Genomic DNA, 57,671 nt, shown 5'->3' with positions numbered 1-57,671 from the left:
TGTTCTTTTTCCAGGGAAGGAGGCGATTGCTGGAGCGCTTCTTCAGACTTTTCAAAGATTCTGTCTAGTTGGGCTTCTCCCTGGGTAGGGTTGCTAGGAGAGCTGTTAATCACAGGATCTCTGAACCCGTCGCTATAGGCAGGAGCGGCATAGGAGAAGAGCATCATGATACCAGCAACAAAAGCGAGCATGACGCGCACTGGACGGATTTTAGACAGATTCAAGCGGGTTAAACGCATATAAAACTCCTCGTTTAGTTTGTAAAGTTTAGTAGAAGCTACCGATTGATCCGTGGTTTACTCTTTCGAGAGGATTTCAGCCGCTTCTAGTCCATTCAGCCAAATACCCGGGACTTTCACATCTGCTCTTAGTTAGATCTACGCTGAGAGAAAAACAGGGGCGATCGCCAGTTCTGCAAAATCTACCTACTATCCCCCCGCTTCTCTGACTGACCTTCGAGGGATTTCAACTGTCTCCAATCATGTCCTTGTTAGTCCCACAGACTGAGTACAACCGCCGCCGACTCATCAGAAAACTAGCATTTCATAAAGTTCTGCCAGTCACTCACTTGGAATACGTGATGAGCGCCTATCTGAACTCATTGATGGCTTAGTGATGGCTCGATTCATCCCAGCAAACGGCGTTACATCACTGAAATGCTTTTGTGGTGCCGCTATCACACTCAAAGAGGATTGCGCTGGCAGATCTATCCGAAGAGAGTGCAATTGTCGAGAACAAATTCGGTATAGTTCATAACAAATCCACTCCGTAGGAGCCTAGTCGATATGGCGGACAACATTAAAGATCCCAACCAGTCTTTTGAAGCACAGCAAACCATTGAAGAGGTTGCTGCTGGCAATGAAAAGGCAGCTAATGTAGACGTCGAATCAGACTACGAAGCGTCTAAACAGTTTAACGCTAGCAGTGTTGACCAAGCAGACGACTCCGATTCTGACAAGTCAGGCAACTCAGACAATTTTCGCGACATGGCAAAGCAGGTTAAGCCAGACCAGTAAATTAGCTGCCGATAACCTGACCGCAGGGTAACAGTTGGTCGGCAAACGCTCAGCAGCTACCAGAAACATGAACAGAGTAAAGGTCGGTGAGCTGGGCTATGTTCATCGGCTTTTTGGATGTTTAATCGCATGTAAAATAGCGACTGACCCTCTGTGCCCTTACTCTGCTAACTCCAGTGGCTCAGGTGCTGCCCGGTTCCTGCCCGGATGTAACGGGAGCGATCGCCTTCAAGTTCAGCTCAGGATGCTCTCCTTCAATTTGCTGGCAATTCCACTCGTTGCGAAATAGCAGCACTGGACGGTTAACGCTGTCTTTAACGACTACCGTATTGAACAGGCGACCTACCTTATTTAGTGCATCCCACCCACCCCCTACCCAGCGGGCAACACTATAGGGTAACGGTTCGATGCGTGTCTCTACACCATATTCGTTCTGCATTCGGAATTGAACGACTTCAAATTGCAGTTGTCCCACTGCTGCCAGAATAGGGTCGCGTTTTGCTTCGTCTGCCGAATACATAATTTGCACAGCTCCTTCTTCCCGCAGTTCTACAATTCCTTTTTGGAACTGTTTGAACTTGGAAGGATTGGGGTTTCGCAAATAAGCAAACAGTTCAGGCGAAAAGGCTGGAATCCCCTCATATTCCAGCCTTTGCCCCATATAAATGGTGTCGCCGATCGCAAACACGCCCGGATTATTTAAACCAATGACATCGCCTGGATAAGCTTCATCTAGCGATTCTCGACCCTGCCCAAACAGCTTTTGCGGGTGAGACAACCGCACCACCTTCCCCGATCGCGCATGGTTTACCACCATGTCTTTCTCAAACTTGCCAGAACACACTCGCACAAACGCAACGCGATCGCGGTGTTTTGGGTCCATATTGGCCTGGAGTTTGAAGACAAAGCCTGAAAACTCCGGATAAACTGGCGGAATTTCTCCCTTGGTACTTTGGCGGGCACCGGGTTTCAGTCCATAGTCTAAGAAGGCATCCAAAAAGAGTTCTACGCCAAAGTTGGTCATGGCGCTACCAAAGAAAACAGGGGTCATCTTACCTTGATGCACCAGGTCTAAATCCAGTTCGGCACCAACCTCTTCTAGCACTTCCAACTCTTCTTTCAGTTGGTAATACAGATCTTTATCTAATAAGTCTTCAATCCGAGGGTCGCCAAGGTCTACAACCGTGTCAACCGCTTCTCGGCTACCGTGGGCACTGCGTTCAAACAAGTGAATTTGTTGTTTGCGCCGATCGAACACGCCCTTAAAGCGATCGCCCATGCCGATCGGCCAGTTGACGGCATAGGTCTGCAATCCCAGCTCCTGCTCAATTTCGTCCATCAGTTCTAGTGGCTCTCGGCCAGGACGGTCAAGCTTGTTAAAGAAGGTAAAGATAGGGAGCGATCGCATCCGGCACACCTCAAACAGCTTCCGCGTTTGCGGTTCCAACCCTTTTGCCGCGTCCTCTAGCATGACGGCATTATCTGCTGCTGCTAGCGTCCGGTACGTATCCTCACTAAAGTCTTGGTGTCCAGGCGTGTCCAGCAGATTAATCTTGAAGCCGCCATATTCAAATTGCAGAACGGTTGAGGTAATCGAAATTCCCCGCTGTTGCTCCATTGCCATCCAGTCGGACGTAGCATGACGCTGCGCTCGTCGTGCCTTTACCGCCCCTGCCTCATGAATGGCACCTCCGTAAAGCAACAGCTTTTCCGTTAGGGTCGTTTTTCCGGCATCAGGATGAGAAATAATGGCAAAGTTACGTCGCGTTTCAACGGCTGCCTGCAATTCCAACTCAAGTTCTGTCAACATGCAAAAGCCTGGTAAGTAGCCTCAAATTACATTATAGGAAGGGAAACAGCAGGAGTTTGCTCCCCAATTTAGTAAACCTAGGAACATTCGGCCATCTAGGACAGTCGAGGATTACACAATCTGTCACACGTCAGAACCCCTAATCCCTGTTAGGGGTTTTTTCCTTGGTTTAGCCTTGTCGCATCGTATCGTATTTAATGACCGATGTGTCTGCTAACGTCTTTCCAAGCAGTTCGGAAGTCTCCAAGGTTGGGGGATTTGGGGGCAAATGCAGCACAGTCGAGACTTCTAAAACATCCTCTTAATAGGATCTCAGGCTCTCAGCGATTTAACGATGCTTACGTCAGTGTTATTCAAGGTTTGGTTTACAGCCATTTTCATCTGCATTCACCACACCCCACATCCCACACCCCACACCCATCCTGGCGAGACTGTGCTTACTCAATTGAGAACTGCTGTAAGCTTCAGATAACGTTTAACGGTAATCCGTCAGCAGAGATATGAATCAACTGCTATGGGTGGCGATCGCTTATATCGGTGGCATAGCTGCTATTTTAGGCAGCTTAATGCTTCTGGGTAGTTTGCTATTGTGGCTTGTGCCACGTACCAAATCCACACCATCATCACCCTTGCTGTGGCAAAATCGTCTCAAATTGACCGGGTTTTCGTTATTGCTCAGTTTGCTAGGGGTAGGGCTGTTAGTTGCAATCCCTTTTCCTGGCGGCCTGTGGCAGCAGTGAGGCATCCATCTGAAAAGGACTCAGCATCTCAGCCAGAACCAATCACAAGCCAGCCGTATGGGCAAATGCGACATTTTGGCTAAAGATAATACATCACAAAACAGCAAATGCGTAGAGGCTGTTCGGAAACTACGCTCTTTAAGCTGATTTATCTACGCCAAATCTAGTATTTTTGCTGAAACAGGTTAGTGATAGGCCGGGTTTAATAGCATTAGTTCCTGAGATAACGTATTGCTTCAATCCGGTCGTTAAGTGTGCGTCGCAAAGTCTTTGCTAGAAAAGACCTGCCTATCGTGAATTAAATGAGCGGTTATCCTGCAAGTTCGCAGTACACCGCTATAGATTCAAAAGATTCATCTACCCCAAGTTTTTCAATTGCATCGTTGTATAACGTCTTGGTCGTTATACCGCAGAAAGTTTGTTTGCCCTGTTGCATTAAGTTACTCTCGATCGCTTTTCTTCATCACCCAGTTTCATAGTTCACCGTCTCAATCCAAAACGTTTAACTTCCAGCCAATTCCACATTGAAGTGCTGAGGTTATGCAGTGTCTTGGATGATGCCTGACGGAGAAATTCGCTTGCTAATTAAGTGGCTCATGAGCCAGTCGCGTTGCTAAATCCGATCTAAATTCATCACCCACCTAAACACGAGGAGTTCAATCATGTCTCTACTTTCTACGACCACTGAAATCATTGCTGGAACCACCAATGTAGTTGGTGGCGTTACAAATACAACCACCGGAACCACAAATACAGTTGGCGGAGCAGTTGGTGGTGTTGTAGATACAACCACTGGAACCGTTACCAATACCACAAACACAGTTGGTGGAGCAGTTGGTGGTGTTGTAGATACAACCACTGGAACCGTTACCAATACCACAAATACAGTTGGTGGAGTAGTTGATGGTGTTGGTGGAGTAGTTGGTGGTATTACAGATGGTTTGACAACGGTTGTTAGTGGGTTACTAACCAACAGCGTTGCTAAACTTGATGCTTTGGTAGGCGACCAAGTTCTGCTAGATGCTTTAATCAATGATTTAGGCACTTCCTTAGACGAAACTGTAGAGGTCATTGATGCTGTTTTAGGGACAGCATCAGGCGTTGTAACAAACCTCACCAGTGGCGGCACGGTTGACGGCATTGTCTCTCCTTTGAATTCTGTCATTACTCAAATCAATGACATTGTTCCACTTCTGAATGGCATTGATTCTGAAGCCGTTGATCAACTGGTTGAAGTACTTAACGCTCTGGTTAGTGACTTTGGTACGCTGGTTGACAAAGCAGATGAAGGGCTGACCCCAGCCAATGTACTCGCTGTTCTCACTCCCATTACTGGAGATTTGACAAGCCTGGGTGGTGGATTGGCAGAAGGGTTGATTGGCAGCGGTGGCCCCTCTATTCCCCCTGTCATTCCTTCTCTCATTGATGACCTGGTTGGCGATAATGCGATTGTCAATGATCTCATCGGTGACCTGGGTGCCGCTACGATCAATACGATCGCTACAACAGTTGATACGCTGTTAGGCAATCTACAAACAGTTATAACGGATATTCAAAGTGGTGTTAATTCACCTGATACCCTGGCTGGCTCCCTGAATCCTGTCATTGCCGATGCTCAAACCCTCATTGCTGACCTGTTGAGTTCTGGTAGTGACTCTGCTGCTACTTTAGCGACCGCTCTACAACAAATGGTAGGCAATCTAAATGGCACGGTTGCTGATATCACAGATGGTACAGTGCCATTAGCTTCAGAGTTGTTGGAGATGCTCAATCCGGTAGTAGGCGACCTGCAAGATTTGTCTACTGTTCTTGTGGGTAGTGGCTCTGGCGGTACCGGAACAGGTGGCGGCACAGGGACAGGTGGCGGTACCGGAACAGGTGGCGGCACAGGGACAGGTGGCGGTACAGGGACAGGCACAGGTGGCGGCACAGGGACAGGCACAGGTGGCGGTACCGGAACAGGTGGCGGCACAGGGACAGGCACAGGTGGCGGTACAGGGACAGGCACCGACGGTGGTACAGGCACCGGAACCGACGGTGGTACAGGAACAACCAATGGCACGGGCACCGGAACCGATGGTGGTACCTCCACGTTGCAAGATAACGTCTTCAATGGCACAGATGGCGACGACTCTGTTGTTACCACTGCGGCTCGTGACGTACTGGATATGAAAGGTGGTAATGATAAAGTTGCTTCTACCTACGCTAACCTACAGCAGAATGACATCATTAATGGTGGTAGTGGAGTCGATCAACTCGCTATCACGGGGGGTTCTGCAACAGATGTTATGCGGTTATCAGTGGCTACAACCAAGAACCCCAACAACCTGATCGCCGCTACTGGCGTTGTGGGAGCTAACATCACTAACTTTGAGAGCTTTGACCTGACTGGTTTTGCAGGTCGTGCCACCATCAAAGGCAGCAAAGGTGCTGACACTCTGATTGGAGGAGATGGTAAAGATAAGTTAGTGGGTGGTGCTGGAAACGATCGCCTCTCTGGTGGTTTGGGCAACGATCGCCTTGTCGGTGGCCGTGGCAATGATTACCTCATGGGTGGTCAGGGTAAAGATAAGTTGGTTGGAGGGCAAGGTAAGGACAAGTTTGCCTTCGCTAAGGCAACGGATGGAGTAGACAAAATCGTTGGCTTCAAGGTTGGCGAGGACACCATTGTTGTCTCCAAGACAGGCTTTAGCAACGACCTCAAAGTGGGTCAATTGGCAAACTCTCAGTTTGTGTTGGGTAGTCAGGCTCAAGATGCAGGCGATCGCTTCATCTACAATCGGCAAACTGGAGGATTGTTCTTTGATGCCGATGGTTTAGGCGGAGCCAACGCGGTTCAAATCGCTAAACTATCGGGCAAACCTGCTTTAAGCGCTAGCAGCATTGCAGTTGTGGCATAAAGGTTTGTGATAGAGAGGGAGAGGCAATAGACTCTGCACGTCTGATAAGGTCGTCTCTCCCGTCTGCGATCGCTGTTATCCTGTCTCGCTACTCAATACGGTCGCTTTACTGCTGAGAGACCTGCATTCAAAACCATGACTTCTAGCTTTTTAGCAACGGAGGTCATGGTTTTGCAGTTGTAAAGCAACTCTCGAAAAAGAAAGGGTACGAACTAAATCGTACCCCCGTAAGAGGCATTAGCCCCTGAGCATTGGTAGATGCAAACTTGTAGAACCTAGAGCTTCATCGTCAAAAATCCGCGAATACGTTCTGCAAAGCTTGTCGCTTCTTGCGGTTTTTGCTGCTCCGGCTGATTTCTAAGCTCTTTTAAGCATTCTAGCGCTAAAGGTTCCTCTGGATTCAGTTTTAGCGCCTGACGCAAACTGATGTTAGCCATACCGAACAACCCTTGAGCGATATGCACTTTTGCCAAGAGCGCATGATATTCGCTGTGGGCTGGGTTAATTTTGATGGCATCTCGCAGTTCTTGTACCGCTAATGTTGCGTTTCGCATCTTGAACTGCTCTTGAGCACGTCGATAGTGCTGTTCGGCAAGTCCTTTAGCTGCAACGGAGAGACTGGGCACATAAGGTTGATGCTCTGGTTGCGATCGACTCAAATCAGAGTTGGCTGACATGGCAAACCCTCAAGGTTGACATAAATGGTAGATACGCAATAAATCCTGGCTGACCAGCAGGCGATCGCGTCAAAAGGTTGCAGGTGAATGTTGATGAAAATGTATCGAAACAGAAACAAACGAAACACTAAAACCCTGGATCTAAGCTGGACGGGATATGGATAGAAGAACGTACAGCAGATGCTAAGAAGGCTGAATTACATTTCATCAAGGCTTTATCATAGAGGATCTTTTCCTATTCAATCGTGTGATTCTCGTCACAGGATTATGTGATCTGGATCTTTTTTATTTTGATTGGTATCACGGCAATGGCGTTCATGCCCTGGTGTTTGAAGCGGCAACGGTTCCACAACCTTTTCTAACATTTCAGCTAAACTGCCCGAGGCGCTTAACCGAAACAGTATTTGTTGCCCTGCTGGTGCGAAAATCCTCTTTTAGCTGGACGGCGCATTGATTTAGATCACCTAGCCTGGTAAGAGCAGCCATTGGGGTAGGAGCAACCGTGTTAAAGTTCTACAGCGCCTTCATCCACAACAGCCACATTCTTCAGCTTCAGTTTATCGACCTGTCGCCACCAGTCGATCCGGCCTCGGTTGGAACACAGCTCATCTCAGCGTTAGTGGTAGGACTGCTAACTGCTTTTGCGTTTCAACTCTTGCTCACTAGTTTTGGCGTGGCTGCTGGCATCACGGCGGTTGGCTTTCAGTTTCGCGGTGCTATTCGTAGCCGTCAGGACGATTTAGAAGCGGGTGACGAAGCAGCCCTCGATCGCCCTGATGAATTGCCCAATCAAACGAACGTCATTTCTACCATTGGGTTTGCGGCTGGACTGGGTGTGTTGCTCACGGTTAACTCCGCCCTGTCGGGTGCCTCTTTTCTCGCCGCCAAGTTTAGTGTGGTTAGCAGTCCTATGTCTGGGGCGATCGTTGGCATTGTAATCTGGTCGGCTTACTTCTTGATCTTGACGTGGATTAGCTCGACCGCCATCAGTTCCTTGATCGGCCTGATTTTAAGTTCTGCTACGTCAGGCTTTCGCAAGATCATTTCAGTGATTGGTACAGCGCTGAATCGGGACGAAGCATCGGCTGATTTGTTAACTAAAGAGGCGGCTCTGGCTGCGATTCGGCAAGAAGTGCAGGCGGCATTAAATACTACTAATTTTCAGCACATTTGGGAAGAGTATTTAGAAGCGATGCCCTCCCCGCAGCCAGACACCAGCGCTGTGCGTCAGGAAATTATATCGGTGTTGAACATGCTAGAACCGGACGCGAAAGCGGCGTTGAGCCAGGTCGATCGGCAGGCATTTGTAGAGTTGATTCATCAGCGCACCCATTTGCCTCTCGATCAAGCCGAGCAAATTGTGGCTGACCTGGAGTCGAACTGGCAAGAGGCGATCGATCGCCATCCCCAACACGACCTTAATGCCGAACTGCTGCAATTTCTCAAATCAGCTAATCCAGAACTGCTCAAGTTTGACCAGCTCAACGCTCAATTAGAGCAACTGCTGAACAGCCAGCCTGATGAGCCAAACTCCACAAGTTGGCGTACTCGGTTACAGCAGGTGGATTTTGGTGCAGTGAAGCGAGCGGTTCTACATCGTCTCGATTTGTCGGATATTGATGTGGAGGAGATCTGGCAGCAGCTCCAATCGCTCAGACATCAAATTATCTCTAACCCGGATGAAGATTCTCAGTCAAATTCTTCTGAGGAGCGATCCTTCAACCCGATCCGAGAAGACATTGAAGACTACTTGCAATACACTGAGCCATCGCATCTGTTATCAGATGGGCTGGCCACGGAATTTAAGCAGGTAATTTATGACTCGGAAGCGGCTCCAGAACTGGTGCGATCGCACCTTGAGCAAATTGATCCCGCCGATTTTGGCATTGTTCTTGCCCAGCGAGATGACCTTGATGCCGAGCAGCAAACCCACGTCCGTCAGGAACTAAAATCGATTTGGCAGGATGTGTTAGATGCAGTTGCAGCCGCAGAAATAGAGCAGCAACAGCACTATCTCCGTCAGCAGTTGGAAACCTACGTCCAAACGGCCAAAAAGAACGATTTAGACCTGGATACTATTCAAGCGTCGGTTCAAGCCAATGTGTTACCTGTTCTGCAAGGAGCTGGTATTGGCGCAACGGTGTTAAGCCAAATTTGGAGCCAGTTCGATCGGCAGACTTTCGAGGAATGGCTGCATCAACGTGATGACCTGACCAAAAAAGAAACGAAACAGTTGGCAAAGCGATTAGCCAAAATGGGCGATGGGCTGGTGGCAACGGTACGCGATCGCGCCGACAGCATCCCTACCACTACCGAAACGACCGAAACGACCGAAACGCTGGAGGCTCAGAGCAGCGAACTCTGGCAAAAATTGGAGTCGTATTTGCGCTACACCCACGTTAAACGGCTTACCCCGGCAAAGGCAGAACGCAAACTGCAAAAGCTAATCCACGACCTGCAAGCTACAGCAAAATCGGCTCAGGTTAGCTTTTCAGAGTTTGATCAGGCGGCTTTAGTCGATGTATTGCAACGACGGCAGGGACTCAGCAAAAAACAGATCCAGCAAATTGTGGATCAGCTTGAGGATCGTTGGAATACCGTGATACAGGCTTCCCAAGCCTCATTACACCGGGCAAAAGTGCAGGTGGAGCCAGTGTTTGATGATGTTACCAGTAAAGTAGCTGATTACCTGGAGCAGCTCGATTGGTCGCCCGATAGCCTGGAAGAACTTCAGCAATACTTGCTCAGACTGTTAAGCCTCTCGACGGCTGGAACCTGGCTGCTTCGGCAGCAGTTAGCCGATCTCGACTGGGATGCTTTGGGCGATCGCCTGCGGCAAAAAACGCAATTTGATGATGACCAGATTCGACGGCTGATAGCTCAGATCAAAACAGTTGTGCATCGTGCCATTAAAGCACCGCGACGGTGGGCGTTGCGATCGCCATCTACGTCATCCACTGCTGTCCCAAACCCAACGGTTGCCGGATCGCAATCAGAACCCGATCGCTCCAGGGTTGACCAGTTGTTGAGCAAAATGGGGGATGCCCTGAACGGGTTGGATTTTTCTGAATTAAGTTACACCAGCATTAAATACGACTTGCAACAGTTGTTGAATGATTCTCCGTTAGGGTTTGACTCTCTCAATCAATCACTCAAATCGGTGTTTGACTTCTCCACCGATGCGGTAGGGGGTTCATTAGATGCGTTGCGCGACTCGTTAACGGCGACCTTGCGCGATCGCCTGATCCAGTTCAACCAATCTATCCTGGCATCTGTGTTGCAATCACGTACCAATCTTTCGGATACGGTTCGGCAACAGGTAACGAACCAGGTGGAAGGTGTGCGCGATCGAATGCTGGCACAGGTTGAGCAGGTGCAGCAAGGGATTCAAGCACGGGTAGAGGCGATTAAGCTAGACGCACAGCAGCGGGCAGAAGCCACTCGTAGAGCTGCTGCAACGGCAGCCTGGTGGCTGTTTGCTACTGCAATGACATCAGCCGTGACATCTGCGATCGCCGGAACGGTTGCCGTAAGTGGAATCCATTTAGACTATTGGACTAATCTATTCGCCAGATTGACGCATTAATTAGCTTTCCTGCATCATCATTAATTCTCTGGTTCTAGTTTGTTATGTCTCTTAACGATTTCTCGTCTCGATTGCGGAACTTCTGATTCCGAAGTAGACACTAAAGCTAGGGAAGGCCAACTTGTCTTTTCATTAGCCATAGGGGCTAAATTCATCCTATGGTAGTAAACCATTGCCAACCCCACCTGTTTTAGAGCAATCTTGGGAAATCGACTATGAGAAGAATGAGATTTTGGAAAAAGTGGGGCATTTTTGCCCTCTTAGGATTACTGCTGAGTTGGGCGGTGAGTTGTAGTCCCAGTCCTAATAATTCAAATGCAGGGCAGTCGGGTACTCAAGAAGTTGAGTTTTGGACGATGCAGCTTCAGCCCGAATTTACAGACTACTTCAATCAGTTGATTGCTACCTTTGAAGCAGAAAATCCGGGGGTAACGGTACGCTGGGTCGATGTCCCCTGGGCCGATATGCAAAGCAAAATATTAACGGCAACCTCGGCTGGTACTGCGCCTGATGTCGTCAACTTAAATCCAGACTTTGCCATGCAACTGGCCGGACGTAATGCCTGGCTGGCGTTAGACGATCAAATCTCGCCGAGCGATCGCGATGTCTATCTACCCAAAATCTGGCAAGCTAGCACCCTTGATGGCAAAAGCTTTGGCCTTCCCTGGTATCTTACGACCAGCGTCACGATTTATAACCAGAACTTACTGCAACAGGCTGGCATTAGTGAACCACCAGCCACCTTTGCAGAACTGGCACAAGTTATGAAGCAGGTGAAAGAAAGCACCGGAAAGTACGCCTACTTTGTCACCTTTGTGCCTGAAGACTCTGCAGAGGTGATGCAATCCCTGGTGCAAATGGGTGTTCAGCTAGTAGATGCTCAAGGACAAGCGGCATTCAACACACCAGCAGGCCGAGCCGCTTTCCAGTATTGGACGGATCTATATCAACAGGGCTTGTTGCCTAGAGAAGTGTTAACCCAGGGACATCGGCGGGCGATCGAACTGTATCAGTCTGGAGAGACCGCTATTTTGTCATCTGGTTCTCAATTCTTGAAAGCGATCGCGACCAATGCGCCGACCATTGCCGAAGTCTCGAACAGTGCCCCCCAAATCACAGGAGATACGGGTAAAAAGAGTGTTGCTGTAATGAATTTGGTCATTCCTCGCAATACCGATCAGCCTGAAGCGGCCCTCAAATTTGCGCTGTTTGTGACCAATAACGAAAACCAGCTGGCGTTTGCAAAGGCAGCAGACGTATTGCCATCAACCACCCAGGCATTGCAGGATAGCTTCTTTACCAATGCTCCAGACAATGCATCGTCAATTGAAAAAGCCCGCGCGGTGGGCGCATCGCAGATGCAGGATGCCGAAGTCCTGCTTCCAGCCATGAAAGATGTTAAAGCGTTGCAGAAGGTCATTTACGAAAATCTGCAAGCCAGTATGTTGGGGCAGAAAACAGTTGACCAGGCTGTTGAAGATGCCGCAACGGCCTGGAACCAGCGTTAATACTGGGTTTCAGCTCTAATTGAAGCTAAGACAATGGGGCACATAGCTGGTGCCCCATTCCTTTTTTGGGATAGTAGTTTGGATAGTATTGGGTCGTACTATGCCTACTGATCTCGCCACAGAGCAATGCCGCCAAGTAATCCCAGCACGTTGGGCACAATGCTGGCATCGGATGGTAAATCAAACGCAATGCGCTTGGTTTCTCCCCCACCAATGTGAAGATGGTCGTAATTAAATAGATGTTTGAGGGAGGCGATCGCCTTTTCCAAACGGCGGTTCCAGCGCTTCGCACCAATTTTATCCAGTGCGGCTCGTCCAAGCTGTTCTTCGTAGGTTTCACCTTTGCGGAACGGATGATGTCCCAGTTCTAAATTGGGAACTAGCCGACCATCCACAAACAGCGCAGAACCAAAACCAGTACCTAAGGTGATGACCAGTTCTACTCCTTTGCCCGAAATGGCTCCCATTCCCTGCACGTCAGCATCATTTGCCACTCGTACCGGTTTGCCTAGCTTCTCAGCAAGCGCTGTACCCAAATCAAAATCAACCCAACTGGGATCAAGATTGACAGCGGTGCCAATGATGCCACGTCTCACAACCCCTGGAAAGCCAACCGAAACGCGATCGAACTCTCCTTGCGAAGGAATGAGTTGAGCGATCGCCGCAATAATATTAGTGGGCGTAGCAGGTTGGGGAGTATCAACACGGGCACGTTCTGTTTGGGGCTGGCCTGCCTCGTCTAGAACCATTATCTTGGTGCCGCTTCCACCAATATCAACGGCCAGTGTTTTCAGTCCGCTTCCTTTCATGTCTGTCAGTGATGCTAAAGGATTAGGCCATTGCCTGAGCTTCAGTAGGTAAAATCGGCATCAGACTGGCACTTCTAACGCTTTTGATTGTAGTCGTCTACGCTCAATTCTGCTGCTTTATATAAAGTTTTTGGAACCGTGCCCGTAGTCATTCGTTCGTCTGTCAAGCTCGCCCACTTGAAACGACACGGCTATAGTGATTGCTCTTGATCGCTCTTGATTGCTATAGCGGCTTCTCTAAAAAGTCGTATAGAATTTCGTCGGGTTCGTCTTCTACTTCTTCTAAACCTGCGATCGCATCAACAATGGCTTGATGTTCTGCCACACTAACCGCATTGGTATGATAGATATTGGTGGCAAACTGGGTGGGCAGAGCTTGAGGAGAATCTGTCGTATCTTCTAGCGCCACCAACCGAGCCGAGAGGGCAATGATCTGTTCGGCCAACACGTCGGCCTGACCCATTCTCTTCTCAACCTGCTCCAAACGGTGCTTGACCTCTCTTAGTTGACCTGCCAGTGTACCAATATCGGTTTCGGCCAGATATTGGGCGATCGCTTCATAAACAATTTGTGTGGCTTGGCGTCCGGTATTCGCCGCGATCGCCTCCAGTTTTTCCTGCCACTCTTGAGGGATTTGGCACCCGACCATTGGCTGTTCAGCCATGATTGATCACTCCGTATCAACATTAGCCCTGTCCAAGAGTCTAACGTATTCCAGGGGCAATCCTGCAAAGTTAGATAACTGAGATAGAACGGTAAAATCTCTGAGTTGAATCAGTCCACTAAGATCATTCATTTGCTGTTTTGTTAACCAACCATTAAAGAACATAAGAGGCCATTTGAAACGGAGGGATGTCTCTTGCTAAAGGCGGAACAGTGGATGAATAGCTCCTGGACTAAACTAGAATTCTTGTTCGTGCTTGCCGCAGGATATGCCACGTTCTACAACCTATCGAGCTACCAATTAGACATCTTGAATATCCTCAAACGGATAAGGGCGGGACAGAATCTGCAACATAATAGACCACTGTTTAGATCATCTGGGAAGTAGATTTTGAAGGTGCTGATTATTACTCGAATCTCCTTTCTAGCCAGTTGTAGGTATTAAATCTCCAGGGTGAGGTAATGGGGAAAATGCAGGCCATCAGCTACATTTCAGACAATTTAGATTAGAGAATTTAAGAGGTTAATGCAAACTATTGAATCCTTCTCAGACATTCCTTTAAATTCCTCGATACACTGGAGCGATGAAACCTTGAAATAAGCAGGAAATCCATCTTAATTTGTTATATTAACTTTTACCTTTATCTTGCAGACTGAATTTACAATGACCTATACCTTTCGACAGAAGATTAAAGGGTTCAACGGAATTAGTTTGAAGTAATCAATAAGTAGCCTCAAATAGAGTATTTCGACAGCAAAGAATTCAATAATGCCTTTATGTAGTTTTACCGTCGGCTTTAACAAAACGCTTAAACCAATGAATTTTCCCAACTCCTTGCCTGATCCTAATTTTGAACTTGACTTTAAAAGCAGAGAACAAACTCATTTCTTGCAACTCAATATTTTGAAACTAGCAGCGTTTGCCTGGAAAGAGTACCGCTTGCGGGGTAAAGGTGCAATGACTATTTGTGGGGTGCCAGCAGTTGAAGAAAACCATTTAGATCGCTATGAAGTAGAACTCGGTTATCTCACTACTGAAGAGGTTTTGCACTTTTACCCTAGAGCGATCGAGCTAATTCAATTTGTCACGAAATATAATCCAGTTAGCGGATTGGTGATTACCTTTACTAACGATGATGGCAGCTTGAAAGACTCTTATCACTTAACTCTAACCATGCCGTTGTCTCAGTGTTATGTACTTTGGCAAGAGAAATTATTAGAACAAACCGTTGATTGAAACACGGGGCTAGAGAGAAGCCATTTATCTCAACCTGTTGTTGATGCAGGGATCGTTTCTGAAAGACCACTGTTATTGAAGTCCAACGTTGATGATTGGAATCAATTGGCGATCGCGCTCAGCCTGCGTCTGCCTTCTGGCTTAAACAGGGCTGTGATTCCAGATACCCACTTTTCAGCCGGGTTTTGTGCAGTTTTTTCCGATTGAGCTGGTAGGGAATATCCGTCTGGAACCACCATCAGCGTAATGCTGATTCTGCCCACCACTTTGACCACGTCATTTGGTAAAACAGTGGCTTGACAATCGGCATCGTAGAATTGAGCAGGCCAGTAGCTTCCTTGAAACTTAATTCGGCCTGCTTGCACAGCCGTAATCGTTCGGTCTACTTTACCTTCTGCAACTTGAGGAAAAAAGGTGACTGTTTGAGAATTCAGCACAGTTTCCACGGACTCACCTCACCTGAATGATGGTTGTTAACTCGGACAAGCGCACGTTTAAGTAGATGTTTGAGTAGATGGAAGTGTATTGCTAGTGGAATTACGCTGGTCTTGAGATATTACTATCGGGTACTCCGCAAAAATACTATGTGATGCAGCCACCAGAGCGCCTGTGATTCGAAGTGTCTGTCCTGGTGACGTTCACCTCAAGCTGACGTGACGCTGATCACAGGAGGCAAGGGGATGCAGTGTTAACGAAGATCCATCTTTACCAGGGCAAGCGATCGCCATTCCACGAGAAAAACTGGCCGCTATCGCCATCCTTCAAGTCAGCCATTACTGCCAACAGTTGAGTAACAGTTCGCTCTACTGAAAACAGTTTCTCAGGGGGGACATTCATCTGAAACGGTTGAGAGAGCCGTGTGTCTGTTGTGCCGGGGTGCAATGTGACAACAATGGTTTTAGGACTCTTGCGCTCAAATTCGATTGCCACTGTTCGCATCAACATATTTAATGCGGCTTTGGAAGCCCGATAGCCATACCAGCCGCCGAGCTGGTTATCGCCAATGCTGCCAAGCTTGGCAGACAGTGTGGCAAAGATACTGCGATCGCCATGCCGCAACAACGGTAGCAGGTGTTTGGCTAATAGCGCGGCTCCGATGCTGTTGATTTGAAAATAGCGAATTAGCTGGTCTGGATCGATTTGGCGAATACTTTTTTCGGGTTGCAGTGTGCCGTCGTGCAATAGGCCAACACAGTTCATTATCAGGTGAAGCTGACCTGCCTGGGTCTGTAAATACGTCGCGCAGTTGGCAATCTGGGTCTCATTGGTGATATCCAGTTCGAGGCAGTGTAATTGTCCTGGGTAGCGATCGCCCAACTCCAGTAACCTTACTGCCGATGCTGCCGTGCGATAGGTTGCATAAACTGTTGTAACACTGTCTGCTTGCAGTAATTGCTGCACAAATTCCAACCCAATGCCCTGGCTGGCTCCTACCACAAGAACATTGGCATGGTGAACGTCGGGAACAATGGTCATTGCGGTTCGTACAAATGGCTGCTTCGTAGCTTAACCAATTATTGCCGAATTACAGCCATTTTCATTTGCATTCACCACGCCTCAAACCCTACACCTCACACTCATCTTGGCGAGACGGTGGCTGACTCGATTGAGAACTGCTGTAAACCTTACCGAGCGCACCAGCTCGGCAGGGAACTGCCGCTTGCCCTCGCTCGATTGTCTTCAGTTCTCTGAATCTGAATGACAGTGAGCGTGGGTTGCAGCAGCAGGCGGCACGTCCAATGCTGGATTTTGCTCGAAAAAACCAACGGGTTTTAGCACAAAGCCAGAATAGGCGGTGGGCATAACCGGATAATCTTCCGGGCGTGGAATGTGATGATGTCCGAAGGTGTACCACAAAACGACATCGGTATTGTCGATCGCCCGATTCGCTTCAGTCCATTTAGGTAAGCCTTCACCACCAGGATGTTGATTTGGATAGTTGCCAGCAGAAAAGCGCTCATCCGGGGCATAGGGAGTAACCCAGAGATGTTTGGTCATAAAACCTGCTCGCTTCAAAATGGGAGAGTCGGGGTGGGCAAAGGGCAGGATATTGTCGCCGGGGATGAGCTTATACCCCACAGGTTGTCCTAAACGGTTCAACATAGAGGGATTCACCACTTTCCAGTAGCGTCCCTTAAGTGGGTCAATGATTCGTTGCGCCTCTTGTTCGGTCTTAAGCAGCGTAGAGCGTGCGAAGAAGGCATTACCGTAGGGATTCTCAGACCCTATTGGTTCTGCTTCCGAATTGACCTCATAGACGGAGTTGCCCTTGCCATCAATGTCAAAGTCTAGCCTTAAATTAAAGAAATGCTGATGATTGAGAGCATTTAGCTCTGGCGCAACTAGCGTGCCGTATTTGGGATAACCAGCCAATGCGCCACACAGCAAAATTCCTGTCAGTTTAACTTCGTATTGAATGGTGCCGTCCTGGTAAAAGTACCAGTAGAAGCCGTACTCGTAATTATCGACGGTACAGACAAAGGAAATGACCAGACGGCGCGATCGCCTCACTTCAACCTCGTCCAATCGCCAGTCGGTATGTTTCCAAAGAATGCCGTAGTCTTCTTCGTGCAAGCAAATGGCGTTTTCAATGGTGGAACTATCGCCTCGGCTGCTCGTGAGGTGGGCATCAAAATAATAGATTTCACCCAGGCAGTCACAGCCGTGAGTGAGGGAATTGGTCAACATGCCAACCCCGTGTTCACCGACATCAAAGGCATTCTTGCGAAAGTGCTGTGGACGCGGATCGCCATAGGGTACAACCATCTCGGCCAAAGAGGCTCGATACAAAATTGGGCGCAATCGTCCCTGGTCCTCGTAGCCTACGGTGTAGAGCACCAAGCCCTCACGGGGCGTAAACCCAACTCGAAATTGCCACTTTTGCCAGCGCACTAAATGGCCTTCAACCGTGAAGCTGGCTCCATCCGGTTGAGTGATGTGCAGCGGCTTGAGATCAGAACGAAAGGTTGGCGTAAAGCGAGCCGCATATTCCCCCGATTCGGGCGGCACTGGCACGATGCCCATGTCCTCGATTCGCAGCACGTTCATCTTGTTAAGATCCACCACCGGGACAAGGCCATCAATCGGGCGGCCATAGAAGTTACCTTGTTTACTCGCTCGCAGGTAACATAGACAGCGCGATAAGCGAATGCCTTCTTCTTCTACCATGCCAAAATGACCGATCGCCCACGGATCAACCACGACCAGATCCAGATCTGTGATTCCTCGTCTGGCTAAAATAGCTTGAAACTCTGGATCGGCTTTGACGGCTGCCTCACATTCAGACAATTCGTCTGCCATAATATTTGGCTGCACGTTGGGGATATGCTGCCAGGTAATGACCGAGTTTGTCTCAAGCGACACGATCGCCTCGTAGGTTGACCCGGCAGCCGTATCTAGCAAAATCAAAAACGCTTCCCGCTGAACTGGGTCGCCATCCTTGAAGCGTAATACCGTGTCTTTAGATGGCTCGTTCAACACCACCACCGGAAACCGGAACGATCGATCCACGTTTCGTTCAGCCCGGACGATCGCCACAGCTCTGGCAATCTCATCTGCCGTCAGTGGATCAAGCGGATGCTGAATGCTACGAGTTACTGTGTCTTTAAGGTCGAGTGGTGTAGTCATCTTCCAGAGTTAAATAACCGATCTAATTTAGCGTGTGGCAACCGTTCATAGGGTATGAAAAAAGCCCACTTGAACGACGTTGTTCAAAAATGGGCATTGTGTAACCGTACAACCATTTGAGAGGTTGGCTGTCGAATGGGCTTGATTGTGGTGAGCTGTTGCCTTGCTCTTGTGAAGCCTAACAATTGGCAAACAGCAAACGCAGACTGGACATTACCGTCCTTTCTTTTCGCGTTCTTGGCGACGGCGATCGCGCCACTCAACGTTGGTTAGATAAAGCACGCCGCCTGTCACTACAAACAGTAGTCCAAAGGCCAGGACAGCTAAGATGCTTAGGGCTATAGACTCAAAATTCATGCTCAGCACTAAACTAGAAACCGTTACGACCCCAAACCACCATTGAAATGGAAAAGGTGAAGACTACTAACAGCGAAACCCAGCCTAAACTCAAAATATCCATGACGTTAGTTGAAACGGATGATTGATAACCAATACAGGTTTAATCATAATTCAAAGCGGACACCTCTGCACTGAAGACGGCTGTGCTAACTCTTTCCTATATGCCAGCTCAAAATTCTGCATCTTGCCCCACCTTCCAATTTTGGGGATTCCAAATCGCTTAGAGGATGTTTTAGTAAGGATCAAATGTGCTGCATTCGCCCCTAAATTTCCCAGAATTGGGAAATTTAGGGGACGGTTCGAGTGGCAATCAGAGGCATGACCGCTCAACGATGCAGGTGTCTATTCAGCAACGCCAGGGAGCAAAGCGCCTTCACCCGCAACAGCAGACTACAGCCATTTTCATTTGCATTTACCACGCCTTAAACTCTACACCCTACACCCATCTTGGCGAGACTGTGGCTTACTCAATTGAGAACTGCTGTATGGATAGACGGTCGGCACTGAAGTCAATGGGGCAAGCCATCGTTATCGCCAGCCTGAGTGTTGCTAACAACTACTTGACGGGGGAATGCTAAACAGATCAGGATTTAGACGGACAGTAAAATGAGCCGATGGCAAAATGACGAAATGATCGGTGTCCATTCCTCTGGATGCTGACCCTCAGTAGTCGCTCCAGTTGGTTTAGATACGGCAAGACTGAGTAATTACAGGAATGCTGTAAAACGTATCAAGCTGCATCGTCCAACCTTTCTATTCGTAGCCTTTTACACTAGCCCTTCGATTCCGTTGAGTCGGCATTGATTTATGAATCTTGCTCAAAAATATCGGTTGCAGTTTACAGCTCAACGAGGCGATCGCCTCCTGCTTTGTTTAGCGGCGGCTGTGGCCTTTCATTTGGGCTTGATTACGGCAGGCTTGGCGTTGTGGCAAGATGCGGTTGAGGAAGCCAAGCTTGATGCCGAATCGTCTATTCCGGTTGAGTTTGTTTATTTAGACGCACCAAGCATAAAGCCACCCGCCGAAACAAAGCGACAGTCTGCAATTGACTCAGCAGCGGGCGGAGAACACAAGGCTGAACTGCCCACCAACGCGGGAAAACCGGGTGGAAAAGAAGCAGTCGGGGCGATCGCGCCTCCTGATGCTGTCCAGCCGCCGCAAGCAGTTGCCCCACCCGTCGCATCGGGTACGCTGCTCCCCACCAGTGCTGCTCCTAAAGCAGCCGTCTCAGAACCGATCAGTAAACCCTCGGTTCCTGTTGCTCCAGAACCAGCGCAACCACCAGATTCTCAGTCCCTACCGTTGCTCGATGCAGCCGAGCCGTTGGAACCCTCCCCAGATCCCAGTCTGGATGCAGAACTGCCGCTAACCACACTCGATGCGGCACTGTCTCCCTTCTCTGCTACAGTCGCTCCTGATTCTAATGAGACACCTTCGCTGCCAATTCAGGCAGGAAGCGGTTTAGATGGAATTGCGAATCCAAACCGTTCGGCACCGAATGAAGTGGGGCTAGATGCAGAACGGGATGCAGTGCTGGGAACCTACAAAGCAACCGTAACCCACGAGGTTTACCAGAACTGGCGGCAGGTTAGCCTCAATGGCACCTATGAGACAAAAGTTAGATTTACTATTAACCGTTTTGGAGAATTGGTTGACCTCAATCTGGTACAGTCCTCCAGTTCGGATGCCGCAGACCAGACGGCGTTTCAAGCGATATCGGCAGCGGCTCCATTTCCACCGTTTCCGCCTGAAATTACGGATGAGTTACTCGTCATCAACTTCACCTTCACTCATCGAGCATCCCGCTTGCAGTAGCCAATCTTGACGGAATTGCTAACTGAGCAGATGGAATATGAGATTTTTCTACAATGCGTTCTACAATGCGTTCTGTAGAAATTGAACTACGAAGCGGTTGCAGTTCTTGAAGCGGCAATTCTTGAGAGGGTAACGTTTTCTGTTTTAACGTTACGGCTTCCCTCAGTGTTTCCCAGGTTGGTGCAAACGGCGCGATCGCCAAAGAGCAAGCTTTCCACCCCCCCTGAACTGGCACTCCTAACTGCTGACATTGACCACCCCGTCGTCCTTCACCTTCGAAGAACTGGCAATGACGACAGGCCGAGACGATCAACTGTTCAGTTCTCATAGAGGGTACTTGTAATGTAATTGTTGCCCTCATTCTCATCTGCGGCTTTTTCTGTTTTAGGAAAGGAATAAGCTCGAAACCCTTGTAGAGCATAATTCCTGACGATCCCCATACCCAGGGGCTATTTAGATTGTCTTCAGATTCTTGTTACGGTTTAGATACAAATAGCGACGGGAAATTCATTTAGTGCATTTTGGCTAACTCTACTGCTTTCCCTCCGAAGACATCGGGGATCAACTTAAACCACAAGCCAGAATTTCTGATAAATTGGTTTTTTTAGCGCTTCAACCGATGGGATGAACTTATATTATTAATTGGATATTTCTTGGAGTTAAATGAGAGAGTTGTAGCGAAAAATTGCAGAATACAACAAAAACGTAACAAAATTGTCTGAAAAAACACGGGTCTAAACCAACTCAGCAGGTAGAGTAACGCTTAATTCTCAGTGTTTTTCCCGTGGTATTCAGGGTGCGTGTTGTGTTGATGGCATCAGCAGGGCTACCACTGCTTTGGAACGCACAGAGAGCAGACAGACCAGCGTTTAAGTTCACCCTCAGGGGTAGGGCACTGGCACTGAGGGCAAAGCGGCAGGTTCTTGGTTTGAGCTTGAACTGCCTTTGCCCACCCCTGAAATGCTGTTTGCGGATCGTTGCTTTCAGGTCGAGAAAGAGGCTGGCCTGCCGCAGGTTTTGGCAAGCGACTGGGATGCTGATACCAAAGATGCTCAGTTTCCATCGCCCCTGCGGCTGGGCGATCGCATTGCCATTGAGCCGTTGAGAAGCGGATGTCAGTCAGGCTGTCTGATGCTGATAGAGATGCATTCAACTTTGCCAGAATGCGCTGTCGTTCAAACATAAGAGTTTGAGACCAGGCCGCACTAGAGGTAGCAACGTACAACACACGGCGTTGGATATAAAGGGGCTGCGCTTGGGTAGCGACCGCAGAACCTACCACCTCTGCCCATTGCAGCAAGAGTTTCTGGAAGCGTCGTCGGGCTTTCCAACTGTCATGATGTTCCAAGAAACCGAGAGCGTGTTGTAGTGATTGAAGAACCATGATCCAAATAGAGGATAATTAAGGGGATGAAAACAGGTGACTGACGGCAGGTTTTACGCTAAAACTATGACCAAATGGTCATGGTATAAGCTTTAATCTAAAGCAGAACAACGATAAAGCAGAAGGATGGTTTGATGGTTATCGACTAGGGTGGCAAGAATGAAGTTGGTACGCACCGAGCATTGCTTCAAGCTGCACCTAATTGATAGTCCCGTTAGAAGATAGTCCCGTTAGAATGGGTACCCTGATCTAAATTTAGCTGCCCGGTCAATGAATATTGACGACATTTAATTCCGTGTTGATAACACTAACAGGAGTCTTGCCATGCGCCGACGTTCCCCTCAATCTTCTCCTGATCTATCAGACGTACCGACTTTGCATCCAGCATTGCAAGGCGTGTTTGACAGCCTGGATGTTGATTTAGAGGAGGAATTGGCGCTCTATCGGCGGCGACGGGACGATCGCCCCACCCCCCGCAGTCGTGGACGCAGCCGTCCGCCACAACGTGCAGGCGCGGCGGCAACGGCAGGACGGTTACAGTTGCCCAATCCAACACGGGCAGCTTCTCACACGGCGATCGCTGATGATGACGGTTCCCAGCAAGACCTATGGCAATCGACGAGTGCTGCATCACCATCGGTTCCAGCAGCGCAACTAGCGCTACTGGCGGCGACCTCATCGGTGCCAGCTCAGGCTCAGGCTGAGCCAATCGGCCAAACCCAGTTGCAGTCTAATCTGGCTACGGTTCACCAATCCCCGTCCTACGACCTAGCACAGCCAGACCCAGGAACAGCCGAACCCGATGATTACCTGGCCTCTTCAGAGGAACTGCTAAGAAGTCTGGCCGACGAAGAGAAAGAACTTCGAGCAGAGCAAGAACCCGCATTGCTAGATACATTGCTGACTCCTCTGGGAATTGGCTCAATGCTGCTGTTGTTGCTCTCTAGCGCGACCTTGGGCTATCTCATCATGAATCCCTCTAGCTTAAATCTGGCTGGGTTGAAATCCTTGTTTGGCGATCGCTCCACATCGGAGGTGGCAAGCGAAACCGCATCGGGTCAGGCTGTTGGTGCTTCCGGAAATTCGGTGTTACCCAACTCGCCCAACCTGGCTAGCGAAGAGTTTGTCGATTTGAGTCTGAGTAATTTAGGCACCTTGCCAGCCGACAGAAACGTGCAGCCGTCTGTATCGCCTAGCCCTGCCCAACCGTCTCCTGGTGCAGCACCAGCGCCTGCTGCCTCGCCAGAGGCGACCACCAACCGAGCTGTGGCGGCGCAAAATCCGGCTGATTTGCCAACGGTTCCTATTCCACGTTCAGCACCTGCTGTAGTGGCTCCAGCTCCGGTGCGATCGGCTCCTCCGGTGGCAGCAGCTCCGGCTCGGTCTGCTCCGGCTCCGGCTCGGTCTGCTCCGGCTCCAGCTCAGCCTGCACCCGTTCAAGAGTCGCGTCGGCCTGCACCACCCGCTCGGATTGCTCCTCCTCCCAGCGTTGTGGCGGCTCCCGCGTCCGTTCCGGCTTCGCCTCCTCCCGTAGTAGCGGCACCATCCACCCCCACTCCGGTTCAAGAAGAGTACTACCATGTTGTCACGGAATTTAGCAGCGATCGCAGCCTGGAGCAGGTGCGCGAAGCCGTTCCAGATGCTTATGTGCGTAATTTCTCGAACGGGGCGCGGGTTCAGGCGGGTGCATTTAATAGCCAAGAAGGGGCAGCAGACTTAGTGCGTGAATTGTCTGAGCAGGGCATCTCTGCCGAGGTGTACCGCGCTGACGAATGATCCGGTTGCAAGCGACATAATCCAGACGAGCAAGAGTCAGACGAGCCATCAGCGATTGGCAATACTTCTATCTAATTGACTTCAAACTCAGGGAAGATCGTGCGCTTCTAGGTAGCCAGTTAAGGTTGAATCAATTCCAACTGGTTAAGAGAAGACAGGATAACAATGGAGAAAAACAAAGAGGATTTAGCCGAGAGTAAAGGATCTCAACAGGATGTTGTTGAGGTTCCTGTTGATGCTCCTGCTGATGCATCAGTAGAGATGCCTGAGGCTCACTCCACCAAAACTGGCTTAAGTGCTGCCGCAACGGAAGCCGTAGAAGCAGTTATTGGGGCGGTTAGCAGTGTGGTGGGTGGATTTGTCGCCAAGGGGGCATCGGATGCGGTTAACCCTGCTGTTGAAGACGCTTACTGGCAAGAGCAGTGTGCGTCTCGTCCTTATGTCAGGCTGGGACGAACGTATGCAGATTACAAAGCGGCCTATCGCACTGGATATGAGGGCTATAGCCGTTATCATCAGTCAAAGCAAACCTACGATGACGTTGAATCTGAGCTACAACGTGACTATGAATCACAGATCAAAGAGTCGGATTTGACCTGGGATGAAGCGAAGTATGCTGTTCGTGATGCCTGGGACAGAGCCGATCGCATGACGCTAAGCTATAGCGAAGATCAGTACTGGCACAATCACTACACAGTACAGCCTTATTACGTTTCTGCATCGCCCTATGAGGTCTATCAACCTGCTTTTCGAGTGGGATACGACGGCTATACTCGTTACCGCAGTACCGGGCGAACCTTCGACGAAGTTGAGCCAGAACTTCAGCATGAGTACGAGCGTCAGACTAATGGCTCCGTTGGCTCTATTTTGGCCTGGGAAAGCGCAAGGCTAGCCGCTCAAGCGGCCTGGCACCACGTTGAGCAAACTGTGCAGAAGCGATCGACCAAACTGTAAAGAGAACGGCTCACGGGTGCTATCCTGCTACCGTTTCAAACTGAGCAGGGCAGGCGATCGATTTCACAACTCCTAAACCTACAGCCATTTTCATTTGCATTCACCACAAACCAAATACTACACCCCACCCCCATCTTGGCGAGACGGTGGCTGACTCGATTGAGAACTGCTGTAGAAGGAACGGAATTAAGTCTGACGAGAATTATTTGTATCTCTCAGTAGACGAAGAACTCTGGCAAATCCGTCACCATCCTAGTAGAGTTCTTCAATATTGCGACGCAGCGAGAGGAAACACCATGAGCCGAGCCAAAGAACTGCTCAGTCGTTACCGAGCCGGAGAAAGAGAGTTTAGTAATGCGGATCTGAGCGGCATCACGCTGGTTGATTTTGACCTGAGCGATGTTGACTTGAGGCGAGCCAATTTGACGGGTGCTAACTTAACGCGAGTGACCCTACGCCATGCCAACCTGGAAGGGGCAAACCTGAATCAGGCCAAACTGACTGAGGTTGACCTGACTGATGCCACCCTCACAGGTGCCGATTTATCAGAGGCGGATCTGGGTAATGCCAACCTGACCCGTGCAAAATTGATTACCGCTAACTTAACCCATGCGAATGTCAGCGATGCTAACCTGACGGATGCCAATTTGTTCTTAGCTAACCTCACTGGCACCCACCTGGGTGACGAGGCCGTGATTCCTCCCCATTGATTAATTGGCGATCGCATCCCCTGAAAGGTGCTAGATACTGAAGGTTAGCCCGCTGTCGCTGAACCAGGTGGTCGAAAACGCCACAGTTCGCGACCGTTCTCTTCATCCTCAGCGGCAAAGAACAGCGTACCGCCAACATTCACCAGTTCAGACGGATTAGAGCTACCGCTCCCCCGAACAATATCAGCAACCTGCACCGTTCCTGCTGAAGTGCCATTGCTGCGCCACAGTTCGCGACCATCAGTGCGATCCTCTGCCGCGAAATAAAGCGTACTGCCAACGGCCACTAAATCAGACGGATTAGATCCAAGTCCGCCAGAAAAAATGTCGCGCACTTGTACGGTTCCGTCTGTGGTGCCGTCGCTGCGCCAGAGTTCGCGACCATCATTTGCCGTTTGAGCTGCAAAAAATAGGGTGCCATCAACATTGACCAGGCTGCCAGGATTGGAGCCTGGAGACCCCACAAATATATCTCTGACCAGCGTTGTTCCTGCTGCAGTGCCGTCACTGCGCCACAACTCTCGTCCGTTGGTGCCATTATCGGCAGCAAAGTAAACGGCATTATTGAAGCTGACCAAACCCGATGGGTTAGAGCTTTGGCTACCTGCAAAAATGTCGCGCACTTGCACTGTTCCCACTGCGGTGCCATCGCTGCGCCACAACTCTCGCCCATCCTGACCGTTGTTAGCAGCGAAGAAGAGTATGCCATTAACATTAACCAGGTTGGAGGGATCAGACCCGATCGAACCCGGCAAAATATCGCGCACCTGTACGGTTCCCGATGTGGTACCGTCACTACGCCACAGTTCTCGCCCATTTCCACCATCAGCAGTAAAGTAAAGCACCCCATTCACATTCACCAAATTGGAGGGGTTTGAACCCTGCCGTCCGGCTAAGATATCTCGGACTTGCACCGTTCCCGCTGTGGTGCCGTCGCTGCGCCAAAGTTCTCTGCCGTTATTGCCATCTTCAGCGGCAAAGTAGACAACGCCATCAATATTGACCAGACTGCCAGGGTTCGATCCTAGCGGTCCCGAAACAATGTCTCGAACCTGCCGGGTTGTGGCAGAAGAACCGCCACTGCGCCATAATTCACGGCCATCACTACCGTTGTCAGCGGCAAAAAATAGGGTGCCATTCGCATCAACCAGATCGGTTGGATTTGACCCCAAAGGGCCGTCAAGAATATCTCTAACTAAGGTGGCTCTCCTGCCGGTCGATGGGCTTCCACTTGGAGGGTCTGGGTTGTCTGGATTGTCTGGATTGTCTGGATCTGGTTGGATGCCAATATCGTTCACACCGATCCTGAGCCTGTAGTTTGTGTTTCCCCTGACCCGAAAGACCCGGATATAGTAAATCCCCGGCTCTAAACTAACGTTAATCGATTCTGCAAACTGTCGAGGAGCGTTAGACAGAGCAATGCGTCTACCGTTTTGGTTCTGAAGTTCAAGGTTGGCGTTGGCCTGTAAATCTGTGACAACGAGACCCAGCAGGCTAGATCGCCTCAGCCGAATACGGTAATAGTCATCGGGGTCGGCTGCGCTAAGGTGATCTCTAAACGAGCGAAGGCGACGGGAGTCAACCACAATTCCCCTCGCCTCGTTGCGGCTGTTACCAGCTTTATCAGCGGTTGACATACCTAAATCACTCCTTTGATGTCGAAGATAGAACAAGACAGCAGCTAAGAAATGCCTTGTTCCTGACCTTCCCTAATTCTCCTATTTTTAAGTTGCTATGGCTGACCAACTTCGACTCTACTAAAAAGCGATCGCCCCATGCAGAACGATCGCTTCAAGGCTACTTACGGTGAGGGCACGCCTCGCTGTTGGAGGAAATCTTGAGTGGCTCGTCCGGGTGTGTATTGGTAACCAAATCCAGAAGTGTCAGAATCATCCAAGATTTGAGGGGTCAGCAGAATAATGACCTCATTTCGCTGATTTTCTCGGTTGGTGCTTCTAAACAACGCCCCCAGAATCGGGATGTCACCCAAGATGGGTATCTTTGATACCGTGGTTCGATCCGACTCCTGAATAATGCCAGACACAATCAGAGTTTGGCCGTCCCGCACGCGCAGCCGCCCGGATTGCAAGGTTCGTTCTGCCAGCAGCGTGATCTGTGTGTCCTGGAAGTTCCGCGATTCGGATGGTGCCGATACGGTAGGAGCGATCGCCATCGTCACGAAGCCGTTATCATCAATCCGGTTGACATTGACCTGAAGAATCACGCCCGCATCTTCAAGCTGAAGCTGCGTTGTCGAGCGACCCGTTTCATCATCGAAGGTGGTAATGATGTTAGTTGGAATTTGTTGCGTCAACTGAACCGTAGCCGTTTCACCTTCCTGTACCACAATGGTTGGGTCAGTCAGGATTTTGGCATTGCCGCTTACCACCTGAGCCTGCAAGCTAGCCAAAAAGCGGGTGGGATACTGGAACAGTTGCGGTAGACCGATCTCAATCCCGTCTTCCGTTATCTCAGTGATCCCTGGCTGTAGCGGGTTCTCGTCGGTGCCAAACGGCGCACGGGGCAACTGCCCAAACGGGAAGTTGGGGCTAAGCGGCGGTGAAGGGTTCCCTGTTGAGTTGCCAAACGGCGCATCAGGCTGAGCATCAAAGAACGGGCCTAGCTCATCGTCGGTCGCAGGGAAAGGGGTAGCCGTAACCGGTGCGCTCAAGACGCTGTTTCTGGTGATGGCTGTTGTGGGGGGGCGAGTATCGCCAAAGTTGAAGGATGCCGCACCACCATCAGAGACAAAGAAGCTGTCGCCCACCCCAAAGGAGAAGCTGGTACTAAAGTCCTCGGTAGCCAGCAAGTTGACATCAACCACCTTGACGTTAATGGCAACCTGACGCTGACGCAGATCAAGCTGAGACAGCAACTGTGACGCAATTTCGATTTTGCGCGGTGTGCCCACCAGCGTAATCGTGTTGAGTCGGGCATTGGTCACCACCGACAGGCCACGCAGCAACAAGGGGCCGTCCCCTCCGGAGGCACGCAGCGCAATCACCTCAGGAGTCGATGTTTCAACGTTTCGAGCGGCAGCCCCTTCTCCAAAGGTTTGAACTTCAATTCGATCGCGCGTGATCTGAGTTTCTGCGCCTTGAGCTGTCAAAAACCCTGCCGCATCTGCTGCATTCACCTGGTTCATCCGCAGCGTCCGAGCCACCACGTTGCGAGCATCATCGGGCAGACGCGGCCCGACAAAAATGGTTCGTCCTGTGCGGTTGGCTTCTAAACCGCTCACCCGCAGCACGTAATTGAAGACATCCTGAACCGGTTCGTTTTCAATATCCAGCGAGATTCTGACTTCCTGAACCGCCCCCGGTTGTTGAACCACCTGCTGCTCTTGCCCTTCACTGGCAACGTCTTCGCCAATGTAAGCCACATTAAGACCCGCCGCCCGAGCCAGTAGAGACAAGACATCGCGCACTGGCGCATCGCGCAATACCAGGCGAGGTACCCGTTCTCCCGTGCCCAGATCGATCGCTTCTGGAGAGGCATCAATATTTGAAACGGCAATATCCCCCAACGGTGGCGCGATCGCCCTCGGTGCCAGGGGTGGTGTTAGGCGTTGGTTTGGAGCCGTCCCCGGTAACGGAACACCTTCAATTGAAATTTCTGGATTGGGAACCACTACATCTGGCGTTGGAGCCGTGGGAAGCGGTGCCTGAGGCGATGGAGCCGGGGCAGGAGCCTGAGCCGTTGCGCCCTGGCCTGGGTTCGATGGAGCCGCTTGCGCTGCTTCACTGCCGTTTGGATTGAAGCTAAGAACAATTCCTCGTCCCGACTGGCTGACTTCACCTGCGGGGGCGTTGGCCTCTCCGGCCACCGTCACCCGCACACTGTTAGAGTCAAGCTGGCTAACGACGACAGAGCTAATACCAGGAGCCGGGTTGTTTTGCAGAAACCCGTTGCCTTCTGCTAGCGTGAGCTGAGTGTTGATGATGTCTGCCACCAGCGTATTGCCCCGGCTGACCGTGAAGATTTGCGGTCGATCGCCTGCTTGAGTGCGTAGAACAAGCTCAATTCCGCCATTGGTTTGGTTCACCTCTACATTAGTCACCTGGGTTGGTGCGGCTGTTGCCGCCTGTGCCGCCATTACGACCACCGCTGCACTGCCAACTATCCCACTGAATCCAAAATGCCTTCTCACAATTCACTCCTCCTTCAACCGGGCGAAATTGATATTTAGAAAAACCGGGATCGAATCCAATTCATCTACATGCTGCGACCTCTAGGCATCCTTTGCTGACCGAACATTCTGCAACCGATTCATCCAACGCTATACCCAGCGGCTAATCCACTAATTGGCAGGGGATGGCGATGGTGACGCTGCCCCGTCCGTTGGTGTGGGAGACGCCGTCCCGTCTGCTGGTGCGGGAGACGCTGCCCCGTCCGTTGGTGTGGGAGACACCGCCCCGTCCGTTGGTGCCGGGGATGCTTCTGCTTCAGGTGCCGCCGTTGCCGCATCTGCTGAGGGTGCTGTTGGGTTCACTTCTGAAGCAGGGAGAATCGCAATGAGCTGAAATGATGTTGTAATTCGCGGTTCCGGTTGGGCAGTAGGCACTACTCGACCCCGTGGATCAAGCACAATCACCGATGATTCTGTATTCAGCTCAGAGGTAAACCCACGAACCACCAGCAGCGGTTGCAGTCGTTCAATGTTGCGAATGATGGACTGCGTTTGAGCGTAGTTGCCTGCCATCGCAATGTTGTAAACCTGTCGCGCCAACAGATTGTTGGCCGCTTGTCCCAGGGAACTGTCTGTCACCACCTCGGGATTAGGTGTAGTGGATTCAAATCTAACGAGCGTTGCCCTTCCTCCTCGAGTAGCTCCCTGAGCTTGAACCCGTTCATTTAAGTCAATTAACAGAGTGTCCAGGCTTTGCTTATCTGCAAACAGTGCTAAAACATCAGCTTGCAGTTGCCTCGACTGGCGCAACTGCTCTTGAGCCTCTTGAATGCGACGCTGGGTTTCTGCTTGATCGACAAGCTGGCTTTGCTTGGTTGCAACATCTTGACGCAGCACCTGATTTTGCTCCCAGGCGGGTCGCACCAGGTTAAGCAGTAAATAGGTTGCTCCGGCTAACCCCAGCAACGCAATCAAAACACCGCTAACCGTGGGAGTTAGAGTTAACCCAAAAATGGTGGGGTAAGTCGGGGCAACCTCATAATCGTTAGGCCCCGCTGGAACGAAATCTCCGCCGACTGTCATTGTTGTAGAACTCCTCTATCACGAAGGGCTTGAATCCTGGTGGCTAACCCAACTGACAGCGTTCGCTCAAGATCTTGCAAAAGCTGCGATGCCGGGATGGGGGTCAGTTGGCTTGAGATCGTATACGCCACGACTTGCGGCAGATCTACTTCAATGTTGCCCGATGTCTCTCCTGAAAACTCAACATCAGCAGGGTTGTCTACTAGCTCAGCGGTCACCAATCTGGTTTCCTGGGCATCCAGGAATGGCGATCGCTGCAAGACCAGCAGAAAATCATTGACATCGTTAAACGAGCGGGCGTTTCCAGTAATTTGAATTGTGGACGGCGGTGGTTCGGGTGCCGCTGGAGCGGGTTGGCTCGGATCTTCGGGTGCCACTGGAGCGGCGGCTGGCGGTGGTTCTTCCTGGGCTATTTGGTTAACCTGCACTCCTGGAGGAACCCGATCGCGCAAGTCCTGTAAGATGGCCGACCACGGCTTGATGCGATCAAATACCGTTGCTAATGCCTGATTTTGCTGATCGATTTGGGCAATCTCAGTGTTGATTGCATCGATTTGCGACAGTTGAGCATTTGCTTCAGCCAACTGACTGTCTAGTGCGGCTTGCTGGCGCACCAGTTCAGCGTTGCGGTTTTGCAACAGCAGCCACAGGCCAACGCTAGCACCGAGCAGAAAGACACCAACGGCCACTCCTAAATAGAGTGGTCGCGGACTTTCTTGAACAACATTGCTTGGCGGGCCGAACCGTTCGCTAGGGCGTTCAGTGCGATCGCTCAGGAAATTAATATCGAGACTATACATATCACCATGCCTCCCGTAAACCCAACCCCAAAACAACGCCTAGCCCCGACCGTTGGGCTACCGCGATATCTTGATCAACTTGTAATGCCATTGCAGAAATCGGATCGACCTGACTGGCAGGTAAACTGAGCCGCTGCGAGAAAAATTCGTCAAGCTGCCCAATCGAACCGCCTGGCCCTGCCAGCAACAGTTGAGCAACTTCTAAGTTGTCGCCCTGATTGAGATAAAAATCGATCGATCGCCGCAATTCGTCGGCCAACTCTCCCAAGATCCGCAGCATTGCCGCTGTGCCGGGATTGGTGCCGCCCATTTTGGGAACCGCACCAATACTGTCCATTGGGGTAACGGGCACAGTCATGCCCTGGAGCAGTTCTGTGTTGCGAGTAGGCGGTAGATTCATGGCTCGACTCAGTGCGGTTTGAACCTGGTAAGTTCCGATGGGCACCGTTCGAGAAAACTGAGGAACACCATCAACCACAATTGAGATTTCGGTATTTTCATATTCAATGTCTACGATGGCGGCAGCTTCCTGTGGCGTAAACTGCCGCAACTGCTCACGAATGGTGCGAATCAGGGAGAAACTGCTGATTTCTAAAACATCGATCGCCAGCCCCGCTTGCTGAAACGTACTTACATACGTGTCGGTAACTTCCTTTCGAGTGGCAACTAGCAGCACCTGCACCTTCTCAATGCCATCTTCATCAACGAAGAAGCCGAGCTTTTGGTAATCGACATCGGCTTCTTCACGCGGAAAGGGCAAATACAACCCGGCTTCCTGGTTGAGTACCATTTCGCGGAGTTCCCGGTCGTCTAGCTCGGCTGGAACCGGAATAATCCGAGTTACGGTGTCTCGCCCGCCTGGAATTGCCGTGGCTACATATTTTGCTTTAATTTTGCTCTCTGCTAGAAGCGACTGGATGATCTGTGCCATGCCAGCAGAATCAAGAATTTGTCCTTCTTGAAAAATACCTTCTGGAACTTCTGCTGATGCCAGCGTCATCAACTGAAAGCCTTGTCCTTTCTTTTTTAGTCGCGCAACGTTAACCCGTTCTGGTGTTAACTCTATACCGATTCCTTTTGTCTTTTTAGAGAGTAGACCCTTGAATCTGCTAACCACAGTTTTGTCCGTTGATGCGTAATAAGGCGAGAAGAGGGAGCAAAGCTAACAGCGATTGCTGAAGTGCAATTAATGCTAATGCATGGTACCCAATTTAGGGAAGAATTACCACACTTGTTAAAAGAATACAAATGTTAAAAAATAACATTTTGCCGACATTTCCAGGCTGCGCTTCAACTGCACTATTAATCGTAAGCGATCGCCGCCAAAAAAATCGGGAAAACTGGCGAATATCACGCCCCAACCAGCGACAGGATCGCTCGCAGGCGGAGGCTAATTCCGTTTGTGTCGATTCAGCCCAAATTAATAGAGTCGATCGCCCGTTCTTCGGCTGTGAAACCAACCGAATTGATGACGATACATTTTGAAGAATTAGGCGTGTTCTGGCAATATACTAAACGCTTTTGGGCAAATAGCAACAGTTGATCAAAAAATATATTGAATGAAGGTACAGCTACCAAACTGTGTGAGGCAGATCACAGTACAATCCAATTCATTTTTCTGGAGGCAGGTGGACAAACAACGGATTCAGACGCTTGCTCCTGTTGTCTTACTTAGATGATTAACAGACCCTTAACTTTCAAGCGCAGCTTAAGCTGTTTTCCCTGATGACGATGGTGGCGTTGTGGTTAACTTAAATCGGAGGCTCGTTTGCTGTCAATCATTGTCAGACTATAGTTTATCGCCAATCGTTTTTGTTACCTGGAATCAGACTTCAAAGTAGGGCATGATGGTGACTGCTAAGGTTTTGCTAACGGTTCACGGGTTAGAGTGTGCCCATACTGCTTATGAATATCCCACCATTGGTTCCTGCGTCTCAGATCTGGGGCGCTCCGCTTTCTGCTGAAGCTCAACGGTTACTGCTGTTAGGGGCAGGCGAGTTGGGGCGGGAAGTGGCGATCGAAGCGATGCGGCTGGGGTTTGAAGTGATTGCGGTTGATGCGTATGCTCATGCCCCGGCGATGCAAGTTGCTCACCGATCGCATGTGGTAGACATGCTGGATGGCAACCTGCTGCGCCACTTAATTGAGCGAGAACGCCCTGGCCTGATTGTGCCTGAAGTAGAAGCGATCGCCACTAAAACGTTAATTGAGCTAGAGCAGGAAGGTTGGCGCGTGGTGCCTACAGCCAACGCAACCTATTTAACGATGAACCGCGAAGGCATTCGCCGACTGGCGGCAGATGAGCTGAAGCTCAACACCTCTCCTTACCGATTTGCCGAAACAGAGAGTGAGTATCGTGCCGCGATCGCTGCTTTAGGGTTGCCGTGTGTTGTAAAGCCTGTGATGAGTTCGTCGGGCAAAGGGCAAAGCATTGTGCGCACGGAGGCCGAGATTGAGTCGGCCTGGAACTATGCCCATGTGGGCGGACGCGCCAAGAATGCGCGGGTAATTGTGGAGGGGTTTGTAAAATTCCATACTGAGATTACCCTGCTCACCGTGCGGGCGATCGATGGCACTCATTTTTGTCCTCCGATTGGGCATGTTCAGGTCAACGGCGATTATCGTGAATCATGGCAGCCCTGCCCGCTGGATACAGCCACGCTGGCTCAGTGCCAGGAGATCGGTCGCAAAATCACGGATGCTCTGGGGGGGTGGGGGCTGTTTGGTGTCGAACTTTTCATCCAGGGAGAGCCAGGACAGGCGCAAACGGTTTACTTCAGCGAGGTGAGTCCTCGCCCCCACGATACTGGCATGGTGACGTTGATTAGTCAGTCGATGTCCGAGTTTGAGCTGCATGTCCGGGCGATCGCCGGGTTACCCATTGGCACCATTGATCTGATCCAACCGGGAGCCTCGGCGGTAATTTTGGCTCCCAGTGCTGGAGATAATCCTCGATTTGCCGGGGTGAACCAAGCCCTGAGTATTCCAACCAGTAAGCTACGGCTGTTTGGAAAGACAACCTGCTATCCAAATCGGCGGATGGGAGTCGCTCTTGCGCTGGGCACCACAATAGATGAAGCCCGCCAACGGGCTAACGACTGTGCTGCCAAGGTATCGGTGGTGGTTTAAGCGCCAGTGATGCAATACATCAGCTTGCTCTACCCCTGCGGGAGAGTTACTAGTAGGACATCTATCCCGGCGGAAGACGCGCATCTTGAGCGATCGCGATAGGGTTCTAGTAAATTGATTACCAGGTACCTATGCAAGACAAACCTTCGACCGACGAACTGTTAGATGATACGTCGTTGCAAGATACTCAAGAATCCGACGCAACCGATAACTTTGAGATGGACGGTATCTCGGCTGAAGAAATGGCAGCTGATGCCAGACAGCAAGAAGAAACTAGCCTGCCAGAGTCATGAATGCAGGCTTGCAGTGCCGCGATCGCTCTCAGAAACGACCTCAGAAATACCAGGGCTTACGGACTTGAAGGCTAACTGCGCCGCTACCGAGGTTTGGCTTGATGCTAACCCGGCACAGCGCCTGCCCGGTTAAGCCCTTCAGCGTGTGAGAAAACGGTAGGCCAGCGATTTGTCGGGCATCACTCGTGCTTCCAGGTTTTTTCCTTATTTCTGATGGCCGTCCCTATACTTTGGAGGGATACTCTAACCCGCATTTCATTACTGGGGACAGACCCAAAGCATTAAAAAGTTGCGATAGGGTCGTCTCATAACAAAGCTCGTACTACACAGGAGAATTTTGTGGCTGACGAAACAAAGCGAAACGCAGCAACTCCAGGTGATCCCAAAGAGGCAGAACCGGGTCGTGGTGCCCCAGGAGATCAATGGGCTGTACAAACCGCGCAAACCGTTGGAGTGAATGCTAAAGATGAGGTCATTCCTTCGAATGCAGACGTTAATCGCAATGTACAGAACATCAAAGCTCAAAATGAGCAAGAAGACGGAACTGGCATTTCAACCACTCATGGGTACACGTTAGATGAAGCAGGGCAGCTCAACAATTTTGCGGTTGAGCCGCCGATGTATGTTGAAGAAGATTAGGCTATTGCAATCAGCATGTTTCAGTTCTCATCGGTAGTTTTAGAAAGCAGTAGCAGTTAAACTATGATGAGATTCGCAACAGGGGCGACTCTAGATCGTCCCTGTTATGGATCTTATAGAAATGGGGATGTGCTTCCCAACCTGACGGCTAAAGCTTGTCCATTGCAACTCCGAATGATGAAGTCTTTTCGTTCGATCGCTCTAACTAGTGCTCTGATATTGATCGCTGCAAATGGTTTATCACCCGCGATCGCACAATACGTTCCAGGACGAACTACATTAGGAATTTGCGAGTCAGAAGTGTTGTCAGGCCGTTCGGTGGTGGACTCGGCAGGGAACGTTGTAAGACTGGTAGATTATTGCCGTGAGCAGCGAACCGCAAGCCTGGCCGTTGGCATTGAGGGCGATCGCTTTTGGCAAAATTATGTCACTGTTGCTAGCCCAACCGCATTGGACTTCACTAGAACCATTGATCCTCAGCTATTGATAGATTATGGCACCTCGGTCTGCCCATTTTTGGCTGGAGGCGGTTCGATGCAGGAAATAAGACTGCTCCAGCGCGATGGTGCTTTACCGTCCAGTGTAGAAGTAGCTGTTACCGTTGCAGCTATTCATACCTATTGTCCTGAGTTTGCTTCTCGAATTGGCAGACGATGAAACCGTTGTTAGTGAACCGTCTAGTTCGATGCGTAACGGTTCTCTCGTTTCGTCAGGCTAAGAACCACTCGTTCAAACTATTCGTCACAAATACGTACCATCTTCATCTAATCTTCATCTGATTGTGAGGAATTTACTAGAAAAGCACACTTTTTCTAAGGGGCTTATCAGAGATACTTTGGAAGGTTGCTGCTTAAAATCAGGGCTGACATAAGGAAACCATTTGGGGCAGAAATGAACGGTAAAGGTCCACACTCAAACGGTAACGGTTCACACTCTAATGGCCATTCTAATGGCCGATATAACGGTAATTCTAATGGTCATGGTCGCACCAATGGTCATACTAATGGTCATAGTAATGGTCATGCTAACGGTCGCGCCAATGGTCATACTAACGGTCGCGCCGACAGCAGCAGAATTCACCCCGAATTAGAACCTTACTTTACGGTGCCATTGCCCAAAGCGCAGCGGCGATCGCCACCCTGGATTGCTTTAGGAACGCTTTGCTTTGTCAGTTTGGCGGGTTTAACAGCAGCAATCTTTACGTTTTATCCCAGGTTATTTCCGGCTCAAACCGGGTCGCCCAAATCTGAAGATTTTCGTTGGGCGGTGAACCGTGCCATGAGTGCGGCTGAGCTAACCCAAACGGCTGATTCGGATGAGGAGTGGCTTACCATTACGACCTGGTGGCGTGAGGCGATCGACTTGATGCAAAACGTGCCAGCCTCTAGTCCAAATTATTCTGTTGCTCAAAGCAAAGTTGTAGAGTATGAACGCAACCTGGCTTATGCTCGAAGCAAACTATCTGTCCAGGCTTCAATTCCCACTCCGTCTGCTAACTTGTGGGCTGTTGGTTCTAAGCGAGAAGATGTCCTGAGAATTCAGGGCGACCCCAACCGAGTCTCCCAATACAATTCCCTGTGCCGAGAAGTGCTGTATTACGGTGCCAGCACAGTAGAACTCAACAACGGCACCGTCAATTCATATGAAGATGCTGATAAGAATCTCAGGGTTTCTGCCAGTGAGTCTTCAACGATTCCATCCGCCAGCCCTGATTCGGCCTGGACGTTAGGTTCGAATCGTGAGCAGGTGTTTAGAGTTCAGGGAACCCCTGATCAAATCGTTCGGCCTGATTCGGTTGGCGAAGAACTGCTAATGGGCGAAGAACTGTTTTATTACGGAGATAGCATTGTTGCTGTGAGTAGCGGTAGAGTGACTGGCTATCGAAATATTGATGGCAACCTTAAGGTGTCTGTGCGTCCAGTTTCCACAAACGGATTACAAATAAACGGCAATTATTGGACGCTAGGCTCTGAACGAAATGCAATATTTAAAGTGCAAGGAACACCCACACAGGTGATCCGAAATGCGGCTTTATGTACGGAAACCTTTTATTACGGAAACAGCACGATCGAGCTGAAGAATGGATCGGTGACTGGATACGATAACTTTGATGGCAACCTCAGGGTTAGAGTAGACTAACCGTTCGCACGGAGGGCTGCAATCCCTTCTTTATGTACCTCTAGCTTGCCGAGCCGCAGGCTTAAAGGTAGATTATGGATGCCTGCGACCGATAGGTCTGAAATGGGCTGAACTGCCATTTGTGCGATCGCTTAGTTCCTGAACCGATGAACTAACGCAACTAATTGCAAACGCTATTCCCTGGATTGTGCCTGGGTACTGTCTAAAGCGGTTGCCCAAGCGTCAAACTATGGATCCGATCTAGTTACTGAATAGATGTGTGAATGAGGAGTTATTATGCTGAAACGCAGTCGAATGTTGGTCTTATCCATTCTGGCAGCAACTATTACAGGGCAAACGATAGCGCATGCCCAAACAGAATTGCGTCGCGGCGTTGTGCAGTATATTCAATTGCAAGAATTTGCTAATCAAGGTTCTACGACGCTTTCCAGGGGAATGTTAGCTGATCTGCAAGCCGACCCGTATTTCTCTGGAGACTTTCAGACCGTTTTTAATACCGCATCAACGATTCTCCAAAACTATACCGTTGTAAACCGAGGTGGATACTTTCCCGAAAATGCCGGGATTCCGCGAGAGCAGCAGTTGACGCGAGCCGAAGCGGTGTATCGTGTGCTGACCCTCGCGAGTGGCAATGAACTGGTGCTTTATCGTTCTCCCGCCCTCAATACAGCAGAGTATTTTATTCGCACGCCCAGTGATAGTTTTTAGAGAATAGGCCGCTTGTACAAGGCCAGTTTCCGGGATGGTGTAGCGTTGATGCGATCGGGCTACGACTCATTTAAAAGGCAAAGAGGGCATGAGTGTCTCATGCCCTCTTTCTTTAAATGAAAGAACCGTTAGACGAAATAGTTGGTTACTGTTAAGACACCCGCGTTGGCATTGCCAGGGGCAAACTTGATGCCCGTGACATCAATGACCATGTCTTGATTTGCTGCAAACCCGACCTGTTGATCGTTAACGGATAGATAAGTACGACCCTTAAATTTGAAGAATACGGCTTCATTGGCCTTCAATGCTTGCTGACCGCTTTGGCGCTGATCCTTATCGGCATAGGAGGCTTGAACGGCCTGCTGAAGCGTTTTGACGTTTTGCACGCCTGCATTAAACAGGTTTCTAGGACGGTTGGCAGTAGCCAGGTTGTTGTCGAAGTCAAGCTGAATTCTGTCGCCTTGTCTAGCGTTAAAGTCAGTGATTTGATCGCGCTTGTTGGCCGCCAGCAACGACTGGCTTAACGCCCCTCGTTTGGTTGATGCCGTGTAGACGAAGCGATCGGCACCTGCACCACCTGTTAGCGTATCTCCACCCTTACCCCCAATCAGCATGTCGGCACCGCCACTCCCCAAGAGGGTGTCTCGGCCACCGTAGCCAATCAGGGTGTCGTCACCGGCTTCACCCATCAAGGTATCTTTGCCAGCTAACCCGTGGATGGTGTCATTGCCGTTGCCGCCGGACAAAACGTCATCGGCCTCAGTCCCAAACACAACCAGGTCGAGATTGGCCGGATTGCCGACAATCATGCCGCCTGTTGTTGAAATTGGCGTGCTGTTGGCCGTTCTAATCTGGATGTTGCCTACTTCATGAAAGTTGGTTTTTTCGCCAGATGCCCCCGCAAAGCCAAACTTTAGCGTCGTGGGTAAGGCACCGTTATCAACCACTCCAGTTTTGGTATTGACACTGCGAATGTTGAAATCAAGCGCTTGTTCGCCAGGGTCATTAAAGTCTCCATCGTTGTTCAGGTCAACCTGGACTTTGAGCTGACCTGTGGGCGACAGGTCAATTTGCGCTCGCTTCCGTGAGTTTTCACGATTGGCGTTTGGGTCGGGGTTATCTAACCCAGGTGAAAGGGTGTTGGTTCCAGCGAGATAGGTATAGTTGGTGGCCTGACTGCCTCGGGCTGCGATCGCGTCGGGTTTAAACCCTGGGCCACCTACCCGTCCATCATCGGGATTGGAGAAGTTTCCATGTTCGTCAAAACCAATTCCTAAATAGCCTCCTGCCAATCCAGGATTGCCAGTGATAGCTTTGGGAGCATAGCCCAAAGCCCCTCCAAAACCGCCGGGTTGGGTAGGAGTCTGGCTGCCATCCACCAAAAAGAAGCTAAATCCATCTGCTCCAGTTCCGCCATAGGCGTAAAAATCAAACGAAACTGAAATTCCTTCCGCTGAAGAGAGAGAGGTGTTGAAGAGGGTAAAAGAGGCTTGATTGCGCTTATTGTCGGTGAGCGTAATGATGCCGTCGTTCGTGATAGAAGAAGCCATTGTGTAATTCACCAAAGGTTGACGATAAATCTCAGCACTCTCTTGCTAGTGAGGTACTGGCAAAGAACAGTGCTGTGATTCTCAGGCCGCTAGGCTTTGGGCATAAATAATGACCAATACAGGAGATAACTGATAGGGCGCGTGCGAGAACGATGGTCTAAAGTCAGCTAATGAGCCGCAGGTTCATCTGGCCTGGAAGCGAAACACTTCTTAGGACTGTGCCTCTTGCCACAGTCGATATCAGCGAGGGTGAATGTGCTGTACGGATCGATGTTGGTAAGTGTCCTAGTGGTCTGAATAGAGCCATATGCCTGCACCTCAGTAGACAGTAAAGTGCGATTGTACTGAGTACTAAGTGACTTTACGGATGTAGCTACCCGAATCAGGGGGTTAATCGTGAACTCTTGGTGAACTTCCTGCCCGGTTCATTAACATTGGCGGGCTGCCAAAATACAGGTACGAATGTCAGCATCTGTTTTAATGGCCTGAGCCGTGATGTGAGTAGCGCTGGCACGATATCCCATATCCTGTAGCGTCTGGATGAGCTGCGATCGCTTTGGAATATCCAGTTTGCCGCGTCGCCCAACCTCTCCAAGTTGATAGAAATACGGCGGCATTGCTGCCTCTGCCTTCATCAGGTTGAGTAATGAGATTCGATCTGGCCAACCCCAAATTGCTGCCAGTTCAACATACTGCTGGAGTTGACGTGGATGGTGCAACGAACCTAACCACATTGGGCCACTCAGTGTCAGCGGCTTTTGGTCATGCAGACAGATAGCTCGGCCCAGTTTTCGCCAGTCGATGGTTTGATAATTACCACAGTGGTGACAGTAACCCAGAAAGCCGTAGTTTTGAGCGGTTAATGCTGGTGTTGCCACCAGACGCAGCATAACGCGGTAGGACTGTCCCAGGAATAAGGAGAATACAGGTTCGACCCCAAATCCCCGGCTTGCGGCTTGCTGCTGCACGCTGCCAATTAACAACCGCAACCCCTGTTCGTGGGCGGCGGGGTGCGATCGAGCATAGGCGGAATATACTTGAAGGCTACCGTTGGGCAAGTGTCCGGTTGCGGTACGTCCATCGGTGCTGGTGAGGTAAAGCAAGCCACCCAGGGCGATCGCCCACAAACTGGTGCTGAGGTAAGGTGCGGCTGAGCCAAAACAATCGACATCAACCAGATCGTAATAGTCGCTGCGGTTGTAGCAGTCAAAGAAAACGCGATTGGCGTCTAAGTGAGTTAACTGTCCATGTCCTGTAGCGATCGCGCGCGCCAGGTTGTGTTGCAGGGTGGGACTAATATCTGGATTGCCTTCGTTTGTCCAGACCCAGTCTGCCTGAGCCTCTAACCAATAGCGCAGCGATCGTACACCGCAACCCGCCATTACATCTAACACTCGCAGACGATTCGTTTTAGCTTGATGGGTTGCGGCGGCTAAAACCCCCAGATCTCGTGCCACCTGGCTAGTGGTGCGGAAGAAAGCATTACCCACCTTAAATGTGGCTTTACCTTCTACCTGCTCAGTGGCATTGATAGTCATGGGGTGTTAGCAGTCTCGATCATGTATTTTGCCGTTGGGCGATGTGGTGTGGCAAATTCTAGACGAGCTTAGGCTCGTGCCGCTCATTGTAGCGCCTGCCAGGTCGGCACCTGTGAAGTCAACCACCATTAGATTAGCGCGATCGAGCTTGGCTCCTTTCAAGTTGGCATCTTTGAGGATCACAGCCATCATGTTGGCACCAGACAAGTCGGCATCTGCTAGATTGGCGCGAGTGAGGTTAACCCCACGCAAATCCTGGTTTTTGAGGTCGGCACCTTGCAAGTCGCAGTTGATGCAGTGTCGTTGTTCGAGGAGTTGGGTCAGGTGATCAGGGGTTGCGGCCTGAGCGGGAGAAACAAAACAAAAAACAGCCAAAAGCAAAGCGGCTGCTAGAACACGAAGTGACATACTCTGCCTCCGATGAGAATTTCTGTTTAATGTTAAGTTTCCCAAATTGTGGCTATTTGCGATCGCCTCTTAGGTCGAATGTCGCTGATTTGATGAACTTTAGATCGGGTGCGTGTCACCTCCTTGAGAGGAAAATAGGTTACAACTGGTTGTTGAGATAAGCACAACGATGAGCTAGAACGTTTGGTCATTCAATTCAGGTGAACGCACTTCACTAGGAAATTTTGTTAGAGTAACGGCGGCAGACTTCCTGAGGTTTTCATCTTCATTCTGAAGTGCTAAGCGAAATAGCTTGGGTATTTCAAGCTCAATACCAGCCTCACCACATAACCAATGTTGAGTTGAAACCGATAAGCAGCTCTGTTCTACTAATTGAATTATTTCTAAACTGGAATTTAGCTTGGCGGATTTTATTAACCTGGAGGTTAAATATAAACTCATCGCTAATGCCAACTTTATAATTCGTGTAGTATGCTTCTGATTTTCTAATGCCAGCATCACCGCTAAAAGTTCTGTCCACTTCAGCAGGTTGAGAGCGTATTTATAAATAAACGATTAAATCACTTCCTGCTGTCCACCTAAACGTTGCAGCATTAAGCGAATCATCGCGCCTTGAATCATCGCCTCGCTCATCTCTGGTAGGAGTTCATAATCTTTGCTCAACCGTCGATTCTGACTAAGCCAACCGAAAGTACGCTCCACAATCCACCGCTTGGGCAAGATCACAAATCCTGCCTCAGAGCGCTTAACAACCTCTACTGTTGCCCCACATAACTGCCCCACAACCCGCGCAAAGTTCTCGCCTTGATAACCCTGATCGACCCAAATCAATTGCAGTGACCCTGAGTCTGCTGGAGCCATTTTATGAACCACAAACACACCTCCTTTTTGTTCCGAGCAATTGGCATTGATCATCAACACCGAGATCAGCAGTCCGAGCGTATCTACCAAAATAAAGCGTTTTCGTCCTTTGATTAGTTTGCCACCGTCGAAGCCGTAGACTTCCCCCTTTTTTCCGTCGTTTTGACGCTTTGACTATCAATGCTACCCGCACTGGCATGAGGATTCTTCCCCACTGAAACCCGCACTGATTGCCGCAATTGGTCATGAATCTGCTGCCACACCCCCTTGCGTTGCCAACGCCGGAAATACTTGTATACCGTCTGCCAAGCTAGAAGATCTGTAGGGAGGTCACTCCAGATACACCCGTTACGTAGTTGATAGAAGATGCCATTGAGGATCTCTCGTTCATCAACTTCCCATTTACGTCCTCGACCTTGACGTGGAGGAGGCAACAGGGGACGAATGACTTCCCATTCTTGGTCTGTCAAATCGCTGCTATAGCGCTTAGCAACTCGTTCTTTGGCTCGGTAGAACGGACGAGTTTTGGCTCAGAGCACCATTGTTTCCAACTCCAGAGTAACCACTGTTCTATCCTGGTCGCTCTAGCGTTCACTTGCATCTCACTTCAACTTTTTTTAGAAATGCGCTCTTAGACCACCACTTCAGGAACGGCCTGTAGGCTACCCTGGTTTACCTCACGGTTCTGGGACAATTGAGCGGCGATCGCATCCACATTCTGCTTCGCATCTCCAAATAACAGGCGGGTATTCTGTTTATAAAACAGTGGATTTTCAACACCTGCATAGCCGCTCGCCAGGCTTCGCTTCAGCACCACGACCGTTTTAGCGTTCCACACTTCCAGTACGGGCATGCCAGCGATCGCACTATTGGGATCTTCCAACGCACTCGGATTGACCGTATCATTGGCTCCAATCACCAGCACCAGATCCGTGGTGGCAAAGTCTGAATTGATTTCATCCAATTCCAGTACAAGATCGTAGGGCACCTTTGCCTCAGCCAGCAACACGTTCATGTGTCCCGGCATCCGTCCCGCGACTGGATGAATGCCAAACCGAACCTGAACACCGCGATCGCGCAGGTGCTTCATTAAGGCCGATACTCCATGCTGTGCCTGTGCCACTGCCATGCCATAACCAGGAACAATGATCACCCGTTTAGCCGAATTTATCACCTGAACCACGTCTGCAACCGTCGTTGTGGTTACAGCCCCAGTCGCAGACAGGTTACTCTGGCTAGCGGCTGCCGTTGTACCAAACCCACCCAAAATGACGCTGATGAATGAGCGGTTCATGGCACGACACATAATGTAGCTGAGGATAGCGCCGCTACTGCCCACCAGGGCTCCGGTGATAATCAGCAAATCGTTGGATAGCATAAAGCCTGCTGCTGCTGCTGCCCAGCCTGAGTAACTGTTGAGCATCGAGATCACCACGGGCATATCTGCCCCGCCGATCGCCATTACTAAATGGATGCCCAATAGAGAGGCGATCGCGGTCATAATCAACAGCGGTTGTAGTCCATTGGGTGCTTCAACGCCCATAAACAGAAAGCCCATCCACACCGAGAGAGCAAGGATACTCAAATTCAGCAGATGACGAGCCGGAAGCAGCAACGGTTTACTGCTAATTAAGCCGCGCAGTTTGCCAAAGGCAATCACTGAACCCGTAAAGGTGATCGCACCAATGAACACACCGACAAAGATTTCTACCTGATGAATGGTAGCCTCAACCCCAATCAGCGATCGATCCGGTTGCAAATAATTGGCAAGTCCCACCAGCACCGCTGCCGCACCGACAAAACTATGCAGAATGGCGACCAGTTCTGGCATGGATGTCATGGCGACCCGGGAGGCCACGATCGCCCCAATGATTGCCCCCGGTATGACCACGGTTCCTAAAATGTCGTATCGTGTCCCGCTGGCTGAGAATGCCGTTGCCACCAGAGCAATGAGCATCCCGATGATGCCATAGGCGTTGCCTTTTCGAGCCGTTTCCTGATCGGATAATCCACCCAGGCTTAGAATAAACAAGGCACTTGCTGCAATGTAGGCCACTGATAACATATTTGACATGGGTTTCTCTCTCCTCTATTTCCCTGATAGTCTCGACCCGCTTCTTATCCGTCCTTCTGAAACATTCTGAGCATCCGTTGCGTGACCCAGAAGCCGCCAGCAATGTTGATTGCGCCGATGAAGATAGCGATCGCCCCCAAAATAGTAGTTGGAGAATCCAACCCGCCCGCGATTTGTAGCATACCGCCGATGATAATAATGCCGCTGATAGCATTGGTCACACTCATTAACGGAGTATGCAGTGCGGGTTTTACATTCCAGATAACCTGCCAGCCAATGAAGCAAGCTAGAACAAAGACCGTGAAGTGAGACAAAAAGGATGCGGGTGCCCCAATGCCAATGCCGAGGAGCGCCAAGCCTGCCAGGGGTAGCCAGATGAAGTCGCGGATGGGTTGAGCGGATGGCTTCGTTGGGGCCAGCGGTGGGCTAAGTTGAGGGCGATCGCTCTCTGGTGCCGGCTTTTTTGCGGCTACATCGGGTCGATCGCCTGCCGTTCCGCCAACCTTCTTCACTGGCGGCCAGACGATCGCGCCGTTGTGAAGCACCAGCGCCCCCTGAATCACATCGTCATCAAGATGAATAGCGTACTCATGCCCCCCACCCATTTCCCGCAGCAGATGACAGAGGTTGGTGCCGTACAGTTGGCTGGCTTGTTGTGCCATGCGGCTGGGTAGATCGGTCAAACCAACGATAGTGATGTCATGGTAGCGGTAAACGTCCCCTGGTTTGGTCATGGCGCAGTTGCCGCCCTGTTCTGCCGCTAAATCCACAATGACAGAGCCTTGTTTCATACTCTCCACCATGTCTTGTGTAATTAACACCGGAGATTTCTTGCCGGGAATTAATGCGGTGGTAATGATAATATCTACGTCTTTTGCTTGCGCGGCAAACAGTTCCATTTCTGCGGTGATGTAAGCGTCGCTCATTTCTTTGGCATACCCGCCTGAACCAGTGCCATCCTCAGCGACATGCAGTTCAAGAAATTCGGCTCCAAGGCTCTCAACCTGTTCTTTCACCACGGGACGAGTATCAAAGGCGCGAACGATCGCCCCCAGTCCTTTAGCGGTGGCGATCGCGGCCAGCCCTGCTACGCCTGCTCCAATGACGAGAACCTTAGCAGGCGGCACTTTTCCGGCAGCGGTAATTTGTCCGGTAAAGAAGCGGCCAAAGTGATTAGCGGCCTCAACCACCGCCCGATAGCCTGCCAGATTCGCCATTGAACTCAGGGCATCCATCGTTTGTGCGCGAGTGATGCGCGGAATCGTATCCATTGCCAGAACCGTGGCTTTGCGATCGGCTAACTGTTTTAGCAGGTCTGGATTTTGGGCTGGATAAATGAAGCTAATCAGGGTGCTACCTTCTGGCAGTAACTCAACTTCGTGCTGCTGGAACGTCGGGTGCAGATCTGGCGGACGAACTTTAAGGATAATATCTGCCGATCGCCATACCGTTGCACCGTCAACCACCTGACATCCAGCCTGCCGATAGGCATCATCTGAAAAGTGGGCTGCTTCACCTGCTCCTGCTTCGATCACAACATCAAAGCCAAGGTTCTGTAATACTTTAGCCGTATCAGGCGTTACAGCCACTCGACATTCGCCAGGGTACACTTCTTTGGGAATACCAACCGTTTTAGATGTTTTGGTTTCACGCGCCGCAGGCTGATCCGTTACCCGGTCTTTGGCAATATCTAATGTCATATCATCTCCTTCATGAATAAAACGTTGCAACGGGTGAATTGCAACGGCTGCTCTTGAGAGGATGTTTGAGATGTCTACATGTAGCCCGATCCCCGATCGAAGTGTTGATAGGAGCGTGGTATACCCTGCGGCAAGCAAGCGACGGACACAAATTCCGGTCTGCTTCAGAGGTTAGCTGCCCAATGCACACCCTGACAGGAGGCTGACTGGTTGTTGAGCCGCTTCCGTTCTCGTGGAGATTAAAGCGATGCTTACCAAACGTCCTCTACATTTAAATGAAGCTGGGTTGCGTGAGTCACGTTAGATGGTTGAACGGTAGCAAATGGGATGCATTTGCCTCCTGAACCTCCCAGGATGGGAGAGAATTTGAACCATAAAGAGGTTAAATTCCCCGTTTGGCTGAGCGCTCAGGTCGCAGCCTGACATTAGAGGCTTCGAGCGAGGCTCCGCAGCTTTAAACCATCCTCTAATCTCTAGCGTTCCATAGCTCTCCAGATAACAGAGACGGTAAATAGAGACAGTCATCAGTCAGCCGTTATCGTGATAAACGACATCCCTACTAACAATCTTGAGCGTGGCAAAGAAATGACTCAGGATTGTAACAATTGAAAACGATTAGTCCAGGTAGTTCTTCTTCTACAATAAGTGCCCAATGCGTGCTTTCAAGCTAACAGTATGCAAAACGCAAGAATGTTGTTCCTGATGCACGTCTTTTTCTACTGGTAAACCTCAGGGTTCACACAATGCGGCAAGCGATCGCCCCCTAACCCCGCCATCAGGTTGGCGATCGCCATCTGCGCCATCTTTTCTCGGGTCTGGCGACTAGCGCTACCAATATGAGGCGTAACAATCAGGTTCTCTAATGTCAGCAGGGGGCTGGCGGTGGGAATAGGTTCTGGCTCTGTCACATCTAACGCCGCTGCCGCGATGTCACCCTGGGTTAGCGCTCGATGCAGTGCATCTGGGTCAACAATGGCACCTCGCGCCGTGTTGACCAGAATCGCCGATCGCTTCATTTGGGCAAAGGCGCGATCGCCAAACAGGTGGTGGGTTTCGGCTGTTAAAGGAGCATGAATGGTTACAAAGTCTGATTCGTGCAGCAGTTGCTCAAACGGGACGAACTGAACGCGGAGCGATCGCTCCAGTTCCAGGTTGCGGTGGCCCGTATACAAAATCTGCATTTCAAACCCCTGGGCGCGTCGAGCTACAGCCTGACCGATGCGCCCCAGCCCAACAATTCCCAGGGTCGCACCTGTGATGGTTGCCCCCAGCAGCACATCGGGTTCCCAGGTTTGCCATTGCCCCGCTCGCGTCAGGCGATCGCCCTCAACCACTCGCCGTGCGGCTGCCATCAGCAGCGCCCAGGCAAAATCTGCCGTTGCGTTGGTTAATACATCGGGCGTATGCCCAACGGGAATAGTTCTGGCCGTTGCCGCTGCAATGTCAATGTTGTCGTAGCCCACTGCTAGTTGGCTGATGACCTTCAACGATGTTCCGGTATCGATCAGGTGTCGATCGACGCGATCGGTGAGCAAACACAGCAAGCCGTCGATCGATTTGGTTTTCTCAAGTAGCAGATCGTAGGGTGGAGGTTGCCGTTCTGGCCAAACCTCGACCGTTGCGATTTGTTGTAATGGGTTCAGGTCAGCAGGGAGCTGACGAGTGATAAAAACGTTGAATTGAGACATAACGTAAATAGGCGTAAAAGATTGTAGGTAGAGGATGTGAACCGTAGCCAGTGGGCTGTATTCGCCCCAGTCCCCACGTTGAGGACTTCTGAACCGTCGTTCAGCGGCAAGAAACTTGCATTCAAGCAGGATCAGTGACTATTGCGTTGCTGAATTGCAGTCTGAATTCACTCCATCCCACCCTTCTCTGATAGCATCTAGAAACCATTTTTAACGGAAGGAAGTGGGTATGGGTCTGAAGTTCCTCGCTACCGTGTTGTGGGCTTCGCTGTCTTTAACAGGTCATGTTTCTCTGGCTCAATCATCTGGCTCACCCGCTTTGTCTCCAGAAGCGCCCAACCTGGCAACGCTCAGTGAACCCAGCGACAGTAGGCTAATGGAGTTGATGGCTCAATGGCTATTGGCGATCGGGCTGTTGACGGGTGCGATCGCCATCAGCGTGGGAGTGTATCGTTACAACCAGAACGAGAAATGGTACCGCATTGAGTTTCTGCGTAAAACAGTCAAAGAGTTTGAACAGGATGCCGATATTTGGAAAGCGCTTAAAATATTAGACTTTGAAGAATACCGCGACCATGAAATTCAGCACGCAGGGGAACTCATCACCTTTCGCGTCAACAACGAGTTACTTTGTAGAGCGCTGGCTACGCACGCTCAGCGAAAGATCTATCAAGAACAGATTGAGAAGAAAAAAGTAGAGATTGAGCAGAAGACAAAAACCAATGGTTCAGATGATGAGATCGCAAAACACTATCAAGCTGCGTTAAAACAGTATCAAATTGAAACCGAACTGCGCGACTGGTTTAACAAGATGCTCAATGGACTTGAGCACTTTGGCTACTTTGTTGAATCTGGCATGTTCACAGCCAATGAAATGCGCCCCTGGATGATTTATTGGATTCGCCTGATTGCCGATCGCCAATATAAACGTCAGGACGCGTCCAAGTTTTACGATCAGCTTTATACCTACATTCATGCCTACGGATTCTCTGGAGTCATTCGGTTATTTGAAAGCTTTGGCTATCGGATTTTGCCGACTCCCTACAAAGAAACCGATTTTTCAACGTTGAAGATAGCGCCCGAGGCAGAAATGAATGAGCTGGAGATGCTGCAAAATGCGCTGAGCTTGGCTAAAGCGGCTTATCTGGTGTATCAAAATAAGAGCTACATTGAGGAAATTTCCTACCAACGATGGCAGGTTGAACGGGGAAGTTTGCGCTATTTTGATTGTCAAGAGCGTGATACCCAGGTTTGTGTATTTAAGACCCCACACGTTGTAGTGGTGGCATTCCGGGGCAGCCAGGAAACTAAGGATTGGCAGACCAATTTCCGTACCCGATTGAGAAAAGTGGCTGTAAAAGCCACCACAATGGAACCGTTAAATGAAGATTGGACTCCTCCCAGAGGGCAAGTTCATCGTGGGTTTCAATCAGCCTGGGAAGGAGTTGAAGATAGAGTCATTAAGCGCCTCAGGCAGTGGAATTTAGATCAGCCGTCGCCCTTACCGTTGTTAATCACAGGGCACAGTCTGGGTGGAGCGCTAGCCACGGTTGCGGCGGCTTCATTGGTCAAACGAGGGTTCAATGTTCAAGGACTTTACACGTTTGGGCAACCCAGAGTAGGCGATCTAATTTTTGTGCGTGAAATTGGTCAGTTGCTTAAGGGCAAGGTGTTTCGCTTCGTTAATAATAATGATGTGGTTCCCCACGTGCCACCGCCCTACTTACCCTGGAACCCAACTCGTCTTTACACTCACATGGGACAAATGTTGTATTTCAATGCTCGTGGTACATTCATTAAACACACCGACCCGGTCGTTCGGTTGCTTGATTTTGCGATCGGGCTTCTGCGTGCCTCGTTTGAGCCGGGTCTGGATCTGGTGAATGACCATCGGATGGAGTTTTACATCAGCAATCTTGAAAATGCTGTCAAGATCGAGCAAGAAAAACAAACATTAGACAATGAACTGGAGGACGATGACTAACTACAGGGGAGAAAGGGTTGGGGGATGAGGGAAACCGATTTGCCAGTCAACCCGGCAGTAAGGGTAAAGAGTGAATCAGTTGATCTGGATTGAGGAGAAATAGCAGCGGTTCTTTTGCATCATCTTGAACAATCAGTGTGCCCACATATTGAATATTCAACCTGGAACTGTAGCTGGCGGGAATGGGTGCAAAAGCAGACTCCGGGACATTGCGAACCACCGGGGGAGATTTAAGCGGTAATCCGGCCAAACTGCCTTGTGTGCTGCAAGCAATCAGCATGTATTGGGTTGTGGCTGTATACTCTTGCGCTTGCTCTCCTGGTGGTGTGGCAGCGGCAGGTAATTGTGGCGCAGTGGATGAGTTCCTCAGGGTGCCAAAAATTAGACTTTCTACATCCAAAACCAGCAGTTCTTTTCCTTGATAAACGGTCAGGCTAATACCAACATCGTGCAAGTTGCCATAGGTATTATTCATTGGAACCACTTTCTTAACGGCAAGAATGGGTAAGGCAAACCACTCTTGTTGCATCTGAAAGACGACCACCTGTGACCGTTTTTCGGCTCTACGGTTTCCGGCTCGTTGATTTCTGACAGAAGAGAGAATAGACATAGGATCTATTACGAACGTGTTAGAGATTGGGTTTGAAGAAACTGTTCCAGGATGTTAAGCAGATCTTGTTCTTGATAAGGTTTAGTGACATAGGCACTGGCTCCCAGGCGCATAGCGAGCTTGCGATGTTTCTCACTGCTGCGGGATGTCAGCATGATAATGGGCAAGTCTTTAAACCGCGCATCAGCTCGGACTTCTGTGAGGACACCATATCCATCGAGCCGAGGCATTTCTATGTCGCAGATGATGGCCTGTATCGATAAGCCATTGAGTAACGTATCGACTGCCACCTGACCATCTTTAGCCTCCTCAACCTGATATCCTTCTTTTTCCAGGGCGATCGTCAATATTCGGCGCATGTTAACGGAGTCATCAACTACCAGAATGCGATGGGTTTGAGGGTGAGATGAACTGAATCCAACGGTGCGATCGCGATCTGAATTGGCCTGGAGCAAATTTCGCAATGGTTCTGTCGTTCTGGCAGTAGAACCCTTATCAGTAATCCAATCCAGTAGCTTTAACGCATCGGCTAATGGTACAACCTGACCATCTTCTAAAATAGTACAGCCCGTAAAACCGGGAGGTAGACCCATTGTGTTTTCCACCTGACGGATGACGGCTTCTTGCTCTCTCCAGAAGCGATCGATATAAATTCCTTTGATGCGCTTCCCGTGACGAACAAACACTACGGCGGGTTCGCTTGTAGTTGGTGTTGTTTTTGTATCGATTCCTTTACGGAGGCAGCGAAATTCTAACCATTCATTCAGGCGAATTAACGGTACCGTTAGCCCTTCCCAACTGATCATCTCCTGACCCGGAAAGGAAAAGATCTGCATGGACTTGAAACTCGCCATTTCTTCAATGCTTTCGGTAGGAAAGGCAATTCGCATTCCTGCAATTTCAACTAAAAGCACCTGGATGATGGAGAGTGTAAACGGAATGCTGATGGTAAAGGTAGTGCCAATGCCGGGTTGAGTATCAACCTGAATGCTGCCTCGAACCCGTTCGATATTAGTACGAACAACATCCATGCCAATCCCTCTGCCGGAAAGATTGGTCACTTGATTTGCCGTACTAAATCCAGGCTCGAAGATCAGTTGCAGCAGTTCTTGATCGCTAGAAAAATTGAGTTGCTCTTCCTTTAACCCCATTTGGCGGGCAATGTGGCGAATTCTATCAAAGTTAATTCCCGCTCCATCATCACTGATTGAAATTAGAGTTTGGTTGCCTCGATAGGCCGCTCGAATTTCAATGGTGCCCTGGGGTGACTTACCCGCCACTTGACGAGTAGCTGAATCTTCAATACCGTGGTCAAAGGCATTCCGCAGAAGATGCATGAGAGGATCTCTCAACGCCTCCAGGATAAAGCGATCGATCAAAGTAGAACTACCATGAACCTTGAGATCAACGGCCTTTCCGTGTTGCAAGCATAGATCTCGCACCGTTCTGGGGAAGCGATCGATAATATCCGACAGTGGACGCATACGGGCACGAGTTACATTAGTCTGTAACTCTTTAGCAAGGCGATTGAGATCGCTGCCAGCTTGCTCAATTCCTCTCAGGCTCAGGTTCACATCCCCTGCAATTTCTTGCAGTTGAATGATAGTCTCTTTTTGTTCCTGAGTCAGCACTTGCAGCCCACTGTAGCGCTCCATTTCCAGGGCATCAAATTCGTACGAGTAGTGAACGCCCGCCGTCGGTTGGGGGTGCAGGGGCATTGTACCGATCCCAGCGAGGGAACCTGCTCCACCAGCCAGAGATAGAGCCGAATCAGGAGTGGCAGTCTGATTGCAGAACGCTTGTAGTTGAACATTGGTTTTCTCCAACGTCTGCATCCGTTGCAGGAAAAAGTTGATTGAGTGGTCGAGTTGCCCCAACCGTGAGTTTAGGGTGTTGCGTTGAATAATTAACTCTCCAAACAGATCGCTCAACTGCACCAATAGTTGAACTGGCACCCGCACCGTATGTTCGTGGGCATCTTGATGAGCCGATGCCGAGGTATTGAATTGTTCTGTTGGAACATCAAGAGCCGTCTCCAGAGACGTTTGAGCTGGAGGCGACAGAGAAAGCGTAATTGGAGAACTCGATGAAGCGACTTCTGTGGCGTGAGGTTCGGTTGGGTCTTCTACATGGATACTGGTCACTGAATCAGCAATGGTCACTGAGTCAGCAATGGTCACTGAGTCAGCAATGGTATCATGAAGCACAGGGGAGGATGAGGACGACGAGGCTTGAATCTGCTCAGCTTCGGCGTTTTCGACTATCTCCTGGTAGTCGGATGAATCAATGTCTATGAGGTCATTGAAGTCTACTGCTGGCAGCGAACCGGGCGCAACGCGATCGCCCAAGTCAGGCTCTAAGCTAATTGTGGTAACGCTAATGAGTTCTTCAGGCAGTACCGCTGCAAACAGAACAGAATCAGTTACCGTACTGTCTTCTAAATCCTCATCAGCACCCTCATCCGTTAGCGCTTCAAACGCAACCTGGGTCGGTTCGGACTCTAAGACATGCTTAAATTCAGAGACAATCTGCTCACTGCTGTCTTCTAATATCGCTCCCCCTAAATTGTAAAGCTCCTCAGAGGGTGCCTCTGTTAGTGGAAAGACGGCATGGTCTACTGGTACGGTGGCGGTCGTTTGTTCTACGGGACTGAACCAATCAATTTGAGTCGGGAGTTTCTCCTGCTGGTTGATCATGACTAATGCTAGCGATCGTTGCCATGCTGCTAATGCCACACGGGCGATCGCCTCCACCTGCTCAGAGGGAGCCAGGGCAAGCTGCTCGTAAATAGACTGGCTGAGACGCGTAAAGTTATTGATTTGCAGCATATGCCCCAACTCTGCAAACTCCTCTGCAATCAACTCTAGTTCTTCTCGCAGACAGGGAAGCAGAGGATGCGCCAGTACTCGCTCTAATCGTTCTAACAGCCCCTCCACAGCACTCTCAAACATTAGAGTTGCCGTTCCGGCTCCTACCGATTCATTGAGCAGAATGATGTCATCACTCGCCTGTACTTCACCTAACTGGGTTCGTAGTTGCTCAAAGATAGGATTAGCATAATGAGTCAACCACGATGGATTAACCTGCTCGCCAAAGCGATGCAGCGAGTTGACGTGACGCAAGCAGTCCAGCCCTTGTAGCAGCAGCGTTTTTAAGTGCGTAGTGATCTCAATTGTGTCTTTGCGAACCCGGATAATCTTTAAAAAATCCTCTAGCCGATGAGCCAGTTCACTCAGGAGGGGACAGCCGAGCATAGAACCGCCTCCTTTAATGGTGTGAGCGGCTCGCAGGGCAGCGTCCATCTGCTGAGTGCTTCCACTCGCAGAATTTAGCTCCAACAAAACGGATTCGATGGTGTTGAGATACTCGTCAATTTCGTCTAAAAAATTGAGCCAATTTTCGCGTTCTTTGTCGTAGGACATAATGCATTCATCTGGGCAGGATAGGTTAGCAAATGCCAAACAAATGAGAAGGCTGCTGTCACGATCGTTCAACGACGCGATGAGGAGCGTTAAGCCGTCAACTCATGCCATTGCGATCGCACAACACTCCTGAATGGAGCCAGAAAGGGTGATTGTGCCATGCAACTCCCTAATCTTCTGTGCCAACCTTGAATTGACCCACCGCTGTTTGCAACTCTTGGGCAATGTCTACCGTTTGTCGCAGTGATCCTGCAACATGTCGAGAGGAATCTGAGGTTTGCTCCGACGACCGAGTAATCTGCTTCATTAAATTGGCAACCGTTTGCGAGGTTTCAGCCTGAGACACCGTTGCTTCAGAAATGGAGTGCAGCAATTGATCCATCTTGACGGAAACCTCTACAATCCGCTCCAGGCTCTTCCGCGTTTCTTGAACCAACTGGGTTCCTTCAACCACCTGCATGGTTCCCGCTTCCATTGCTTCGACAACCTCGCGTGTCCCTGTCTGGATATTCTTAACGATCTGCTCAATCTCTTTGGTGGCGGCAGCCGACTTTTCGGCCAGTTCACCCACCTCACGGGCAACCACTGCAAAGCCTTGACCTTCCTCACCCGCATGAGCGGCTTCAATGCTGGCGTTGACCGCTAGCATGTTGGTCTTAATGGCAATCTCGTTAATCAACGAAACCACCTGGGAAATTTGCTGCGAGGATTCCCCTAACTGCTTCACTTTGCGGGCGGTTTCTGCCACGGTTGAGCGCAGAGTTAAAATGCTGGCAACAGTTTGTTCGATCGCCACACCGCCATCTTGAGCAGTCGTAGAGGCAGCCCTCGCCACCTCTGCCGCTTCCCGAGCGCTGTTGGCGACTGCTTGAATGGATTGAGACATCTGCTCAACTGAGTTAAGAGTGCTGGTAATTTCATCCACCTGAGCCAGCGCTTCATCAGCCAGTTGTCGAATCGCACTTTCGTTGTCGCCAACCGACGCGTTTACCTGGTTGGTGGCTGTCTTCACCTGAACCACAATTTTCCGTAGATTTTCAATGATGGAGTTGAATACATCCCCAATAATGCCGATTTCGCCAGCCGTTAATTCTGCTCGAACCGTTAAATCACCACTAGAAGCATCGGCAATGGCTTCAAGCAACTGAGCCAGTTCTTGCTGCAATGCCTCTTTCTCCTGCCGCTGCTGGTCTGCCAGGTCGGTTTGTTGCAGGGTTGCTTCTTCCTGTTGGGCAATGAGATGCTGAAGCTGGTCTGCCATTGTGTTGATGTTCCATCCCAACTGGGCGATTTCATCTTCTCCCTGGATAGCAAGACGGGCATCTAAGTCACCTTGCCCCAGTTGGTTAATGGCTTGCGTGGCTTCAAGGATCGGTTGAGTAGCGCGATTAGAAAGGTAGGCCGCTACGATCGCAACCAATACGGCAGTGATCAGCGTACCGCTCAGGAGGGTAAGAACCAGGGTGCGTTGAGGTGCAAACGCGGTTGCGGTGGGTTCGTAAAGCAATACGCCCCAATCGTAGGACAAGCCTTCCACCTGGGAAACAGGAGCATAGGTTAGCAAATACTTCTGGCCATCAGCCAGAGAAACATCGGTCGTTGTGGCTGCAACCCCACTCTTACTCAGTTCAGCATATTTGGGGAAAATGCTTTGCATCTCCACCCCAGCGCCCTGGTTATCATCCGAGACAAAGACCTGATTCTGTTTCGTAAAAATGGCTCCACCCGGTTGAAACTCCTGACCGTCGATCTTGACGGTACCATCCTCGGTTTGAATGCGGCTGGAGAGAATCTCCTGTTCTTTCCCGTCCGGTGTTTTCTCAAAGTACAGCGGCGGGTGATTCATCACACTAAATTTAATGGAGCTGCCTTCCTCATCCGTACCTGCAAGTTCAGACAGAAGCTGGCGGCTAATGACTTGAGACACATCTTCTGCGTAGGTTCGGCTGTATACCATGTTGGCAAACTGCCGACGAGTGGCATCCGTGAAGGTTGGAACCGCTACAAAAATACCCGTTCTGGCCGTTACGGATGAGGCTCGAACTGACAGCGTCGGACGACCTGTATCTCGGACGCCAAGGTAGTAAGGAACATTTCTAACCGCAAAGAGCTTGTAGGTTGGGTCATATGCTTCAGGCGGAACCTCAGCAATTCGAGTCAGGAATGGCAAGTTAGGGTCGTTGTTGAGATAGACATACCCACCATCGGCTTGAGCCACTGTAATAACCGAATAAGTTGGATCTCGTTCGATGTAACTCTCTAAATACTGAAGAATATTTTCCGGCGGTACCGTCTTACGAACGTCTGGATCAATGACCATTGGATTAGCCGCGATCGCTTCAACATCATGGAGGCGATCGGTCACAAACTCTTCCATGTGCGCTCCAATTTCATTGGCGAGCCGCTGCCGTTCTTCGGTGGTTTCTTGAGTCAATCGAGTGGTTGCAATGTAGGTAGCGATTCCGCCCACTACCAATACGGGTAATGTTCCCAGCATCACCATTAGTATGGTGGCTTTGCCTCTTAACGTTCCTTTTCGCCAAAAGTGCCAGATTGGGCTGGGCCAAACGTTGGTTCGGGACACCGCTGTTCGAGATACATCAGCCTGAAAGTCCTGCCCTTCAGAAGGGTTGGTGAGCGGAGCCAAGGGAGCTTGAATCGTACTTTGAGCCTCACTCTGGTGTGGCTTAAACCCATTGTTAACCGCTTCCGACAGAACGTGATTAGAGGGTTTAATGCGAGAAGAGGTGCCTTTTTGAGTTGTCATTGTACTTGCCTCACAGGGATAGTGATAATTAGTTGTTGACTCAACACGTAACGCAATCAAATCTTGTAGACAAATTGACTTAGGACGTGTTTTAAAGCTCCTGATTGCTCGGTTACATTGTGCTTTTTGCCCCCTAAATCCCCCAGTCCTGGGGGACTTTGAATCGTTCAAAAGTCTATAGAGTTGGGACTTCCGGGATTTAAAACACGCCCCAGGAAAAATGGTACTAAAGGCCATTCAGCGTCTATATCATGGCGCATCAAGCTTCTCAGCCATCCAAAGAGGCTGCTGTCAGCATTATTTGGCTTTGGGGCTATCATGCGTTGCTCCACGCCTCCACAGCACCCAATACAAGATCGTACGGTAGTGAACCCCTCGGCAAAAAAGACTAGTTGATTTGTAGTGCAGGTAAGGGGTCGTTAAGAAATAACTTCACACTTTCTAGGTAAAATATTGCTTAACTTTGAGCATAGAATTACCAGAGCCGTGTCTGAACAACCAGTGCATCAATGCCAATGTCCGATTTGCCAAGCAACCG

The 57,671-nt window shown here is 50.1% G+C and carries 49 protein-coding genes (1 of these 49 running past the window's edge); 20 read left to right on the top strand and 29 right to left on the bottom strand.

Features of this window, described 5'->3' with window-relative positions; translation table 11 throughout:
* On the bottom strand, nt 1–239 hold the 5' portion of the coding sequence (locus tag IQ268_RS15285) for a low temperature-induced protein (RefSeq protein ID WP_193880530.1). 142 nt of this gene lie to the left of the window's left edge; 239 of the gene's 381 nt are visible here — the first part of the coding sequence; it begins with the start codon at nt 237–239; its stop codon lies off the left edge, out of view.
* A 546-nt stretch (nt 240–785) separates the two neighbouring features.
* On the opposite strand from IQ268_RS15285, the gene IQ268_RS15280 reads away from it, so the two are divergent.
* On the top strand, nt 786–1,016 hold the full coding sequence (locus IQ268_RS15280; RefSeq protein ID WP_193880528.1) for a hypothetical protein: 231 nt from the start codon (nt 786–788) through the stop codon (nt 1,014–1,016).
* A gap of 181 nt (nt 1,017–1,197) precedes the next feature.
* On the opposite strand, the gene prfC is transcribed toward IQ268_RS15280, so the two are convergent.
* Nucleotides 1,198–2,826, bottom strand: coding sequence for a peptide chain release factor 3 (prfC, locus tag IQ268_RS15275; protein WP_193880526.1), 1,629 nt, complete (start codon nt 2,824–2,826; stop codon nt 1,198–1,200).
* Between the two features lie 500 nt (nt 2,827–3,326).
* Between prfC and IQ268_RS15270 the strand changes: the two genes are divergently transcribed.
* Nucleotides 3,327–3,566, top strand: coding sequence for a hypothetical protein (locus tag IQ268_RS15270; protein WP_193880524.1), 240 nt, complete (start codon nt 3,327–3,329; stop codon nt 3,564–3,566).
* Between the two features lie 662 nt (nt 3,567–4,228).
* Nucleotides 4,229–6,466: a calcium-binding protein gene (locus IQ268_RS33250; RefSeq protein WP_193880521.1), complete on the top strand. Its 2,238-nt coding sequence runs from the start codon at nt 4,229–4,231 to the stop codon at nt 6,464–6,466.
* A gap of 275 nt (nt 6,467–6,741) precedes the next feature.
* Here the strand turns inward: IQ268_RS33250 and IQ268_RS15260 are convergent, their stop codons facing one another.
* Nucleotides 6,742–7,143 (bottom strand): hypothetical protein, encoded by a 402-nt coding sequence (locus IQ268_RS15260; RefSeq protein ID WP_193880518.1) that lies wholly within the window; start codon nt 7,141–7,143, stop codon nt 6,742–6,744.
* A 502-nt stretch (nt 7,144–7,645) separates the two neighbouring features.
* Between IQ268_RS15260 and IQ268_RS15255 the strand changes: the two genes are divergently transcribed.
* Both IQ268_RS15255 and IQ268_RS15250 read left to right on the top strand, forming a co-directional pair.
* Nucleotides 7,646–10,729 carry a hypothetical protein gene (locus IQ268_RS15255; protein ID WP_193880515.1) on the top strand — a complete coding sequence of 1,028 codons (3,084 nt, stop codon included), beginning with the start codon at nt 7,646–7,648 and terminating at the stop codon, nt 10,727–10,729.
* 224 nt (nt 10,730–10,953) lie between these two features.
* Complete coding sequence (locus IQ268_RS15250; RefSeq protein WP_370584668.1) at nt 10,954–12,237, top strand: sugar ABC transporter substrate-binding protein; 1,284 nt, start codon at nt 10,954–10,956, stop codon at nt 12,235–12,237.
* A 104-nt stretch (nt 12,238–12,341) separates the two neighbouring features.
* Here IQ268_RS15250 and IQ268_RS15245 read toward each other — a convergent pair whose 3' ends face one another.
* Together IQ268_RS15245 and IQ268_RS15240 are read right to left on the bottom strand one after the other, a co-directional pair.
* Nucleotides 12,342–13,046, bottom strand: coding sequence for an ROK family protein (locus IQ268_RS15245; RefSeq protein ID WP_193880509.1), 705 nt, complete (start codon nt 13,044–13,046; stop codon nt 12,342–12,344).
* 223 nt (nt 13,047–13,269) lie between these two features.
* Nucleotides 13,270–13,710 (bottom strand): hypothetical protein, encoded by a 441-nt coding sequence (locus IQ268_RS15240; RefSeq protein ID WP_193880506.1) that lies wholly within the window; start codon nt 13,708–13,710, stop codon nt 13,270–13,272.
* An 816-nt stretch (nt 13,711–14,526) separates the two neighbouring features.
* Here IQ268_RS15240 and IQ268_RS15235 point away from each other — a divergent pair.
* The gene (locus IQ268_RS15235; protein ID WP_193880503.1) at nt 14,527–14,946 is read left to right on the top strand and encodes a hypothetical protein; all 420 of its coding nucleotides are present in this window, start codon (nt 14,527–14,529) and stop codon (nt 14,944–14,946) included.
* Nucleotides 14,947–15,047: 101 nt separating this feature from the next.
* Here IQ268_RS15235 and IQ268_RS15230 read toward each other — a convergent pair whose 3' ends face one another.
* From IQ268_RS15230 to petN, 5 genes are all read right to left on the bottom strand, one after another.
* A complete protein-coding gene (locus IQ268_RS15230) occupies nt 15,048–15,383 on the bottom strand; it encodes an NfeD family protein (protein WP_193880500.1) in 336 nt (111 codons plus the stop codon).
* 268 nt (nt 15,384–15,651) lie between these two features.
* Complete coding sequence (locus IQ268_RS15225) at nt 15,652–16,422, bottom strand: SDR family NAD(P)-dependent oxidoreductase (protein WP_193880496.1); 771 nt, start codon at nt 16,420–16,422, stop codon at nt 15,652–15,654.
* A 204-nt stretch (nt 16,423–16,626) separates the two neighbouring features.
* Complete coding sequence (locus IQ268_RS15220; RefSeq protein WP_193880494.1) at nt 16,627–18,573, bottom strand: primary-amine oxidase; 1,947 nt, start codon at nt 18,571–18,573, stop codon at nt 16,627–16,629.
* A 213-nt stretch (nt 18,574–18,786) separates the two neighbouring features.
* Entirely contained in the window at nt 18,787–18,930 is a 144-nt protein-coding gene (locus IQ268_RS15215) for a hypothetical protein (protein ID WP_193880492.1), read from the bottom strand.
* Nucleotides 18,931–18,943: 13 nt separating this feature from the next.
* Entirely contained in the window at nt 18,944–19,033 is a 90-nt protein-coding gene (gene petN, locus IQ268_RS15210; protein WP_193880490.1) for a cytochrome b6-f complex subunit PetN, read from the bottom strand.
* 187 nt (nt 19,034–19,220) lie between these two features.
* On the opposite strand from petN, the gene IQ268_RS15205 reads away from it, so the two are divergent.
* Together IQ268_RS15205 and IQ268_RS15200 are read left to right on the top strand one after the other, a co-directional pair.
* Complete coding sequence (locus IQ268_RS15205) at nt 19,221–19,550, top strand: hypothetical protein (protein ID WP_193880488.1); 330 nt, start codon at nt 19,221–19,223, stop codon at nt 19,548–19,550.
* A gap of 229 nt (nt 19,551–19,779) precedes the next feature.
* Complete coding sequence (locus IQ268_RS15200; RefSeq protein WP_193880486.1) at nt 19,780–20,787, top strand: TonB family protein; 1,008 nt, start codon at nt 19,780–19,782, stop codon at nt 20,785–20,787.
* Here the strand turns inward: IQ268_RS15200 and IQ268_RS15195 are convergent.
* Both IQ268_RS15195 and IQ268_RS15190 read right to left on the bottom strand, forming a co-directional pair.
* Nucleotides 20,759–21,115, bottom strand: coding sequence for a hypothetical protein (locus tag IQ268_RS15195; RefSeq protein ID WP_193880484.1), 357 nt, complete (start codon nt 21,113–21,115; stop codon nt 20,759–20,761). The genes IQ268_RS15200 and IQ268_RS15195 overlap by 29 nt on opposite strands.
* A gap of 498 nt (nt 21,116–21,613) precedes the next feature.
* The gene (locus tag IQ268_RS15190; RefSeq protein WP_193880482.1) at nt 21,614–22,171 is read right to left on the bottom strand and encodes a DUF721 domain-containing protein; all 558 of its coding nucleotides are present in this window, start codon (nt 22,169–22,171) and stop codon (nt 21,614–21,616) included.
* Between the two features lie 324 nt (nt 22,172–22,495).
* Between IQ268_RS15190 and IQ268_RS15185 the strand changes: the two genes are divergently transcribed.
* The 3 genes from IQ268_RS15185 (at nt 22,496) to IQ268_RS15175 (ending at nt 25,611) form a co-directional block, all read left to right on the top strand.
* A complete protein-coding gene (locus tag IQ268_RS15185; RefSeq protein WP_193880479.1) occupies nt 22,496–23,947 on the top strand; it encodes an SPOR domain-containing protein in 1,452 nt (483 codons plus the stop codon).
* A gap of 165 nt (nt 23,948–24,112) precedes the next feature.
* Nucleotides 24,113–24,901, top strand: a complete 789-nt coding sequence (locus tag IQ268_RS15180; protein WP_193880476.1) for a glycine zipper family protein — start codon at nt 24,113–24,115, stop codon at nt 24,899–24,901.
* 296 nt (nt 24,902–25,197) lie between these two features.
* Nucleotides 25,198–25,611, top strand: a complete 414-nt coding sequence (locus tag IQ268_RS15175) for a pentapeptide repeat-containing protein (RefSeq protein ID WP_193880473.1) — start codon at nt 25,198–25,200, stop codon at nt 25,609–25,611.
* Nucleotides 25,612–25,655: 44 nt separating this feature from the next.
* Here IQ268_RS15175 and IQ268_RS15170 read toward each other — a convergent pair whose 3' ends face one another.
* Nucleotides 25,656–27,248, bottom strand: coding sequence for an ELWxxDGT repeat protein (locus tag IQ268_RS15170; protein WP_193880470.1), 1,593 nt, complete (start codon nt 27,246–27,248; stop codon nt 25,656–25,658).
* Here IQ268_RS15170 and IQ268_RS15165 point away from each other — a divergent pair.
* Nucleotides 27,242–27,421 carry a hypothetical protein gene (locus tag IQ268_RS15165; protein WP_193880467.1) on the top strand — a complete coding sequence of 60 codons (180 nt, stop codon included), beginning with the start codon at nt 27,242–27,244 and terminating at the stop codon, nt 27,419–27,421. The genes IQ268_RS15170 and IQ268_RS15165 overlap by 7 nt on opposite strands.
* Here IQ268_RS15165 and IQ268_RS15160 read toward each other — a convergent pair.
* From IQ268_RS15160 to pilM, 4 genes are all read right to left on the bottom strand, one after another.
* Nucleotides 27,413–29,761, bottom strand: coding sequence for an AMIN domain-containing protein (locus IQ268_RS15160; protein ID WP_339383340.1), 2,349 nt, complete (start codon nt 29,759–29,761; stop codon nt 27,413–27,415). The two genes, IQ268_RS15165 and IQ268_RS15160, sit on opposite strands and share 9 nt — an antisense overlap.
* Nucleotides 29,762–29,911: 150 nt before the next feature.
* On the bottom strand, nt 29,912–30,823 hold the full coding sequence (locus IQ268_RS15155) for a pilus assembly protein PilO (RefSeq protein WP_193880464.1): 912 nt from the start codon (nt 30,821–30,823) through the stop codon (nt 29,912–29,914).
* A complete protein-coding gene (locus tag IQ268_RS15150) occupies nt 30,820–31,623 on the bottom strand; it encodes a PilN domain-containing protein (RefSeq protein ID WP_193880462.1) in 804 nt (267 codons plus the stop codon). The genes IQ268_RS15155 and IQ268_RS15150 overlap by 4 nt, the downstream gene beginning before the upstream one ends.
* A 1-nt stretch (nt 31,624) precedes the next feature.
* A complete protein-coding gene (gene pilM / locus IQ268_RS15145; protein ID WP_193880459.1) occupies nt 31,625–32,740 on the bottom strand; it encodes a type IV pilus assembly protein PilM in 1,116 nt (371 codons plus the stop codon).
* A gap of 131 nt (nt 32,741–32,871) precedes the next feature.
* Between pilM and IQ268_RS15140 the strand changes: the two genes are divergently transcribed.
* From IQ268_RS15140 to IQ268_RS15115, 6 genes are all read left to right on the top strand, one after another.
* Nucleotides 32,872–33,108: a hypothetical protein gene (locus IQ268_RS15140; protein ID WP_193880456.1), complete on the top strand. Its 237-nt coding sequence runs from the start codon at nt 32,872–32,874 to the stop codon at nt 33,106–33,108.
* A gap of 420 nt (nt 33,109–33,528) precedes the next feature.
* Nucleotides 33,529–34,752 (top strand): formate-dependent phosphoribosylglycinamide formyltransferase, encoded by a 1,224-nt coding sequence (gene purT / locus IQ268_RS15135; protein WP_193880453.1) that lies wholly within the window; start codon nt 33,529–33,531, stop codon nt 34,750–34,752.
* Nucleotides 34,753–34,883: 131 nt separating this feature from the next.
* Nucleotides 34,884–35,045 (top strand): hypothetical protein, encoded by a 162-nt coding sequence (locus IQ268_RS15130; protein WP_193880450.1) that lies wholly within the window; start codon nt 34,884–34,886, stop codon nt 35,043–35,045.
* Between the two features lie 339 nt (nt 35,046–35,384).
* Entirely contained in the window at nt 35,385–35,684 is a 300-nt protein-coding gene (locus IQ268_RS15125) for a hypothetical protein (protein WP_193880447.1), read from the top strand.
* A gap of 174 nt (nt 35,685–35,858) precedes the next feature.
* Nucleotides 35,859–36,341, top strand: a complete 483-nt coding sequence (locus IQ268_RS15120) for a DUF732 domain-containing protein (RefSeq protein ID WP_193880443.1) — start codon at nt 35,859–35,861, stop codon at nt 36,339–36,341.
* Between the two features lie 234 nt (nt 36,342–36,575).
* Nucleotides 36,576–37,823 carry a hypothetical protein gene (locus IQ268_RS15115; RefSeq protein WP_193880440.1) on the top strand — a complete coding sequence of 416 codons (1,248 nt, stop codon included), beginning with the start codon at nt 36,576–36,578 and terminating at the stop codon, nt 37,821–37,823.
* Here the strand turns inward: IQ268_RS15115 and IQ268_RS32905 are convergent.
* The gene (locus IQ268_RS32905) at nt 37,820–37,942 is read right to left on the bottom strand and encodes a hypothetical protein (protein ID WP_255527200.1); all 123 of its coding nucleotides are present in this window, start codon (nt 37,940–37,942) and stop codon (nt 37,820–37,822) included. The two genes, IQ268_RS15115 and IQ268_RS32905, sit on opposite strands and share 4 nt — an antisense overlap.
* 157 nt (nt 37,943–38,099) lie before the next feature.
* Here IQ268_RS32905 and IQ268_RS15110 point away from each other — a divergent pair, with 157 nt between their 5' ends.
* Nucleotides 38,100–38,531 (top strand): hypothetical protein, encoded by a 432-nt coding sequence (locus IQ268_RS15110; protein ID WP_193880438.1) that lies wholly within the window; start codon nt 38,100–38,102, stop codon nt 38,529–38,531.
* A 128-nt stretch (nt 38,532–38,659) separates the two neighbouring features.
* Here the strand turns inward: IQ268_RS15110 and IQ268_RS15105 are convergent, their stop codons facing one another.
* From IQ268_RS15105 to IQ268_RS15070, 8 genes are all read right to left on the bottom strand, one after another.
* Nucleotides 38,660–40,081, bottom strand: a complete 1,422-nt coding sequence (locus IQ268_RS15105; protein ID WP_193880435.1) for a bluetail domain-containing putative surface protein — start codon at nt 40,079–40,081, stop codon at nt 38,660–38,662.
* Between the two features lie 428 nt (nt 40,082–40,509).
* Entirely contained in the window at nt 40,510–41,619 is a 1,110-nt protein-coding gene (locus IQ268_RS15100; protein WP_193880432.1) for a tRNA (guanine-N1)-methyltransferase, read from the bottom strand.
* A gap of 6 nt (nt 41,620–41,625) precedes the next feature.
* Complete coding sequence (locus IQ268_RS15095; protein ID WP_193880429.1) at nt 41,626–42,027, bottom strand: pentapeptide repeat-containing protein; 402 nt, start codon at nt 42,025–42,027, stop codon at nt 41,626–41,628.
* Nucleotides 42,028–42,201: 174 nt separating this feature from the next.
* Entirely contained in the window at nt 42,202–42,528 is a 327-nt protein-coding gene (locus tag IQ268_RS15090) for a hypothetical protein (RefSeq protein ID WP_193880426.1), read from the bottom strand.
* A gap of 54 nt (nt 42,529–42,582) precedes the next feature.
* A protein-coding gene (locus IQ268_RS15085) for an IS5 family transposase (RefSeq protein ID WP_370584667.1) occupies nt 42,583–43,358 on the bottom strand; the annotation gives its coding sequence in 2 pieces (ribosomal slippage) (nt 42,583–43,049 and nt 43,049–43,358; 777 coding nt in all).
* Nucleotides 43,359–43,519: 161 nt separating this feature from the next.
* A complete protein-coding gene (locus IQ268_RS15080) occupies nt 43,520–44,962 on the bottom strand; it encodes an NAD(P)(+) transhydrogenase (Re/Si-specific) subunit beta (RefSeq protein ID WP_193880420.1) in 1,443 nt (480 codons plus the stop codon).
* Between the two features lie 44 nt (nt 44,963–45,006).
* Nucleotides 45,007–46,662 (bottom strand): Re/Si-specific NAD(P)(+) transhydrogenase subunit alpha, encoded by a 1,656-nt coding sequence (gene pntA / locus IQ268_RS15075; protein ID WP_193880417.1) that lies wholly within the window; start codon nt 46,660–46,662, stop codon nt 45,007–45,009.
* A 716-nt stretch (nt 46,663–47,378) separates the two neighbouring features.
* Complete coding sequence (locus IQ268_RS15070) at nt 47,379–48,350, bottom strand: D-glycerate dehydrogenase (RefSeq protein WP_193880414.1); 972 nt, start codon at nt 48,348–48,350, stop codon at nt 47,379–47,381.
* A gap of 229 nt (nt 48,351–48,579) precedes the next feature.
* Between IQ268_RS15070 and IQ268_RS15065 the strand changes: the two genes are divergently transcribed.
* Nucleotides 48,580–50,334, top strand: a complete 1,755-nt coding sequence (locus IQ268_RS15065) for a lipase family protein (RefSeq protein WP_193880411.1) — start codon at nt 48,580–48,582, stop codon at nt 50,332–50,334.
* 46 nt (nt 50,335–50,380) lie between these two features.
* On the opposite strand, the gene IQ268_RS15060 is transcribed toward IQ268_RS15065, so the two are convergent.
* The 3 genes from IQ268_RS15060 to IQ268_RS15050 all read right to left on the bottom strand — a co-directional run bounded on the left by IQ268_RS15060 (nt 50,381) and on the right by IQ268_RS15050 (nt 57,133).
* Entirely contained in the window at nt 50,381–50,944 is a 564-nt protein-coding gene (locus IQ268_RS15060) for a chemotaxis protein CheW (protein ID WP_193880409.1), read from the bottom strand.
* Nucleotides 50,945–50,952: 8 nt separating this feature from the next.
* Nucleotides 50,953–54,366: a response regulator gene (locus IQ268_RS15055; protein ID WP_193880406.1), complete on the bottom strand. Its 3,414-nt coding sequence runs from the start codon at nt 54,364–54,366 to the stop codon at nt 50,953–50,955.
* 169 nt (nt 54,367–54,535) lie between these two features.
* A complete protein-coding gene (locus tag IQ268_RS15050; RefSeq protein WP_228035390.1) occupies nt 54,536–57,133 on the bottom strand; it encodes a methyl-accepting chemotaxis protein in 2,598 nt (865 codons plus the stop codon).
* Nucleotides 57,134–57,671: the final 538 nt, after the last annotated feature.

Source organism: Oculatella sp. LEGE 06141, from assembly GCF_015207605.1.
Lineage (GTDB): Bacteria > Cyanobacteriota > Cyanobacteriia > Elainellales > Elainellaceae > Oculatella.
The sequence above is the reverse complement of the archived record's forward strand: the minus strand, read 5'-3'. Positions and strand labels throughout refer to the sequence as shown.

What these genes read in the sequence shown, in the direction of transcription:
- IQ268_RS15280 (WP_193880528.1), top strand. Translation starts at nt 786, where the DNA reads ATGGCGGACAACATTAAAGATCCCAACCAGTCTTTTGAAGCACAGCAA.
- prfC (WP_193880526.1), bottom strand. Translation starts at nt 2,826, where the DNA reads ATGTTGACAGAACTTGAGTTGGAATTGCAGGCAGCCGTTGAAACGCGA.
- IQ268_RS15270 (WP_193880524.1), top strand. Translation starts at nt 3,327, where the DNA reads ATGAATCAACTGCTATGGGTGGCGATCGCTTATATCGGTGGCATAGCT.
- IQ268_RS33250 (WP_193880521.1), top strand. Translation starts at nt 4,229, where the DNA reads ATGTCTCTACTTTCTACGACCACTGAAATCATTGCTGGAACCACCAAT.
- IQ268_RS15260 (WP_193880518.1), bottom strand. Translation starts at nt 7,143, where the DNA reads ATGTCAGCCAACTCTGATTTGAGTCGATCGCAACCAGAGCATCAACCT.
- IQ268_RS15250 (WP_370584668.1), top strand. Translation starts at nt 10,954, where the DNA reads ATGAGATTTTGGAAAAAGTGGGGCATTTTTGCCCTCTTAGGATTACTG.
- IQ268_RS15245 (WP_193880509.1), bottom strand. Translation starts at nt 13,046, where the DNA reads ATGAAAGGAAGCGGACTGAAAACACTGGCCGTTGATATTGGTGGAAGC.
- IQ268_RS15240 (WP_193880506.1), bottom strand. Translation starts at nt 13,710, where the DNA reads ATGGCTGAACAGCCAATGGTCGGGTGCCAAATCCCTCAAGAGTGGCAG.
- IQ268_RS15235 (WP_193880503.1), top strand. Translation starts at nt 14,527, where the DNA reads ATGAATTTTCCCAACTCCTTGCCTGATCCTAATTTTGAACTTGACTTT.
- IQ268_RS15225 (WP_193880496.1), bottom strand. Translation starts at nt 16,422, where the DNA reads ATGACCATTGTTCCCGACGTTCACCATGCCAATGTTCTTGTGGTAGGA.
- IQ268_RS15220 (WP_193880494.1), bottom strand. Translation starts at nt 18,573, where the DNA reads ATGACTACACCACTCGACCTTAAAGACACAGTAACTCGTAGCATTCAG.
- IQ268_RS15215 (WP_193880492.1), bottom strand. Translation starts at nt 18,930, where the DNA reads ATGAATTTTGAGTCTATAGCCCTAAGCATCTTAGCTGTCCTGGCCTTT.
- petN (WP_193880490.1), bottom strand. Translation starts at nt 19,033, where the DNA reads ATGGATATTTTGAGTTTAGGCTGGGTTTCGCTGTTAGTAGTCTTCACC.
- IQ268_RS15200 (WP_193880486.1), top strand. Translation starts at nt 19,780, where the DNA reads ATGAATCTTGCTCAAAAATATCGGTTGCAGTTTACAGCTCAACGAGGC.
- IQ268_RS15195 (WP_193880484.1), bottom strand. Translation starts at nt 21,115, where the DNA reads ATGAGAACTGAACAGTTGATCGTCTCGGCCTGTCGTCATTGCCAGTTC.
- IQ268_RS15190 (WP_193880482.1), bottom strand. Translation starts at nt 22,171, where the DNA reads ATGGTTCTTCAATCACTACAACACGCTCTCGGTTTCTTGGAACATCAT.
- IQ268_RS15185 (WP_193880479.1), top strand. Translation starts at nt 22,496, where the DNA reads ATGCGCCGACGTTCCCCTCAATCTTCTCCTGATCTATCAGACGTACCG.
- IQ268_RS15180 (WP_193880476.1), top strand. Translation starts at nt 24,113, where the DNA reads ATGGAGAAAAACAAAGAGGATTTAGCCGAGAGTAAAGGATCTCAACAG.
- IQ268_RS15175 (WP_193880473.1), top strand. Translation starts at nt 25,198, where the DNA reads ATGAGCCGAGCCAAAGAACTGCTCAGTCGTTACCGAGCCGGAGAAAGA.
- IQ268_RS15170 (WP_193880470.1), bottom strand. Translation starts at nt 27,248, where the DNA reads ATGTCAACCGCTGATAAAGCTGGTAACAGCCGCAACGAGGCGAGGGGA.
- IQ268_RS15155 (WP_193880464.1), bottom strand. Translation starts at nt 30,823, where the DNA reads ATGACAGTCGGCGGAGATTTCGTTCCAGCGGGGCCTAACGATTATGAG.
- IQ268_RS15150 (WP_193880462.1), bottom strand. Translation starts at nt 31,623, where the DNA reads ATGTATAGTCTCGATATTAATTTCCTGAGCGATCGCACTGAACGCCCT.
- IQ268_RS15140 (WP_193880456.1), top strand. Translation starts at nt 32,872, where the DNA reads ATGTTAAAAAATAACATTTTGCCGACATTTCCAGGCTGCGCTTCAACT.
- purT (WP_193880453.1), top strand. Translation starts at nt 33,529, where the DNA reads ATGAATATCCCACCATTGGTTCCTGCGTCTCAGATCTGGGGCGCTCCG.
- IQ268_RS15130 (WP_193880450.1), top strand. Translation starts at nt 34,884, where the DNA reads ATGCAAGACAAACCTTCGACCGACGAACTGTTAGATGATACGTCGTTG.
- IQ268_RS15120 (WP_193880443.1), top strand. Translation starts at nt 35,859, where the DNA reads ATGATGAAGTCTTTTCGTTCGATCGCTCTAACTAGTGCTCTGATATTG.
- IQ268_RS15115 (WP_193880440.1), top strand. Translation starts at nt 36,576, where the DNA reads ATGAACGGTAAAGGTCCACACTCAAACGGTAACGGTTCACACTCTAAT.
- IQ268_RS32905 (WP_255527200.1), bottom strand. Translation starts at nt 37,942, where the DNA reads ATGGCAGTTCAGCCCATTTCAGACCTATCGGTCGCAGGCATCCATAAT.
- IQ268_RS15110 (WP_193880438.1), top strand. Translation starts at nt 38,100, where the DNA reads ATGCTGAAACGCAGTCGAATGTTGGTCTTATCCATTCTGGCAGCAACT.
- IQ268_RS15105 (WP_193880435.1), bottom strand. Translation starts at nt 40,081, where the DNA reads ATGGCTTCTTCTATCACGAACGACGGCATCATTACGCTCACCGACAAT.
- IQ268_RS15100 (WP_193880432.1), bottom strand. Translation starts at nt 41,619, where the DNA reads ATGACTATCAATGCCACTGAGCAGGTAGAAGGTAAAGCCACATTTAAG.
- IQ268_RS15095 (WP_193880429.1), bottom strand. Translation starts at nt 42,027, where the DNA reads ATGTCACTTCGTGTTCTAGCAGCCGCTTTGCTTTTGGCTGTTTTTTGT.
- IQ268_RS15080 (WP_193880420.1), bottom strand. Translation starts at nt 44,962, where the DNA reads ATGTCAAATATGTTATCAGTGGCCTACATTGCAGCAAGTGCCTTGTTT.
- pntA (WP_193880417.1), bottom strand. Translation starts at nt 46,662, where the DNA reads ATGACATTAGATATTGCCAAAGACCGGGTAACGGATCAGCCTGCGGCG.
- IQ268_RS15070 (WP_193880414.1), bottom strand. Translation starts at nt 48,350, where the DNA reads ATGTCTCAATTCAACGTTTTTATCACTCGTCAGCTCCCTGCTGACCTG.
- IQ268_RS15065 (WP_193880411.1), top strand. Translation starts at nt 48,580, where the DNA reads ATGGGTCTGAAGTTCCTCGCTACCGTGTTGTGGGCTTCGCTGTCTTTA.
- IQ268_RS15060 (WP_193880409.1), bottom strand. Translation starts at nt 50,944, where the DNA reads ATGTCTATTCTCTCTTCTGTCAGAAATCAACGAGCCGGAAACCGTAGA.
- IQ268_RS15055 (WP_193880406.1), bottom strand. Translation starts at nt 54,366, where the DNA reads ATGTCCTACGACAAAGAACGCGAAAATTGGCTCAATTTTTTAGACGAA.
- IQ268_RS15050 (WP_228035390.1), bottom strand. Translation starts at nt 57,133, where the DNA reads ATGACAACTCAAAAAGGCACCTCTTCTCGCATTAAACCCTCTAATCAC.